We start from the raw sequence: 57671 nt of genomic DNA, 5'->3' as shown, positions 1-57671 counted from the left end.
GACTGAGCGACGGCATGCCCGAGTCGGTCTACAGCGTCAACGAAGAGCAGATCGCCTCCGGCGAACTCACCGAACTCAACGACGAAGTCGAGGTCATCGGCATCGGCGACACCATGGAGCTGCCCGACGGCTCCACACTCACCTTCGACGGCGTCGAGCAGTACGCCGTCCTCCAGGTCCGCCACGACCCCGGCGGCCCCATCGTGCTCGGCGGCGCGGTGGTCCTCATCGGGGCACTGCTGCCCGCCCTCGCCGTGAGGCGCCGGCGCTACTGGATCCGATGGAACCCCGACGGCACCGTCGAGGTCGCCGGCCTCAACCGCAACGACTACGACGGCCTGGAAGAGGAGTGCGAGGAGCTGCTGCGGCAGTTCGGCCCCGCCGACCTCGCCCCCCGAACCGGGCCGCGCACACCCATATCCGACTCCGACGAACCGATCGGGAGCAGACCATGACCGGTGCAGAAGCGGCGAACGCGCTGTTCGTCGCCGCCATCCTCGTCTACGCGGCGGCGATGTTCGCCTACGCGCTCGAATACGCCTTCGACAAGCGCGCGCCCAAGCGCGCCGAGGCCCTCGTGTCCGCCGACGGCGCCACGGTCGAGGGCGACAGCCCGGGCGAGGAAGCGGCACCGATCAACCCCGCCGCCGCGCGCGGCGCCGGGCGACTCGGCCTGATCCTCACCTACCTCGGCACCGCCGCGCTCGCCGCCTCGATCGTCACCCGCGTCGCCTACACCGGACGGTGGCCGTGGGGCAACATGTTCGAGTACACCGTCGGCGTCGCGCTGGCCGGCATGATCACCTGGCTCGTGCTCGTCCAGAGCGGCCAGGTGCCGCGCCGCCTCGGCCTGTTCGCGAGCTTCGCGGTCACGATGGTGCTGGGCACCTCCGTGCGCGTCTACACCGAGGCCGGACCGCTGGTGCCCGCACTCGACTCGTACTGGATCATCATCCACGTGACCGCGGCGATCGCCGCCTCCGGCATTCTGCTCCTGGGCTGCGTGTTCGCGATCCTGCACCTGCTCAAGCGCCGGTACGACCGCCAGGTGTCGGACGGCTCTCCGGTCCGGTTCCCGCTCAACATCGCCGAACGGCTTCCCGACGCGACCTTCCTCGAACGCCTCACCTTCAAGCTCCACGTGTTCGCGTTCCCGCTGCTGACCTTCGGCATCTTCGCGGGCGCGGTCTGGGCCCACTTCGCGTGGGGCCGCTACTGGGCCTGGGACCCCAAAGAGGTCTGGGCCTTCATCGCGTGGGTCGTCTACGCCGCCTACCTCCACGCGCGCGTCTCGGGCAAGTCCGCCAAGGCGAAGGCGCCGTGGATCGCCATCCTCGGCTACGCCGTGATGCTGTTCAACCTCACCGCGGTCAACCTGGTCTTCTCCGGTCTGCACTCGTACGCCGGCGTGTGAGCCCCTGGACATCCCGCCGTGCGAGCCCCTAGATATTCGAGCCCATGGATTCCCGCCGTGTGAGCCCTTAGATATAAGGCATGGCGAGGGGCCCGCGCCACCGGCGCGAGCCCCTCGGCCCAAGAGAGGTCAGTTCATCGGGGGCGGCGCACCGGCTGGTCGAGGTAGTCGCCTCCGCGCTCGCCGCCGAACTTCGGGTACGGCTGCGGCCGTTCGTGGTGCGACTGGCCGGGGACGGGGCCGTGGGCGCGCGGGCCCCATTCGCGCGGCCGTTCCACCGGCGGCGAGACCGGGATGGGCCCGGTCCGCGGCGCGGTCTCCGAGTCGATCCCCATCTGGTCGCGCTTGGTGACCGGCCTGGGCGTGGTGCCCATGAGCGCGAACAGCAGCACGATGATGCCCACCGTCGCCACGCCGAGGATCGGCAGGATCAGCATGATCGGGTCGATGCCCTCGACGTTGTCGCGGCCTTCGTTGAAGAGCGTCACCCGGATCCCGGCCATGCCCGTGTAGTGCATGCCCGAGACGGCCGAGGCCATGACCACCGCGGCCGCGGACTGCCAGCGCCAGCCGTCCAGGTACATGCCGCAGGCCAGCGCCGCCGTGGCGGCGACGACCGCGATCACCACCGACGCCCAGAAGTAGGTGCGGTCATGGCCGATCTCCCCGGAGATGTTGATAGCGGCCATGCCCGAGTAGTGCATGAAGACCACGCCCAGGCCGGTGATCGGCCCGGCCATGAGGATCTTCGCCACGGTATTGTCGCGGCCCATGCCGGCCACGGCGAGTCCGAAGAAGACCGAGGCGATCGAGACCGCCAGGCTCAGGAACGTGATCGAAGGGTCGTAGGCGATGTCGGATTCGGTGACCTTGAACCCGATCATCGCCGTGAAGTGCATCATCCAGATGGCCGTGCCGCCCAGTGCGAACGCCGCCAGCGCGATCCAGCGCAGCCGCTTGGCGGCGGACGCGACCGTGCCGACGTGTCGGCGGGCCTGGGACATGCACATCAACGACAGAACGGAACCGGCGAACGCGAAACCGAAGGCCATGATGGGATTGATCCACCCGTAAGTGAAGTGGTTTACATGCTCCATCCGCGGTTTTCCTCCCCAGGACGCCGCTCAATTGCAGTATGTTTCACTTTTGCGATCTGCTGCGATTCGAAACGCTATATGACTACGGTCTGGTTGCGTTTGCCAGACGCACGGTAGAGCCGCCCGTACTATCCGGCCGGCTCTCGAACTCGAGGTTCGGCGCGCTGAGCACGCAGACGATCAGACCGACGATCGCCAGCAGCGCCAGCAGCAGGATCGGCAGCATGAGCACCAGCGGGCTCAGCCCCTCGACCGGTCCCTCCAGCGGGCCGCGCACGGTCACCGCGGCCATGCCCGTGTAGTGCATGCCGACCACGGCCACGCTCATGACCGCCGCGGCGGCGACCATGGTGCCCCGCTTGTCGACCACCGCGGTGAACCGCAGGGCCACGATGGCGGCGACGACGGCGATGAGCACTGAGGCGGCCACCAGGAGGCGGTCGTAGACCACTTCGCCCGCGGTGGAGATCGCGGCCATCCCGGTGTAGTGCATGCCGACCACGCCCGCGCCGCACACCAGGCCGCCGAGGATCAGGCGCGGCCAGCCGGCGCGCTTGCTCCCGGCGATGAACACTCCGATCCCGACGGCGAAGACCGCCAGCGCGAACGACGCGAAGGTCAGCGGCACGTCGTAGGCGATGTCGTGGCCGACGACCGTGAACCCGATCATCGCGATGAAGTGCATCATCCAGATGCCCACCCCGCCGATGGCCAAGGAGGCCAGGAGGATCCAGCGGAATCTGGCCCCCGGGGCGGTGGCGGCGCGGGCGTATCGGGCGGCGGACAGTCCGAGGTACGAACCGGCCGCCGCGAAGGCCAGGCCCGTCACGGGATTGAGCCAGCCGTAGGTGAAATGACTGTGGTCGAGTGTGGCCGCCAGGTACTGCGTCTCCATTGGGTGGAACCTCCAGCAGGGTTTGGGTCAACAATGCCGTGTTGCGCCGGGACCGCCGTCGCACAGGCTGTGCGAGTCATTGACGGATCTTGGTCCGATATAAGCGATATGTTGTCATCTTCTGGATTGGCTGGTTATGCGGGCCGGTTCCGCTACGTATCGTTCCGTCCGCGATTCGGTGGGTGATCACTCGCAGTGGTCCGATGTCCCCGCGGTCCTGTGTCGACTGTCGACGGACCGTCGGACGGGCGCCCCGGAACAGGCCGTCCCTTGTGCGCGGTGCGCCTGCGCCCCGCCGGAGCCGCCGCCGGCGAACGAGGAGCTCAGCCCTGCCACAACCGATCGGCGATGTGGGGACCCCGGCGTCGTCTGTGCGGTCGGATTTGCGCTCTGAACGGCTGAATACGACATATGCATGTGCCCGGAATCAAGCGTTATATGATGAATGGCCCCGCAGCCCGGTGGGTTACGCAGTCGACTTGGGAACTCCAGTACGCCCCTGGATTTCGGAGCCCTCTTTCGTCATGATGGAATCTGCTGGGCTTCATATGCCGATCCCACCGCTCCGCGGCCGGACGGCAGCCGGCGCGCGCCGCCGGCCCGAGACAGCACCGGTCCCCATGCCCGGAGCCGGCCTGACAAAGAGGACCACCCCAGGAGGCTAGACAAGGTGAGCAAGCGCAGCTCGAACCGAGCGGGTTCAGCGGCTCGACGAGGTCCGTTGGGTCTGCCCCGCATCGCTGACATGCGAATCAGGTCCAAGCTGGGTCTGATTCTCCTGGTCCCGCTCCTCGTCCTCGTAGCCGTGGCCTTCCTGCGCCTCTACGACCTCACCGACCGGGCGTTCGAGTCCGACGACATGGTGAGCCTGGTGGAGTTCAACACCGTCACCGCCGAGCTCCGCTACGAGCTTCAGCGCGAGCGAAGCCTCCTCGTCACCCACCTGCGCAAGGACGACGACCACATCGCCGGCATCAACATCGACGACTACCAGATCGAGGACGTCCAGGCGCAGGCCGCGATCACCGACGAGGCGCTCGACGCGTTCCAGGACAGCGCCGAGCGGATGCCGAGCCTCTCCGACGACATCGACAACCGCATCGCCGCCGTCGAGACGCAGTACGAGAGCCTGCTTCAGATCCGAGCCGCCGCCGAGAGCAATCCCGAGACCACCTCGATCGACGCGACCTCCCGCGTCTACCAGCGGCTCGTCTCGGAGCTGGTGACCATCACCGACATCTCGGCGCGTGTCGTCAACGACCCCGAGATCGCCCGGCAGCTGCAGGCGATCGCCTCGGCCACCATCGTGCTGGAGCAGATGGAGGAGGAGCGCGCGATCGCCATCAACGTCGGCGACGGCAACGAGTTCCTCAACAACACCCGCTGGACCAACTTCGTCGCCTACTCCGAGCGGCGCGTGCAGGCCGAGACCGACTTCAAGACCATCGCCAACCGCGACGAGCAGCTGGCGTTCTTCTACCGGGCCGGCGGTCTGAGCACCGAGGAGGCCCAGGCGGCCCTCAACTTCGAGGCGCAGACGGTCAACGCCGGCACCTCCTCGAGCCTGAACGTCAACGCCGACGTCATCGCCTCCTACGACGCGATCCTGGAGAACGGTCTCGACTACATCGAAGCCGAGTCCGACGAAGTGCTCGCGGGGGCCCGCTCCGACCGGGACGCGCAGATCTTCCAGCTGCTGCTGGAGGCCATCCTCATCCTCGCGGCGCTCGTCATCGCGACCGTGATCGCCCTGATCATCGCCCGCAACATGGCCGGCGGCCTGCGGCGCCTGCGTGAAGGCGCCCTCGACGTGGCGCACGTCGGCCTGCCGCACGCGGTGGCCCAGATGCGCGACGCCGAGTCCATCGCCGGCCGCACGCCGGACGAGGTCGCCGCCGAGACCGGCGAGGCCATCGACATCGACCAGCGCGACGAGATCGGCAACGTGGCGCACGCGTTCAACATCGTCCACACCGAGGCGATCCGGATCGCGGCCGAGCAGGCCGCCCTGCGCGCCAACGTCTCGCAGATGTTCATCAACCTCGCCCGCCGCTCCCAGAACCTGGTCGACCGGCTCATCGGCCACCTCGACCACCTCGAGCGCGGCGAGGAGAACCCCGACCGCCTGGCCGAGCTGTTCCAGCTCGACCACCTGGCCACCCGAATGCGGCGCAACGACGAGAACCTGCTGGTCCTCGCCGGCGCCGACTCCACCCGCCAGGAACGGCACCCGGCGCCGATCAGCGACATCCTGCAGGCCGCGCAGTCCGAGGTCGAGCAGTACACCCGCATCGAGTTCGGCCACGTCGAGGCCGAGCGGGAGATCAAGCCCGCCGCGGTCAACGACCTGGTCCACCTCGTCGCCGAGCTCATGGACAACGCCACCGCGTTCTCCCCGCCGGAGTCGCCGGTGGTCGTCACCGCCGAGCAGATGCGCACCGCCGAGAGCCCCATGGGCGCGATCCGGGTCCGCATCATCGACTCCGGCATCGGCATGCCGGAGGCCCAGCTCGAGGAGATCAACCGGCAGCTGTCCGAGGACTCCGACGTCATCGACCTGGCCTCCTCGCGGATGATGGGCCTGGTCGTGGTCGCCCGCCTCGGCAAGCGCCACAGCGTCAAGGTCGAACTGCGGCCGGGGGACCAGCGCGGCACCGTCGCCGAGGTCATCCTCACCGAGCCGGTCCTGTCCGAGCCGCGGCTGCCCGAGCGCGGCCGCCTCGACGGCGGCGACCAGGGCACCCGCGGCGAGCTGCTCTCCAGCGACACCGGCGCACTGCCGCGGGTCCCCGAGAGCCCCGCGGGACTGTTCGACACCGTCGCGCCGCAGAACATGCAGTCCCCGCCGCAGCAGCAGCCCTACCGGCAGCAGGAGCCGACCGCGCCGCCCGTGCCGCCCCAGCCGACGCCGAGGGCCCACACCGAGCCGCTCACCGGCGAGCACTCGACCCAGCAGGCCTCGGAGCCGGGCTTCATGTTCCGCCCCGGCGGGCTGAGCGAGGAGCACCGCGGCAACGGCAAGGTCATGGAGGTCACCGGGGAGATCGTGTCCTCGGAGCACGTGGCGCTGCCGAAGATCCAGCTGGAGGCCGCCCCGCAGGCCGAGGAGGAGACGCCGCCCTCGTGGCCGGACACCGCCTCCGGCTCGGGCACCGAGGCGCCGCGTAAGACGATGCGCGCCGACCGGGTCTCGGCGGTCGACGCCACCGCGGAGCTGCCGATCTTCCGCGAGGTGGAGTCGGCCTGGTTCAAGGCGGTCACGCCGGCGCCCAAGGCGGTCGACGACGACGCGCCCAAGGTGACAGCGGAGACGGAATCGCGCTACGGTGATGCAACGCAGGCCGCTTCCCGCACCCCAGCTTGGGACGCGGCCCCGCCCTCCCCGTCGAAGCCCACGGAAGGCGCGAACATGCAGACTTCGCCCCCGCCAGCCGAAGAGCCCGAGCCCGTCGCCGAACCGACCGGTCCGGCCGACACCGGCATGGAGCGCCGCCGCATTCAGACTCAGACCGAGTCCGACTCGTCGTACGCCTGGCGGACCGCCGCCGACGACGGCTGGCAGCGAGTCGACAACGCCTTCGCCGAGTCGGTCGACGAGACCACCTCGGCGGGACTTCCCAAACGCCGACCCATGGAACGACTCGTTCCGGGCGGTGTGCAGGAGACGCAGGAGACCGTCAGCGCGCAGAAGCGCAACCCCGAAGGCATCCGGGGGCTGCTGTCGGCCTATCACCGCGGGGTGCAGCGAGGACGTGGCAATGACGGCAACTGAGTCGCTGAGCTACACGGTAGACGCTAAGGAGCGCAAACGATGAGCACTGGTGGAACTACAGTCCAGGACTTGGGCTGGCTGCTGGCTGGATTCGCTGAGCGCGTGCCCGGAGTGGCGCACGCCGTAGCGGTCAGCGCCGACGGTCTGCTGTTGGCGTCCTCGCGGGATCTGCCGCGGGACCGCGCCGATCAGCTGTCGGCCGTCACCTCGGGTCTGGTGAGCCTCACGCAGGGGGCGTCACGCTGCTTCGAGGGCGGCGCCGTCCTGCAGACGGTCGTCGAGATGGACCACGGCTTCCTGTTTCTGATGTCCATCAGCGACGGTTCGTCGTTCGCCGTTCTGGCGTCGAAGAACTGCGACGTGGGTCAGGTCGGCTACGAGATGGCCCTGCTCGTGGACCGGGTCGGCCAGGCGCTGACCCCGTCGGCGCGGAGCTGACCGGACCCCTGCCGGGCCGGCCGACGAGGTGTGCGAACGACGGTGCTGACCCACGGTTCCCAAGCCGGGACGTGGAGCGGTTTGTAGCAAGCGACGCCGGCACGGTAGGCTCCACTCGATGCGGTTAGCAGGCGCGAGTGGGACAAACTGAAGAGTTACCCCTCCGTCGTCGCCCCAGACGGCGGAACCACTGTCGCCCCAGGCGGTGGTCAACGGAAAACTGACATGACTGCTCGTCGCTCCGGGTTGTGGGACCCGGGCGGGAGCGGTTGGAGGTGGAAATGGTCCTCGGTGGTGATGAGCCGACCGGCTCACTCGTCAGGCCGTATGCGGTCACTCGCGGCCGCACGCGACCCCAATTGGAAATCGCCCTCGAAGCGTTGGTCGAGACCACCGCGCGCGGCCGGTCGGGGCAGTTCCTCGGCGGTCGCGAGCAGAAGGTGATCGTCGACCTCTGCGGCGGCAGACTGCAATCGTTGGCGGAGATCGCCGCCCGTATGGAAGTGCCCTTGGGCGTCGCCCGCGTGCTGGTCGCCGACATGGCGGCCGATGGCTTGTTGGCAGTGCACGAACCTACCGGATTCAGCGACGATGGCGCAGATGAAGGTGTTGGAACCGAACTCCTCGAGCGCGTTCTCAGTGGACTCAGGAGGCTTTAGACCCTAATGAACTCACCCGCAGACACCTCTCGCGTGACCTCCGCGAAGATCGTCATCGCCGGCGGCTTCGGCGTCGGCAAGACGACCTTGGTCGGATCGGTCTCCGAGATCACTCCGTTGACGACCGAGGCGATCATGACGTCGGCCTCGGAAGGCGTCGACGACAACAACCTCGTGCCCGACAAGGCCACGACCACAGTGGCGATGGACTTCGGCCGCATCACCATCGACCAGGACCTGATCCTGTACCTGTTCGGCACCCCCGGGCAGACCAGGTTCTGGTTCATGTGGGACGAACTGGTGCGCGGCGCGATCGGCGCCATCGTGCTGGTCGACACCCGGCGGTTGGCCGACTGCTTCTCGGTCATCGACTTCTTCGAGCACCGGAAGCTCCCCTACCTGGTGGCGGTGAACTGCTTCGACGGCAAGCAGCTCCACGACCTGCAGGACATCCGGGACGCCCTGCAGGTCTCGCAGGACGTGCCGCTGATGTACACCGACGCTCGCAACCGCGAGTCGACCAAGCAGGTGCTCATCAAGCTCGTCGAGTACGTCCTCTCGATGCGCCGGACCCGCACCGTCGGCGTCGGTTGAGCGCCCACGTCCGCGGCTCGCTCCGGGCGAGCCGCAGCTCGACCTTCCCGGGAGTACAGGGCTGACCCGAACTACCTGGACCACAGCGCGAGGGCCCGAGGCGGAACGCCTCGGGCCCTCGCGCTGTTCCGCGTCTCAGACAGGTTTTCTCGGGTACGTTCGGCTCAGACCAGTTCGGCAAAAGCAGCTGCTCAGACCACTTCGGCTCAGACCAGTTGGTCTCAGACCACCTTGGGGATGGACCCGGTGTTGGTCAGCGCCTCGTTCAGCAGCGGTCCGACCTGCATGGTGAACTGGCCCAGCTCGTAGCCGAGCTGCTCGCGGTCGCACTGCGACACCGCCAGCAGCGTCAGGCAGATCTGCGGACCGACGGGGGCGGCCAGGAGCACGCCCTCGGCCATCTCCACGATCACCTGCTGGGTCGGTCCGTGGTTCATCGCCCGGCCGGCGCCCTCGCCGATCGACAGCAGGCCGGAGCCGATGCTGGCGAGCTGGTCGGCGCGCTCCTTGGGGAGCCCGGAGGAGACGGCCAGCGGCATGCCGTCCACGCTCACCAGCACCGCGTGCGACAGCCCGGGGGTGCGGGCCACCAGCGAACCGAGCAGCATGCTCAACGAGCGTTCGTAGACGCCGAGATTGGCGCTCATCGCGCCGCCATCCTCTCATTCCGGCGGGCCGCGGCGGCGTTGTGGCCGCCTCGCGCCCTGCCCCAGCCTTTGAAGTACCCGGCCGTGTTGTACGCCAGCCGCTCCGGGTCGCGGTCGATCGGCTCCTCGAAGGACGGGCCCTCGTCCGGGATGACCGAGCCGGGCACCAGGTTCGCCTGGGGCTTGCGCCTGGGCAGTCCGGCGGCGGTGGTGGACTCCTCGGCCTCGGGCGACTCGGTGACCGTCCGGGCGGTGCGCCAGCCTTCGTCGCCGGGGACGTTCCAGCCCTCGGTGTCAGGCTCGTCGCTCTCGGGCCGCTTGAACCAGGCGGACCTCGCCTGCCCGAAGATCAGGAGGCCGTCGTCGTCGCCTCCGGCGAGACCGGCGAGGTCGTCGAAGGTGTCGTCTTTGGGCTGCCAGGGGTGTCGGCGCCCCTCGGGGACCGGGTCTTGGCGCGGCAGTTCGGACGGCTCGGCCCGCCGGCGCCGGATGCCGCGCGTGCGCGTGTCGGTGTCGTCGGCCGGATCGGGCAGCACCTGGGTGGCTTCGAGATCGCTCTGGACGATCGAGTGGAGCTGTGAGGCCGGGTCGAGCGAGCGGAGGCTCTTGCGGTCGGGCAGGTCGCCGGGGAGCCGGACGGTCCGGTGTGTCTCGGTGCTCTCGGCCCGCCGCCTCCGGCGGCCCTCTGAGGGCTCGAACGCGGCCGGTGGTGCGCTTGCCTCGGGTCGGGGCCGTTTGGCCTGCAGGAGGCCGATGAGGCCCTCCAGCGAGCGGTCCCAGGCTGACACGGCCTCGGCAGTGGCCGACACCGACGGGGCCACCGACGGGTCGTCGCCGCCGCCGATCTCACGGATCGCCTCGGTCAGCGCCCCGGCCATCGCCGCGACCTGGCCGGGATCGGCCACCGTCGCCAGGTCCGCGGCCAGCTCCTCGGTGGAGATCGACTGCAGCGCGCCGGGCTGCGGCAGTCGGGTCAGTATCGCCACGGCGTTGGCCTCGCTGGGGTCGTCCCAGGCGGCCAGCGCGGCGGGGAAGACGGCGCGCAGCAGGCAGGTGAGGGCCTCGGCGGCGTCGTGGCGGGCCCGGGAGGCCGCCGCGACGGTGTCGAGGACGGGTCGGAGGGCGGCGATCTCGGGCCGGGAGCCGACCGGCTGGTCGCATCGGACTTCGCCGGTCGCCAGGCCACGGGCGAGGGCGATGGCGTCGTCGAGGGCGTCCTTGGAGCGGGCCGACGGGCTTTCGGCCTGGACGACGAGGTGTCCGGCGGCGACGGCGAACTCGGCGAGCGCGCCCACCTCGCCGTCGATGGCGATGGTGATGGGCGATCCGTTGGTCTGGCGGGCGAGCAGACCGGCGAATCGGACCCAGCCGCGCGGATCGTCGCCGAAGCTGTCGGTGGCGAGCAGTCCGCCACCGGCGACGACGAGGGCGACCGCGCAGGCGGTGTCGCCTTGACTCGACGGGGATCCGTCGTGCTTATGTTCCGTGGTGATGCCGCAGAAGACTTGCACCCGCAGAGCTCCTCTCGTAGGGCGCGCCCGTCCGGTGGCCGACCTTGTCGGCGTGGACTTTCGCCCGGCCCGTTTATGAATTCGTTACGCCAGAATACTCCGATCCGCAAGCCGGAGGCGAGCGTGGGTCGGCTTCCGGATTTGCGGTTATAGCGCGCAAATCCCTCACCCCGGCCGGATTATGGAATTGTCTCAATCCTTTAAGGAATAACCGGTTTCGAATGACTCGATCACCGTGCGGAGACGATTTCGAGCGCCGTTTATTCGGTCTCGCCACGCCATTCCACGGCGTCGTTGATCTTGCCGATGACCGCGCGCCATGCGATGGCCGCCTGCTCGGCGCCCGTCTTGCGAAGTCGGCGTTTGGCGAACATGCCGCGCAATCCACCGTCCATGATGGCGCGAAGTGCCTCGTCGATGTCGTCGAGCGGCGAGCCGGGGGCGAGGGCGTCGATCACCGACTGGTTGCGGAGCGCGTACCCGAGGTCGCGGCCGATCTCCGCGGCCTTCACGAGCAGTTCCGGATCCCACGAGTCATGGCCGCCGCGCAGATTGGCCGTCACGAGATCCAACTCGTAAATGTCGGCTTCATCACATACCACTGAGTCGGCGGTGATGCGTTTCTGCAGATCGGCGTACTCGTCGATCGCGGCAAGGTCATTGTCGTCCGATTCGCGCACGTAGCGTGCCAGCGATTCGGTGTCGCGGAACAGCAGCAGACGCCCCTTGCGGGTCAAGAAGACCGGGACCTCCTCGGGGGCGGCGTCCAGGACGTCGACCTCCTCGTCGAGGAACTCGGACTCGTCCGGAGCGGGATGGTCCTCGTTCTCGGCGTCCTCGGCGATGCCGGCCCGGTCCGAGGGCTCGGCCGCCTCCTCCCCGGACTCCTGGCCGGCGGGCGCGGCACCCGGCAGGGTGTCGGACATCCGGTAGGCGCGCAGCGTGTAGCCGGAGTCCTTGGCCAGGTGGATCTCCACCGGGTCGACCCCGGTCTCGTTCCACAGCTTCTCGGTCTCCGCGCTCCGAGCCGTGCCGGCGGATTCGGCTGCCATGTCGCGTTCCTCCCGTAGTCGTCAGCTGCAACTCAGCCTACGACCACCGACGTACCGACCCGGCAGCCGGTTCCCTAGTAGCCGCCTCCGGCCGCCGAGGCCATGCCGGCGGGGTGCCACACGGTCTTGTACTCGATCCACTGCCGCAGCAGGTCGAGCGCGCTGCCGCCCTTGCCGGGACGGCGCACCACCTTGAGCGTCTCGGCCGCCGCGGCCTCGAGCTCCGACGCCAGGTCGGCGTCCTGGACGCCGCCGAGGTCGACGCCGTTGAGGTCGGCGTGACTCGCCAGCCACGGCGCCAGCTCGGCGACCTTGCCGCTCAACAGGTTCACCACCCCGCCCGGCAGATCCGAGGTGGCCAGCACTTCCCCGAAGCTCAACGCCGGCAACGGCTTCGCCTCGTCGGCGACCACCACGACCGTGTTGCCGGTGGCGATCGCCGGAGCGACCGCCTCGATCAGTCCCAGCAGCGGATCCCCTTGCGGGGCGACCACGCCGACCACGCCGAGGGGCTCGGGCTTGGTGTGGTTGAAGTACGGTCCCGCCACCGGGTTCGCCGCGCCGGTGACCGCTGCGACCTTGTCGGTCCAGCCCGCGTAGTGCACCAGCAGGTCGATCGCCGCCTCGACGGTGCCGAGCGCGTCGTGCGCCTCCGAGCCGGTGGCGTCTGCCAGCTCCTCGGCGAACTGCCCCGCGCGGCCCTCCAGCATCTCGGCGGCGCGATAGAGGATCTGGCCCCGCAGATAGGCCGTCTGCGCGGCCCACGGCCCCTGGGCCTTGCGCGCGGCGACCACCGCGTCGCGGACGTCCTTGCGGGAGGCCAGCGCGGCGTTCGCCAGCTCGGTACCGTCCGGTCCGGTCACCGGGTAGCTCCTTCCGGACTCCGAACGCGGGAACTTCCCGCCCACGTACAGCTTGTAGGTCTTCTTGACGCGCAGTCGCTCAGACATCGAGGTAGGCCTCCAGCCCCTGGCGGCCGCCCTCGCGGCCGTAACCGGACTCCTTGACGCCGCCGAACGGACTGGCCGCGTCGAACTGGTTGAACGTGTTGGCCCAGACCACGCCGGCGCGCAACCGCTCGGCCGTCCACAGGATCTTCGAGCCCTTCTCGGTCCACACCCCGGCCGACAGCCCGTACGGGGTGTTGTTGGCCTTGGCGATCGCCTCGTCGGGGGTGCGGAAGGTCAGCACCGACAGCACCGGTCCGAAGATCTCCTCGCGGGCGACCCGCATCGACTGCTGCACCCCAGTGAACACGGTGGGGCGGAACCAGTAGCCGGTCTCGGGCAGGTCGCAGGCCGGCTGCCACGGCTCGGCGCCCTCGGCGCCGCCGGTCTCGGTCAGCTCGGTGATCCGCTCGAGCTGCTCGGCGGAGTTGATCGCGCCGATGTCGGTGTTCTTGTCGAGCGGATCGCCCACGCGCAGGGTCGACACCCGCTCCTTGAGCCTCTCGAGGACCTCCTCGGCCACCGACTCCTGCACCAGCAGGCGCGAGCCGGCGCAGCACACGTGGCCCTGGTTGAAGAAGATCCCGTTGACGATGCCCTCCACGGCCTGGTCGACGGGCGCGTCGTCGTAGACGATGTTGGCGGCCTTGCCGCCCAGCTCCAAGGTGACCTTCTTGTCCGAACCGGCCACGGCCGCGGCGATCCGGCGGCCGACCGCCGTCGAACCGGTGAAGGCGACCTTGTCGACCGCGGCGCCGACGACGGCCGCGCCGGTCGCCCCGGCGCCCGGCAGGATGTTCACCACGCCCGGAGGCAGCTCGGCCTCCTGGCACAGTTCGGCGAACATCAGCGCGGTCAGCGGCGTGGTCTCGGCGGGCTTGAGCACCGCCGTGTTGCCGCAGGCCAGGGCCGGCGCGATCTTCCAGGCCAGCATGAGCAGCGGGAAGTTCCACGGGATCACCTGGCCGACCACGCCCAGCGGCCGCGGGTCGGCGACCCCGGGCACGGCGTAGCCGAGCTTGTCGGCCCACCCGGCGTGGTAGAAGAAGTGCTGCGCGGCGGTGGGGACGTCGAAGTCGCGCGTCTCCTTGATCGGCTTGCCGTTGTCGATCGACTCGGCGACGGCGAACTCGCGGGCGCGCTCCTGCAGCAGCCGGGCGATGCGGAACAGGTACTTGCCGCGTTCGGAACCCCGCATCGGGCCCCACACCGTGTCGTAGGCCCGCCGCGCGGCGGCCACGGCCGCCTCGACGTCGGCCTCGCCGGCTTCGGCGACGGTGAACAGCGCCTCCTCGTTGGAGGGGTTGATCGATTTGAAGGTCGCCCCGCTCCGGGCGTCGACGAACTCGCCGTCGATGAACAGCCCGTAGTGCTCCTTGATCGCGGGACGGTGCGACTCGGGGGCCGGCGCGTATTCGAACATGATTCAGTCCACCGTGACGTAATCGGGACCGGAGTAGTGGCCGGTCGCTAGCTTCTGGCGCTGCATGATCAGGTCGTTGAGGAGGCTCGAGGCCCCGAAGCGGAACCAGTGCGGCGAGAGCCAGTCGTCGCCGAGGACCTCGTTGACGCTCACCAGGTACTTGATCGCGTCCTTGGTGGTGCGGATGCCGCCGGCGGGCTTGACGCCGACCTGGACGCCGGTCTCGGCGCGGAAGTCGCGCACTGCCTGCATCATCAGGAGCGTGACCGGCAGCGTGGCACCCGCGCCGACCTTGCCGGTGGAGGTCTTGATGAAGTCGGCCCCGGCGTGCATGGCCAGGAACGAGGCGCGGCGGACGTCGTCGTAGGTGACCAGCTCGCCGGTCTCCAGGATGACCTTGAGTCGTGTCTCTCCGCAGGCGGCCTTGACGGCCTTGATCTCGTGGAAGACCCGCTCGAGGTCGCCGGAGAGGAACGCGCCGCGGTTGATGACCATGTCGACCTCGTCGGCGCCGGCGCTCACCGCGGCCTCGGTGTCGGCCAGGCGGACCTCGAGCGGGACCTGCCCCGCCGGGAACCCGGTGGCCACCGAGGCGACCTTGACGCCGGTGCCCCGCAACGCCTCGACGGCCGTGACCGCCATCGTCGGGTACACGCACACCGCGGCCACCGGCGGCGCGTCGCCGTCGGGGCGGACCGCCTTGGCGCACAGTGTGCGAACCTTGCCGGGAGTGTCGGCACCCTCGAGCGTGGTGAGGTCGATCATGCCGATGGCCAGATCGATCGCTTGCGCCTTCGACTCCTTCTTGACCGAGCGGGTGCCCAGCCCGGCCGCGCGCGCCTCGAGGCCCACCGCGTCGACGCCCGGCAGCGAGCGCACGAGCGAGGCGGCCTCGGCGCCGCTCAGAATAGATCCCATGACCCGATGATATCCGTCCTCGAAATCAGCGTCGCGTGCATGTGCCGACCAGCTCACATTAGCTCGGCGAGCTGGACGTTAAGGTTGGGAACCGTGGATGTACAGATCGTCGAACACCCGCTCGCCGCCGAGAGGCTCACCGCCATGCGCGACGAGCGGTCCGACTCCCCGCGGTTCAGAGCCGCTCTGCACGAGCTCACCAGCATGCTCGTCTACGAGGCCACGCGCGATATCGCCGTCACCGAGTACGAGATCCGCACTCCGGTGGCGCCGGCGAAGGGCTACCGGCTCGCCAACCCGCCGGTTCTGGTGCCCGTGCTGCGCGCCGGACTCGGGATGGCCGACGCCGCGCTCGCGATGATCCCCGACGCCTCGATGGGCTTCGTCGGCCTGGCCCGCGACGAGGAGACGCATGAGCCCTACGCCTACATGGAGTCCCTCCCCGACGATCTGTCCGACCATCACGTGATCGTGCTCGACCCGATGGTCGCCACCGGCGGTTCGCTGCTGCGCTGCTGCGAGATGATCGCCTCGCGCGGATGTACCGGCATCTCGCTGATCTGCGCGCTGGCCGCCCCCGACGGCATCGAGAAGCTCCGCGCCAGCGGCCTCGACATGACGATGACCACCGCCGCGGTGGACCCGCAGTTGAACGAGCACGCCTACATCGTCCCGGGCCTCGGCGACGCCGGCGACCGCCAATTCGGCGCCTACCGCCGCTTCTGACCGGCCGGACCGGCCCTTGACGGCGCCATTTACGGCTCGCAGTCTTCGCTGGAAAGCGCCAGCCCCGCCTCGGGAGGCGACTGTCGGAAATACGACTCCTCGCACTTTCGCCACTCCGAGCCATAACTTCACGCCAGTCAGTCGGGTTACTCCCGTGTCCACCGCTCACAACGGATACACAGGAGGGCCATCTGATCCAATGGGCGTCAGACCATTTCACGAGGCAGTGCTCGACGTCGCCAGACGGGATACGGACTTCGTCTTCGAACTCCTGCGGCTCGGCGGGCTTGATCGCGAGTTCGGCCGACTGTGTTCAGCGCATGCGGAGTCGGAGAACGCGAACCGGCCGTACCCGCGGGAGCGGATTGCTCTGAGGAGGCCCTGTCGTTCAGGGCGGGGAGGGCTCGGTGGCGATTGTCTGCTCGCGGTCCTGCGGAGCAGGACTGGGAGCCCGGAAGCGGACGTCAAGTGCGATACGGGTATAATTTTCGCGTGCATCTCAAGTACTCCTACCGTGTCTATCCGACGCGTCCGCAGCGGCAGGCGCTGGCGCGGACGTTCGGGTGTGTGCGTGTGGTGTACAACGACGCGGTCGCGGCGCGGAAGGCCGCGCACCGGCAGGGCCTGCCGTACCCGTCGACGGCGGCGCTGGACAAGGCGCTGATAACGGCGGCGAAGCGCACCGCTGAGCGGTCCTGGCTGGGTGAGGTGTCCACCGTGCCGTTGCAGCAGTCCCTGCGGGACTGCCATGCCGCCTACAAGAACTTCTTCGACTCGCTCAAGGGCAAGCGGGCCGGGGCCCGGGTGGGGCCGCCGCGTTTCAAGCGTCGCGCGGGCACGCAGGCCGCCCGGTATACCCGGCGCGGGTTCAGTCTGGGAGGCAACGGCCGCCTGTACCTCGCCAGAGTCGGCGACCTCAAAGTCGCCTGGTCGCGGGAACTGCCCGCCGAGCCGTCGAGCGTGACGGTGACCAAGACGGCGACCGGCAGGTACTACGCCTCGTTCGTGGTCGGGGTGGACGACGCCGATGAGCTCCTGGAGCCGATTGCCGACCCCGAGGCGCAGACCGGTATCGATCTCGGTCTCAAGTCGTTCGCGGTGCTGCGCGGCGGCAAGGTCATCGATTCGCCGAGGTTTTTCCGCAAGCTCGAACGCAAGCTGAAGAAAGCCCAGCGGTCCCTGTCGCGCAAGCAGCAGGGCAGCGCGAACCGGGCCAAGGCCCGCCTCCGCGTCGCGAAGATTCACGAGAAGATCAAGGACACCCGCGCCGACTGGGTGAACAAGCAGGTCAATACGCTGGTGAGCGAGAACCAAGCTCTCTATGTGGAAGACCTGAATGTTCGCGGGCTCAGCCGGGGTCGGGCCGCCAAGTCGGTGCAGGACGCCTCGTTCGGGATGTTTTTGACCCGGCTCGAATCCAAAGCCGCACGGGCCGGACGCGCCTTCGTGAAAGTAGACCGGTTCTTCCCGTCCACGCGTCTGTGCTCGGCCTGTGGTGCCCTGACCGGACCCGGCGGGCTGGACGGATTGAAGGTCCGGGCGTGGGCGTGCGGCTGCGGCGCGGTGCATGACCGGGATGCGAACGCCGAGATCAACATCAGGCGCGAAGGTCGGCGTCTGGTGGCCGCCGGGCAGGCGGACACCTGAAACGCTTGTGGAGCGCGGGTCAGACTCGGATAGCGCGAGCACCGCGTGTTGAAGCAAGAACCCTCCCGTAGCGCCGTCGTTCTCAGCGGCGGCCAAGCCGGGAATCCCCGCCCTGAAAGACGGGGAGGATGTCAATGTTCTCGACGATGGATCCGCCAAAGTATTGGAGGCGATCATGGCAACCACCAAGTTCGAATACCACTCGGAGTGGACCGACCGTCTTCGCGCAGAGGGTGTGCTCGAGGAAGCGCGCAGATCATTGCTCGCCGTCCTCGAACAGCGGTCCTTGACCGTCTCTTCTGAAACCCGCGCGTTCGTCGAGTCGTGCGACGACGTGGAGCGTCTCCACGCTTGGCTGCTCGCCGCCGTGACCGCCGAGAGCCTGGACGAGGTATTCGGCGTCGATCACGACATCCGGCGGACGTATTACGGAGATGCCGCCACGGAATGAGAGGCCTATAAAGGGGCCGGGCGCTGTGTGAGCTCATGAAACATGAGCTCACACAGCGCCCGGCCCCTTTCAAGTCTTCCGGGTCAGTTCTCCACTCCGAGGATCGCGGCGACCTCGGCCCTGAGCGCCGCGATGCTCGCTCGGGCCCGCTCCCTCGCCGCCGCGAGATCGCCGCCGGCGTCCTCGCGCACCTCCAGATACGCCTTCAACTTCGGCTCGGTGCCGCTCGGGCGGGCCACCACCCTGGCGTTCGCCGTCTCGACCGTCACCACGTCGGCGTCCGGCAGCCGGTCGTCGTACCCCGTGACCGGCTCGTCCAGCAGACTCGTCGGCCGGTGCGCCCGCAGCCGCTTCATGCACGCCGCGATCTCGCTCAAGTCCTCCACCCGGACCGAGAGCTGCCCGGTCTCGAAGACCCCGAACTCCTCGGCCAGCTCGTCGAGGCGGTCGGCCAGCGTCGCCAGCTTCGCGGCCTGGCCTGCCGCGATCTCCGAGACCACCAGTGCCGCCGAGATCCCGTCCTTGTCCCGCAGGAACTGCGGCGCCACGCAGTAGCCCAGCGCCTCCTCGAACGCGAACGCCAAGTCCGCACCGGCACGGGCCAGCCACTTGAAGCCGGTCAGCGTCTCCTCGTAGCCGAAGCCGCGCGCGGCGCACATCGTCTTCAGCTGCGTGGTCGAGACGATCGTCGTCGCGTAAGTCCCGGTGCGGCCCTTTCGCATCCAGTGGTCCGCCAGCAGCACGCCGACCTCGTTGCCCGTCAGCTGCCGCCAAGTGCCGTCACCGTTCGGCACCGCCACCGAGCAGCGGTCCGCGTCCGGGTCCAATGCGAGCGCCACGTCGGCGCCCTCCTCGGCCGCGAGGGCCTTGAGCAGGTCGATCGCGCCCGGCTCCTCGGGGTTCGGGAACGCCACGGTCGGGAAGTCCGGGTCCGGATCGGCCTGAGCCGGCACCAGCTTCGGCGCGCCGAAACCGGCGCGCTTCATCGCCCGCACCAGCGTCTCGCCGCCGACACCGTGCAGCGGCGTCGCCACGGCCGCCAGCCGCTTCGGGTCGTCCGGGTCCACCACCGAGACGACCGCGGCCAAGTACCGGTCCACGATGTCGTGGCCGAGCACCTCTCCTTCGTCTCCCAGCGGGATCTCCGACAGCGGCCCCAGGGCCGCGATGGTCCGCTCGATCTCGGTGTCGGCCGGCGGCACGATCTGCGCACCCGCGCCGAGCTCGCCGCCCAGCTCCCGTCCGAGGTACACCTTGTAGCCGTTGTCCCGGGGCGGATTGTGGCTGGCGGTCACCTGCACGGCCGCGGCGGCGTCCAGCTCGGTCACCGCGAACGCCGTGATCGGCGTCGGCAGCGGCCCCGGCATGACCAGGGCCCGCCTGCCGGTCCCGGTGACCACGCGGGCGGTCTCGGCGGCGAAGTCGCGGCTGCCGTGCCTCGCGTCGTAGCCGATGACCACCGGTCCGTCGGCGCCCTTGGCGTCCAGCCAGTTCGCCAGTCCCGCCGCGGCACCGCGCACCACGGCGCGGTTCATGCCGTTGGGGCCGGCCCGGAGCGGGCCGCGCAGCCCGGCGGTGCCGAACTCGAGGCGGCCCGAGAACCGGTCGGCCAGTTCCTCGGCCGAGTCGGGGAGCGCGTCGAGCAGGCGGTAGAGCTCATCGCGGCTGGCCTTGTCGGGGTCGTCGGTGATCCAAGTGAGCGCCTCGGCGCGGAGCGCGTCGAGGACTTCGGTCACTTCTCCTTTGTGCGCGGACTCCATGCCGAAATCCTCGCATACCCGAACCCGCAGGGGCGCATGTTGCGCAGCGTGTGGCATCAACCGGTTCGGAACGACCGGAGCGCCTCGTCGTAGATCTCCTGTGATAGATCCCAGCCGTCGGCCGGCCCGGAGATGAAGACCGAGTACGAAGTCCCGTCCCCGGCGTCCACGATGGCCCAGATCGAGTGGCGCTCTCCGGTGCCGTCGTTGTTGACGCCGGTGTACTCGAGCACGGTGCCGCTCATGCCGCCGAACTCGACCGGCTCCAGCCGCACCTGCTCCAGGTCGCTCATCTCGGAGGGGAGCCCGTCGTAATAGGAGCTGAGGTACTGCTCGGGGTCCGGCAGGCCGCGGTCCGACCCGGAGTAGAACCGCACCCAGTGGCTCTCGTCGTCGAGGTTGTAGTAGCCGACGAAGTCGTCGCCCGCGAAGCCCTCGCCCCATGTGGACGGATAGTTGACGCTGAAGCCGCCGCCCTCGTGCGTGGCGGTCTCGAAGCTCGGCGCGGTCTCCTCCGGCTCGCCGCCCCCCTCTTCGGGGGAAGCGGGGGCCTCCGGCGAGGTCTCGGCGGTCGGCTGCTCCTCGGCGCCGCCTCCGCCGTCGCCGGCGAACTGCCACAGGTACAGCATGTAGCCCAGACCGAGCACGACCAGCAGGACCACCGCCGCGATCGCGACGTTGCGGCCGGTGTTCGACTTCGGTTCCTCGCGCGGCTCCGGCGCCGGGCGTCGTCTCGGCGGCGCCTGCGGCGGCGGTGACAGCTCCTGGTAGCCGCTGGAGGTCGACCTCGGCTCGCTCATCGGCGGCGAGCCCGACGGCATCCCGCCCGCGCCGGCCAGGGGCCCCGACAAAAGAGCGGCCAGCTCCTGACGGACCTGGCCGAGTGGATAGCGCTGATGCGGTTCTTTGGCGAGCATGCCGCCCAGCAGCGATGTCAGGGGGCCGGCGCTGCGAGGGCTCTCGGGCGGGTCCTGGACGACCGCGCGCATCGTCGAGACCGCGTCGCCGCGGTCGAACGGCGGGCGCCCCTCGACGGCCGCGTACAGCGTGACCCCGAGACTGAACACGTCGCTGGCGGGCTCGGCCGGCTGCCCGATCGCGCGTTCGGGCGCGATGTAGTGAGCGCTCCCGAGGACCTTGCCCGGCGTGGTGCCGCCCGACATCTGGTTCATCTGCGCCGCGCCGAAGTCCGAGAGGACGCACCTGCCGTCGACCGAGATCAGCACGTTTCCGGGCTTGACGTCGCGGTGGATGATCCCCGCCTCGTGCGCGGCCTGGAGGGCCCCGACCAGCGCGAGCCCGATCTTGGCGGCCACGCGGGGCGGCAGGGGGCCGTCGGCGGTGAGGATGTCGGCCAGGCTCCGGGCCTGGAGCAGTTCCATGACGATCCACGGCAGCCCGGAGTGCTCGACGACGTCGAAGACGCGGATGACCGACGGATGCGAGAGTCCGGCCGCGATCTGGGCCTCGCGCCGAGAGCGGTCGATGAGCTGGACCCGCTCGCCCGGCGGCAGGTCGGGTGGCAGGAAGACCTCTTTGAGCGCCACTTCGCGGCGCAGCACGGTGTCGGTGGCCCGCCACACCGAGCCGTTTCCGCCCTTGCCGACCAGGTCGATCAGTTCGTACCGGTCGCCGACCATGTCGCCGGGGCTGGCGTGGTGGCCGGTCGCGGCGGGGGAGTTGTAGCCGAAGGACGCCTGCCGCTGCCCGTGGTCGTCGCCGACCGCGAAGCTCTCGCCGTAGTTGCCGTAATTCCCGTAGGACCCGCTGGCGCCGCCGTACCGGTCGTTGCCGTAGGCGCTCGCACCGCCGTGGCCCGTGCGCCCGTACGAGCTGGACGGATGGGGATCGCGTGCCGGGGGCTCGGAGGGTCCGTATGATGAGGTGCCGTACGCCCCAGAGGGATCGCGGACATAGCGCTGGGAGGGCACAGGACCGGAGCGGGGGTCCTCATAGGCACCGGGACCGCCGCGTCCGTAGTCACCTGAATACGTCATCCGGCTTCTCCTCGCGAGGGATCCTCACTAGTTTGCCGTGTCGTCGCCACCGTCCGCACACTAGCCCAAGTCATGGCTCCGCAAGCGTCGCCAAGAGGCCGAGCCGTGGCTCCGCGGGCACCGCAGTGCCGGGCGGTGCCACGGCGTTCCAGCGGGCGCCGCCGAGTCCGGCCGCGATGGCTCGCGAGCTTCGCCAAGTCTGCCCTCCCTCTGACGCCGTTCAGCCATTAGGATCGCAGCCATGCAGCCGCCACCGCAAGGCCGAGCCGGGATCGAGATCCGGCCCGTGTACGGCCCACAGGACCGCCCGGACGACCTCCCGGAGCGACTCGGCGACCCCGGATCGTTCCCCTACACGCGCGGCGTCCACCCGACCATGTACCTCTCCCGGCCCTGGACGATGCGCCAGTACGCCGGCTTCGCGACCGCCGCCGAGTCGAACCGCCGCTACCGCGACCTGCTCGCGAACGGCACCACCGGCCTCTCGGTGGCCTTCGACCTGCCGACCCAGATGGGCTACGACTCCGACGCCCCCGAGGCCGCCGGCGAGGTCGGCAAGGTCGGCGTCGCCATCGACTCGATCGACGACATGCGCACCCTGTTCGACGGGATACCCCTCGACGAGGTCTCCACCTCGATGACGATCAACGCCCCCGCCGCGGTCCTGCTCCTGCTCTACCAGCTCGTCGCCGAGGAGCAGGGCGCCGACCCCGCACTTCTGCGCGGCACGATCCAGAACGACATCCTCAAGGAGTACATCGCCCGCGGCACTTACATCTTCCCGCCGGCGCCGAGTCTGCGCCTGGTCAGCGACACCTTCGCCTACTGCGCCGAGGTCCTGCCGCGGTGGAACACGATCTCGATCTCCGGCTACCACATGGCCGAGGCCGGCGCGACCGCCGCGCAGGAGCTGGCCTTCACTCTCGCCGACGGCATCGAGTACGTCGACTGCGCCCTCGACGCCGGCCTCGACGTCGACGCGTTCGCCCCGCGCCTGTCGTTCTTCTTCGTCGCCCGCTCGTCGATCCTCACCGAGGTCGCCAAGTTCCGCGCCGCCAGGCGCCTGTGGGCCCACATCATGCGCGACCGCTTCGGCGCCGAGGACCCCAAGTCGATGAAGCTGCGTTTCCACACCCAGACCGCCGGCGTCGAGCTCACCGCCCAGCAGCCCGAGGTCAACATGGCGCGCGTGACCGTCCAGGCCCTCGCCGCGGTCATGGGCGGGACCCAGTCGCTGCACACCAACTCCTACGACGAGGCGATCGCGCTGCCGACCGACAAGTCCGCCCGGCTCGCGCTGCGCACCCAGCAGGTCATCGCCGCCGAGACCGACCTGTGCGACACCGTCGATCCGTTCGCCGGCTCCTACGCCGTCGAAGCCTTGACCGACGCCATCGAGCGGGAGAGCCGTGAGTTGATCGACGCCGTCTTCGCCCACGGCTCGGTCGTCGGCGCGATCGAGGCCGGCTTCCAGAAGGGCGAGATCGAGCGCAGCGCGTACGAGACCGCCAAGCGGATCGACTCCGGCGAGCAGATCGTCGTCGGCGTCAACGCCTACACCGGCAACGGCGACGAGGCCCCCTACAAGCCGCTGAAGGTCGACCCGGCGGTCGAGGCCGCTCAGATCGAGCGTCTGACCCGGCGGCGCGAGGCCCGCGGCTCCGGCGACGTCGAAGCCGCACTGGACCGACTGCGCTCGGCCGCCGCCGGAGAGAGCAATGTCCTTTATCCGATGAAAGAGGCGCTTTCCCTCGGTGCGACGGTCGGCGAGGTCTGCGGGACGCTCGCCGAGCAATGGGGCCGATACGTGCCGGCCGACAGTTTGTAGTCCCATTGTCACCGAATGGTCGAGCCGCACATTCTGTCTGTTTCCGCGATTGAAATCGCGGGTAACACTGGGCGATGGATCGCGGATTGCGGACGCCTCCGATTCCCCGATCCAAAAGTCGAGTCGAAGCCGTAACTTTTCGGTCCGGCAAACGTTATGAAGCATGACGGCGTCGCCGGTCACCCGGCCGGCCGCCGGGCGCGACCATGCGTAACGGTCGATCACCCTGCGTGGCCGGTCGCATTCATGGCTCGCAGACGTCGCCAAGAGTGGCGTTTCGGTTGCACGACAGGGATAGCGTTCGGCCGACCCGGGTTCAGCGGCGCGATGTCGCTCAACCCGGCGCACGCCGCGACGGAGAGCGATCGGGTTTAAGCTTACTCAATCGGTCTCCTTTGGCGCTGATTCACAGGCGCGAATAGAGAGGCGCGAAGGAATGTACACGCTCACTGCGGAGAATGTCGTCGAAATGGGAACAGCCACGAAGTCCAATGAGGTCCCTTTGTCCGGTGCGTCCGCGCCCGAGCCGGGCCTCCTGGTATCCGCTGCGCTGCCTTCGCTCGGCGCCTCATCTGATCCCACCGCATCGGAGCCTTCCGCCATGTCCACATCGCTGCCCGAGTTCCTCGACGCCTGGCTCGACGAGCACTTCGACGAGATCGTCGACGTGCGCCGCCACCTCCACGCCAACCCGCGGCTCTCGCGTCAGGAGCACGACACGGCCGACTTCGTCGCCGCCAGGCTCGTCGAGGCCGGACTCAAGCCGCAGCTGATCCCCGACGGCACCGGGCTCACCTGTGACATCGGCGACGGCGACCACGTCATCGCCATCCGCGCGGACATGGACGCGCTGCCGATCCACGACCCGAAGGACGTGCCGTACCGCTCCACGGTCGACGGGGTCTGCCACGCCTGCGGCCACGACGCCCACACCGCGATCCTCCTCGGCGTCGGCCGCGTTCTGGCCGCCCTCGCCGCCCGCGGCGAACTGCCCGGGCGTTTCCGGCTGGTCTTCCAGCCCTCCGAGGAGCAGTTCCCCTCCGGCGCTCCGACGATGATCAAGTACGGCGCGCTCACCGACGTCGCCGCGATCTTCGCCTTCCACTGCGATCCGCAGTTCCTCGCCGGCCAGGTCGGCGTCCGCAACGGGCCGCTGACCGCCGCCTGCGACGTGATGGAGGTCCGCATGCACGGCAGCGGCGGCCACACCTCCCGCCCGCATCTGACCTCGGACATCATCAACGCCATGGGCCGGGTCATCGTCGACATGCCGGACCTGGTGGGTCGCCGCATCGACCCCCGCCAGGCCGTGGCGATAGTCTTCGGGGCCGTCCAGGCCGGCGAGGCGGCGAACGCCATCCCCGAGGACGCCGTCGCCCGCGCCACGATCCGCATGCAGGGCCGCGAGGCCTGGCAGATGATCCCCGACCTCGTCCAAGAGGTCACGCGCTCGGTCGCCCGCTCGGCGGGCGTCGACTGCGAGATCGACTACCGGCGCGGCGTCCCGCCGGTCGTCAACGACCGGCTCGCCTCGGCCATGTTCGCCGGCGCCACGTCCGCGGCTCTCGGCGAGCAGGCGGTCGCCGAGGCCCCGATGTCGATGGGCGGCGAGGACTTCGCGTACTACCTCGAGCAGGTGCCCGGCGCGATGGCCCGCCTCGGCGTCGGCCGCCCGGGCGTCGAATGCGACATCCACCAGGGCAACTTCGACATCGACGAGGCCGCCCTCGGCCACGGCATCCGGGTGATGACCCACACCGTCCTGGCCGCGGCCGCGAGCCCGGGCTTCTAGTCCGCCAGTGCGCGGTCGGGCCGCCCGAGCAGGCGGAGCGGTCTGTGACGGGGGAATCGCGGGCGAGCCGCTCGGCGCCTCGCCCGCTAGCCGTCAGCGGTGGGGCGTTTGCGCAGCGCTTCGATGTAGTCCTCGGGTGCGCCGGCGGCCTCGGCTGCGCGCAGGATCTCGTCGAGGTACCACTGGCTCGGCATGCCGCCTTCGAACCCGTCGTACACGTACAGCCACACAGGACGATTGGCCTCGAGGGTCGCCGCTATGGAATGCATCTTCCGGTAGAGCCGGGAGTTGAACCCCTCCAGTTCGTCGAGGACCGCCAGATCGGCCGGGTCGAGGTCGTAGAGGGCCACGAAGACGCGTTCGCCCGGCGCCTCGACCACTGTGGCGACGGCCGACTCCCAGCCGAGGTCGGCCCCCGCGAAGGTGAGGCGCCAGCCTTCGAGCCAGCCCGTTCCGACCAGCGGCGAACGGGGACAGGTGGCCCGCATGCGAGCGGGGTCTAGATTCGAGCCGTACGCGGCATAGAGATGCACGACTCGAAGATACCCTTGAACCTGCCCGCACTGAAGCATCCCGCACACTGAAAGGCGCAACCGTGGCACGAGTAGCGATCATCGGCGGAGGACCGGCAGGCTACGAGGCGGCGCTCGTGGCCTCGCAGCTGGGCGCGGACGTCACCCTCATCGAGGCCACGGGAGCCGGCGGCGCGTGCGTCCTGTCCGACTGCGTGCCTTCGAAGACCTTCATCGCCGCCTCCAACGTCCTCACCGAGATCCACGAGTCCACCGCGATGGGCGTGGGAGCGGTCGACACCACCATCGACGCCAAAGCCGTCAACAGCCGGGTCCGGAGACTGGCCACCCAGCAGTCCGCCGACATCGCCCAGAAGCTCGCCGCCGCCGGCGTCGACGTCGTCTACGGACGCGCCGCCCTGCTGGACAACAAGATCAACTACGTCCACCGTGTCCACGTCGTTCCCCTCGAAGGCGAGCCCTACGACCTCGACTGCGAAGCCGTCCTCATCGCCACCGGAGCCACCCCGCGCACCCTGACGTCCGCGCCGACCGACGGCGAGCGGATCCTCTCCTGGCGAGAGCTCTACGACCTCGACGAGCTGCCCGAACGCCTCATCGTCGTCGGCTCCGGCGTCACCGGCGCCGAGTTCGCCTCCGCCTACCTCGCCATGGGCTCGCAGGTCACGCTGATCTCCTCCCGCGACCGCGTCATGCCCCACGAGGACGCCGACGCCGCCGACACGGTCGGCAAGGTCTTCGTCCAGCGCGGCATGGACATCCGGAACCACTCCCGGGCCGCCGCGGCCCGCCGCACCGATGCCGGCGTCGAAGTCGAACTCGACGACGGCACCGTCATCGAAGGCAGCCACGCCCTCATCTGCGTCGGCTCCACCCCCAACTCCGACGACCTCGGGCTGCACGCCTACGGCGTCGACATCAGCGAGCGCGGCTACATCGCGGTCGACAAGGTCTCGCGCACCAACGTGCCCGGGGTCTACGCCGCCGGAGACGTCACCGGCGTCCACGCGCTCGCTTCGGTCGCGGCCATGCAGGGCCGCATCGCGATCTGGCACGCCCTCGGCGAGGCCGTCCGCCCCCTCAAGCTCCGCAACGTCGCCGCGAACGTCTTCACCGACCCCGAGCTCGCCTCGGTCGGCGTGTCGCAGTCCGACGTCGACGACGGCCGCGTCGACTGCCGGACCGTGATGCTTCCGCTGACGTCGAACCCGCGCGCGAAGATGGTCGACCGCACCGAAGGGTTCGTGAAGCTGTTCGCGTGGAACTCCTCGGGCATCGTCGCCGGCGGCGTGGTCGTGGCCTCTCGGGCCTCCGAGCTCGTCCACCCGATCGCCCTGGCCGTCGAGCAGCGCCTCACGGTCGAGCAGCTGGCCCGCACCTTGACGATCTACCCGTCGCTGTCGGGCTCGATCGCCGAGGCCGCCCGGCAGCTCATGGAGTACTGAGGCCCGGTATCGGCCGCGCGGGGCGCGCCCGAGGCGAACGGAGCGTCCCTACCAGCTGTGCGGGACCGGCGTCCCCTCGGTGAACCCGGCGGCCGACTGGACGCCGATGGCTGCGCGCTCGTGGAATTCGGCGAGGTTCGTCGCGCCCGCGTACGTCGCGGCCGACCGGACGCCGGCCACGATCGTGTCGAGCAGGTCCTCCACGCCGGGACGCGACCGTTCCAGGTACATCCGGCCCGTGGAGATGCCCTCCTCGAACAGGGCCTTCCGGGCCTGCTCGAACGCCGAGTCGGAGGCGCTGCGGGCCTTGACCGCGCGCGCCGAGGCCATGCCGAAGCTCTCCTTGTACGGCTTGCCGTCCGCGTCGTAGTGCATGTCGCCGGGCGACTCGTGGGTCCCGGCGAACCAGGAGCCGATCATGACGTTCGAGGCCCCGGCCGCCAAGGCGAGGGCCACGTCCCGCGGATGCCGGACGCCGCCGTCGGCCCACACGTGCTTGCCGAAGCGGCGCGCGGTGGCGGCGCATTCGAGGACGGACGAGAACTGGGGGCGGCCGACGCCGGTCATCATCCGGGTCGTGCACATCGCGCCCGGGCCGACGCCGACCTTGACGATGTCGGCGCCCGCGCCGATCAGGTCGGTCGCGCCCTCGGCGGTGACGACGTTCCCGGCGGCGATCGGGGTGTGCGGCGCCGCGTCGCGCGCCAGCTTGAGCGCGGCGAGCATCCGCTCCTGGTGGCCGTGGGCGGTGTCGACCACGATCAGGTCGGCTCCGGCCTCGACCAGCGAGGCGGCCTTCCCCGCGACGTCGCCGTTGATGCCGATCGCGGCCGCGACGCGCAGTCGGCGCTCGGCGTCCACGTTCGGCGTGTAGAGGGTGTTGCGCAGCGCCCCGGCCTTGGTCAGCACGCCGCGCAGCCGCCCGTCCCCGTCGAGCACGGGGGCGAGTTTGATGTTGGCGTCCTCGAGGATCTCGAACGCCTCGGCGTCGCTGACGCCCTCCCGCAGTGTGATCAGCCGCTCCGAGGCGATCTGCTCGAGCTGGGTGAACCGGTCGACGCCGCGGCAGTCGGCCTCGGTGACCACGCCGAGGGGCCGGTGCTCGGCGTCGACGACGATGACCGCGCCGTGCGCGCGCTTGGGGAACAGCGCGATCGCCTCGGCCACGGTCGCGCTCGGCGGCAGCGTGAGCGCGGTGTCGCAGTCCAGCGGGCGAGACTTGACCTTGGCGATGACGTCGGCGACCACGTCGACCGGGATGTCCTGGGGGATGACCGCCAGGCCGCCGCGGCGCGCGAGCGTCTCGGCCATGCGCCGACCCGAGACCGCGGTCATGTTCGCGGCGATGATCGGGACGGTGTTGCCCGACCCGTCCGAGGTCGTCAGGTCCACGTCCAGGCGCGAAGCCACCGACGACCGGTTGGGGACCATGAAGACGTCCGAGTAGGTCAGGTCGTGGCGCGGCTGGTCGTCGATGAAACGCATGGTCGGGCCCCCATTGCTCGTCCACGGCCGGCGGTCCCCGCCGTGGCTGTCGGCCCGGTGGCGCGCGGCGGATCGCCCGCGGGCACGCCGACCGGCTGCAGGTCAGGCGCCGCGGTCGCGGTGCGACGACACGCGGCGACCTCCATTGTCCCTCGCCGAGAGGCCGAACGTAAGTCCGAGATCCGACAAATCGGGGCCCCGGCCGAGACCACGTCGCCGATGCCCACTTCCAGGCCCGACACGGTCCCCGACTTGTGCGCCTCGATGGGCTGCTCCATCTTCATCGCCTCCAGGACCACGATCGTGTCGCCCTTGACGACGCTCTGGCCGTCCTCGACGGCGACCTTGACGATCGTGCCCTGCATCGGCGAAGGCAGCGAGTCGCCGCCGACGGCCGAGCCGGAGTCGGACTTCTTCTTGGGGCCGCGCTTGCGGGGCTTGGCCGACGAGGCCGGGCTCAGCAGCCCGGCCGGGATGCTGACCTCCAGGCGCTTGCCGCCGACCTCGACGACCAGGCTGGTGCGCTCCTCGGCGGTCTCGCCGACCTCGGCGGCGGCGCCGAACGGCTCGAGCGTGTTGTCCCACTCGGTCTCGATCCACCGGGTGTGGACCTTGAACTGTTCGGCGAAGGCCGGGTCGTCGAGTACGGCCCGGTGGAACGGCAGGACCGTGGGCAGGCCCTCGACCTCCATCTCGGCCAGCGCCCGCCGCGAGCGCCGGAGCGCCTCGTCGCGGCTCGCGCCGGTGACGATGACCTTCGCCAGCAGCGAGTCGAAGTTGCCGTCGATGACGGTGCCGGCCTCGACGCCGGTGTCCACCCGGACGCCGGGACCGGACGGCAGCCCCAGTTTGGTAACGGTTCCGGGGGCCGGCAGGAAGCCGCGCGCGGGGTCCTCGCCGTTGATGCGGAACTCGATGGAGTGACCGCGGGGCTCGGGATCCTCGGTCCGGTCGAGCGCTTCGCCGTCGGCGATGCGGAACTGCTCGCGCACCAGGTCGATGCCGCTGGTCTCCTCCGAGACCGGGTGCTCGACCTGGAGCCGGGTGTTGACCTCGAGAAAGGAGATGGTGCCGTCGGTGCCGACGAGGAACTCGACCGTGCCGGCGCCGTGATAGTCGGCCTCTTTGCAGATCGCCTTGGCGGCGCTGTGGATGGTGGCGCGCTGCTCGTCGCTGAGGAACGGCGCGGGGGCCTCCTCGACCAGTTTCTGGTGGCGGCGCTGCAGCGAGCAGTCGCGGGTGCCGACGACGATGACGTTGCCGTGGGTGTCGGCCAGGACCTGCGCCTCGACGTGGCGGGGCCGGTCGAGGTAGCGCTCGACGAAGCATTCGCCGCGCCCGAAGGCCGCCTCGGCCTCGCGGACGGCCGAGTCGAACAGGTCGGGGATCTCGTCGCGCTCGCGTGCGACCTTGAGGCCGCGACCGCCGCCGCCGAAGGCGGCCTTGATGGCGACCGGCAGGCCGTGGTCGTCGGCGAAGGCGAGGATCTCCTCGGCGTCCTTGACCGGTTCCTTGGTGCCCGGCACGAGCGGCACGTCGGCCCGCATGGCCAGGTGGCGGGCGGTGACCTTGTCGCCGAGGTCGCGGATGGCCTGCGGGGTGGGGCCGATCCAGGTCAGTCCGGCGTCGATGACGGCCTGCGCGAAGTCGGCGTTCTCGGAGAGGAAGCCGTAGCCGGGGTGGACGGCGTCGGCCTCGCTGCGCTCGGCCACGCGCAGCAGCTTGTCGATCCGCAGATAGGTGTCGGCGGCGCTCAGACCGTCGAGGGCGAACGCCTCGTCGGCCAGAAGTGTATGTGGCGCATCGCGATCGCCGTCAGCGTAGACGGCGACGGACTCGTAGCCGGCATCCCGGCAGGCCCGGATGACTCTCACCGCTATCTCGCCGCGGTTGGCGATCAAAACCTTACGCACGCCCGAAGTGTAATGGCCCGGCACCGGAGCCCGAGCCCACGGCCCGTACTCCGAGCCCGCTAAACAGTGACAAACCGGACGGCTTTTATGGAGAGTCGACAGTTCTCTTTGTCGATTTTTTGAGGTGATCTGTCGAACGATCGTTAAGGCGCGGCCGAACCGGGTGGTCCGGCGCACACACCCGGACATCGGTGGGACGACCGCGCCGCGCCGCTCAGCGGAAGGTGCTCTGCCATTGCTCGACCGCGGCGTTGAAGCCCTCGGAACCGATGGCCTCCCGCCACCGCGCCGCCTGCTCGGGGCCCGGCTCGGCGCCGACGTCCATCTCGCCGGTCTCGATCCGCTCGGCGGTCTGCTCGCACCACTCCGCGTCGACCAGCCACAGGTCGATCTGGCGTTTGAGCATGGCCCGCACGTGCGGCGGCATGTACTGCTCCTCGCGGCCCTCCTCGCAGACGCCCGTGGTCCCGGCCAGCAGCGCGGTGAGCGCGTCGATCCTGGTGTAGAGCGTGTCGGCGCGCCGCCGGAGCATGGCGGTGTTCTCGGCTCTGCTGAGGACGTTCGCGAACGACCAGGCGGTGTGGAAGGGGTCGTCGGCGGCCTCGACCTCCCAGAGCTTCTCGCGCAGGAGCCGCTGGAAATCGGCCTCGCCGGAGACGGTGATCCGGTAGGTCGTGCGCGCGGGGCGGTCGTCCACCGACTCGGTCGCCACGACCTCGATCAGGCCGTCGGCGGTGAGCTTCTTGAGAGCGTGGTAGATCGAGCCGGCACCGATCTCGGTGACCCCCGGCATGCGCCACGAGTCGATCTCCCTGCGCACCAGGTATCCGTGGACCGGGCCGAGCCACCTGACCAGGCCGAGAACGATAAGGCGCGTGCTCCACATGCCCCAGATATTATACCTTTGACTATTCCGATCTCGGCTCGGATACCAGGTTGCCGCCAATTGAAAGCCCCGTTTATAGTCAAGCTTGAACAAGGAGCGCGACCGTTCCCCGTCGCGGCGCACCCACCAGAAACCCACCCGTGAGGTACCCATGCTCATCGAGACCAAGGGGCTGAAGAAGACCTTCAAGTCCCGCGGCAAGGAAGTCGAGGCCGTCCGCGGCGTCGACCTCTCCGTCAAAGAGGGGGAGATCTTCGGCCTCCTCGGCCCCAACGGAGCCGGCAAGACCACCACGATGCGGATGCTCTCCACCCTCATCGAACCCACCGAGGGCCGGGCCGCCGTCTGCGGCCACGACCTCGCCTCCGACCCCGCCGCCGTCCGACGCGAGATCGGCTACGTCGGCCAGGAAGGCGGCACCTGGCGCGAGGTCACCGCCCGCTCAGAGCTGATCATGCAGGGCCGGCTCTACGGCATGTCCAAGAAGGACGCCTCCGCCCGCGCAGCCGAACTGCTCGAGGTCTTCCAGCTCTCCGACTACGGGGACCGCAACGTCAAGACCTACTCCGGCGGCCAGCGCCGCAGGCTCGACATCGCCCTCGGCGTCATGCACCGCCCCAAGCTCCTCTTCCTCGACGAGCCGACCACCGGCCTGGATCCGCAGTCCCGCGCCCACATGTGGGACGAGGTCCGCCGACTGCGCGGCACCGGCACCGCAGTGCTGCTGACCACCCACTACCTCGAAGAGGCCGACGCGCTCTGCGACCGCCTCGCCATCATCGACCACGGCGAGATCGTCGCCGAAGGCACGCCCGGGGAGCTCAAGAAGGACGTCGCCGGCGACGTGGTCCTCATCGGCGTCACCGAGGCCGAATCGGCCGAGCGGCTCCTGAGCGGCAAGGACTTCGTCCGCGAGATCGAGACGGGCGAAGCCGACCCCGCCACCGGCGTGGCCGAACTGCGGCTCTACGTCGACAACGGCGCCACCGCCATGCCCGAGCTGCTGCGCGCCCTCGACGGCGCCGGCATCGCCGCCGCGTCGATCGAACTGCACCGGCCGAGCCTCGACGACGTGTTCCTGAAGCAGACCGGCCGATCCCTGCGAGAAGAAAAGAACTGATATGAAGGTCCTGCGAGACACCTGGCTGGTCTTCCAGCGCGCGATGCTGCTGAACCTCAAGCAGCCGGTCTGGCTGATCGTCATGCTGGTCCAGCCGCTGTACTTCCTCATCCTGTTCGCGCCCCTGCTCGACAGCTTCGACGGCATGAACATGCCCGGATTCGAACGCGGCGCCATGGAGACCTTCGTCCCCGGCCTGGTCATCATGATGGCGCTGTTCGGCTCCACCTTCGTCGGCTTCGGCATGCTCGCCGAGCTCAAGGACGGCGTCATCGAACGGATGCGCGTCACCCCGGTCAGCCGCCTGGCGCTGCTGCTCGGACGCCTGTTCTCGACTGTCACCACCACCGTGGTCCAGGCGGTCATCCTCGTGGTGCTCAGCACTCTCTTCGTCGGCCTCGAGGTCCAGTGGCAGGGCCTGGGCCTGATGCTGCTCATCATCATCCTGGTCGGCTTCATGCTCGCGGCCCTGTCCTACGGGCTGGCGATCGTCCTCAAGAGCGAGGACGCGATGGCACCGGTCCTCAACACCGTGGTCCAGCCGGTCATGCTGCTGTCGGGGATCATGCTGCCGATGGCGCTGGCCCCCGGCTGGCTCCAGACCGTGGCCGACTTCAACCCGTTCTCTTACGCGGTCAACGCCGCCAGGGCCCTGTTCGCCGGCGACCTGTCCGACCCGTCGATCTGGCAGGCCGGCGTCTTCCTCGGCGCCCTGGCCGTCCTCGTGATGGCCTGGTCCACCAGGAAGTTCTCCAAGGCCGTCGCCTGACCGGCCGAGCCACCGACTCAGAGACGCCGAAAGAGCCGCGGCCCGGTGGCCGCGGCTCGTTCGGCGTTCGAATCGCTAGAGCGCCTCGACGCCTTCGGCGCCGCGCATCGCGCCGCGGGTGTCCAGCACCATGACTCCCTCCGGGAGCGCCTCGCGGCGGTACTCGCTGTGGTTGGTCAGCACGATCACCAGATCGGCCTTGGCCTCGCCGAGTTCGGTGACGCGTTCGATCTCCCGGCCCGCCACACTCCAAGAGGACACGTGCGGGTCGTGGTAGGCCAGTTCGGCCCCGGCGTCGAGGAGTTTCTTGGCGACCGGTTCGGCCGGCGACTCGCGCTGGTCGGCGATGTCGGGCTTGTAGGTGACGCCCAGCAGCAGCACGCGGGAGCGCGAGAGCGCCTGCCCGTTGCCGTTGAGCCGTGCCATCGCGCGGGTCACCACGTACTCGGGCATGCGGTTGTTGATCTCCTGGGCCAGCTCCACGAACCGGAACGGGTAGCCGAGGGTCCTGACCTTGTACGACAGGTAGTTCGGGTCGATCGGGATGCAGTGCCCGCCGACTCCGGGCCCGGGATAGAACGCCTGGTAGCCGAACGGCTTGGTCTTGGCCAGGCCGATCGCGTCCCACAGGTCGACCCCGAGCTCGCGGCAGAAGACGGCCATCTCGTTGACCAGCGCGATGTTGACGTGCCGGTAGGTGTTCTCGAGCAGTTTGGCCATCTCGGCCTCGCGGGTGCCCTTGGCTTCGACGACGGTGTCGATGAACCGTCCGTAGAGTTCGGCGGCCGCCGCGGTGCACGCCGGGGTGAGGCCGCCGACGACCTTGGGGGTGTTGACGATCCCGTAGACGGGGTTGCCGGGGTCGACGCGTTCGGGGGAGAAGGCCAGGTGGAAGTCGGCTCCGGCGGTGAGTCCGCTCTCCTCGAGGATCGGCGCGACGACCTCTTCGGTGGTGCCGGGGTAAGTGGTGGACTCCAGGACCACGAGGCAGCCGCTCCGGAGGTGCGCGGCGGTCGAGCGGGCGGCGGAGACGACGGCGGCCAAGTCGGGCCCGCCGGACTCCGACAGGGGCGTGGGCACGCAGATGACGACGGCCTTCGCCCGGGCCTGCACCGAGGCATCGGTCGAGGCGGTGTAGCCCTGGTCGAGCATGGTGGCGAGCTCGGCGTCGGAGACGTCGTCGATGTGGCTGCGGCCGGCGTTCAGGGCGTCGACCACCTCTTGGGAGCGGTCGAGGCCGACGACGGCGAGGCCTTCGGCCGCGGCGGCCTGGGCCAGCGGCAGGCCCACGTAGCCCTGCCCTACTACGACCAGGTCGATCGGAGTCCCGGTCGGGTTCTCATTCGATGCCACAGCGGAGTCCTTTGCGCTTCAGTGCGGGGTGTCGTCGAACATGCGGAATTCGAGATTAACAACGGTGCGCGCGTCAAAGCGGTGCAGGGCGGTTCGGGAGCGGTGTTTCGCAACTGTTCACCTTGCGACCATTTCTCGGCAACGTAATGGTCAGTTGGTTGATCGGTTAACCTTTCGATCGGCCATTGTTCACCTGAATTTGGAATTGCTCGGCGTGTCGCGGACCGGTGTCGAAACGGCGGTGCGAATGGCCCGCTCACATGGCGGAATGCGATTTCCCAGGCCGACTCGCGGACGTATTCGATGTCCACTGCCGGTGTTCCGTTCAGGTTACTATCACTTCATGCCGTCTTTGAGCATCGTCATTCCCGTCTTCCGAGCCGAGGATTACCTCGCGGGATGCCTTGACAGCATCGTCGAAGGCGGCGGGGACGAGCTCGAGGTCATCATCGCCGACGACTGCTCGCCGGACGGATCGCGCACGATCGCCGAGGCCTACGCCCAGAACGACGCCCGCATCCGCGTGGTCTCCACGCCGGGGAACGCCGGCTCGGGGCCGGCCCGCAACTTCGGCCTGACCCACGCCAAAGGCGACTACGTGTGGTTCGTCGACGCCGACGACGAACTCAAGCCCGGGGCGGTGGACCGCGTCATCGCGGCCGCGCGCGGCGCCGACAACGGCCCGGACGTCATCCTCGTCCAGCACGAGAAGGTCCGCGACACCGGCGCGGTGGAGGTCGGCGAACTCGCGGAGCTCGCCGGGCGCTGCCCGGTCGACCCGGCCGACTTCACTCTCGCGCAGTGGCCCGGCATCGTCGACTACACCCACACTCCGTGGACCAAGGTCTCCCGGCGCGACTTCCTGACCGCCATCGACCTCGACTTCCCGTCCGGCTGGTACACCGACATCCCCTGGACCTACGGCCTGTTCCGCCGCGCCGAGCGCATGGCGGTGGTCACCGAGTGCTGCTACCAGTGGCGTCAGCGCGCCGGCTCCTCCATCACCCGCACTCGCGACGACCGCCACTTCGACGTCTTCACCCAGTGGCAGCGGGTCTGGGACGACTTCGAGAAGGTCGACGACACCGGCGTCCGCGTGGCGCTGTTCAACCACATGGTCTGGCACCTGCTGCTGGTCATCGGCAACACCGAGCGCGTCGAACCGAAGCGGCGCCGCGAGTTCTTCCACCGCACCTCGGAGCTGTACCGCCGCCATCACCCCGGCCCGGAGGCGTGGCGTCCCTCCTCCGGTGTCACCGGCCTCAAGCAGCGTCTGCTCGCGGCACGCGCCTATGTCGGCTACGAACTGCTGCGCCAAGGCTGGCGGCTCGGTCAGTGGACCGCCAGGGCATGGCGCCGCGGCGGCCACAGCGAACGCCCGGCCACCGGCTCGGCCTCAGCCGCGCCCGGCGAGGCGACGGAGGACGCCGCGCATCCGGCCGCGCATACCGTCGCCGGCCCGTCGTCGCGGTCGCGCGGTTCCTGACCGCTTCGCGGACCCGCCGCTGAGCGCCTCCGCCAGGGGCCCTTCGGCGACCTTCTCGGCCCCCCACACCTCGGTGATGTCGACGCCCAAGTGGTCGGCCCGCGCTTTGGCGGCGGTCCGCTCGAGTCGCGCCACGCCGTCGTCGACGGCCACTTCCAGCAGCCCGAGCCGTCGCTCGTTGGCATGCGCGATGAGCAGCCGCAGCGCTTCGGCGACCGGACGGGCGCCGACGGGCAGCCAGATCCGGTACGGGACGCTCTGGTCGATCTCGGCCCGCGAGGCGAGCCGCACGCGCGGTTCACCCCGGTATGCCTCGGCCAGCAGCCGCAGGTCCAAGTCGGGGTCGTCGAGCGGAGCATGGCGGTGCGGCAGCGCTCCAGGCCATTCGCCGATCAGCGTCACCCGCACGTCCGGCACCGCCCCGGCCAGCACCCGGTCCGCGCAGGCCTCGGCGCCCGGACCGGCTTCAATGAAGACCTCGGCCCGCGGCGTCGCCCAGGACCGCTCCGCCCGGGGCCGTTTCGCGTCCAGCTCGGGCACCCGGTTGGCGATGTGCGGCTTGCGGTAGCGCTTGGCCAGATCGCCGCGGGCGGTGATCTGCCGCGGCCCCAGATGCCAGGACGAGGAGGCCGCGTCCGGCACGAACGCCGCGCCGGCCTGGTGGAGCCGGTATCCGAAGATCGTGTCCGATCCGAGAATGACGTCCGCGTCCATGCCCCCCGACGCCTTGTACAGCGCCCTAGGGACCGAGAAAGAGGCCCCTACCAGGACGCGGAAGGCCCGGTGGTCGGCGTCCTTGAGGTCGTCGGTGCGATCGATGATCGTCTCGATCCACTGCGGCTCGGACGATTCGCGGTCGAACAGCTCCTGCGCGCGTCCGTCCTTGACCGCCTCGTACACCGTCTCGGGATCGAGGTCGCCGGGACGGTAGTCCACGAAGCGCTTGTGGCCGAGCACCGCGAGGTAGTCGGCCGCGTGGTGCCAGCGCATCTGCGACTCGACGTGGTCGCCGAACGCGAGCATGTCCGAGTCGAGGCGCAGGATCACATCGCCGTCGGCGCGTTGGACCCCGGAGTTGGTGGCGTGGGCCGAGGCCCAACCGCCCGGCAGCGGTGGCACGATCCGGGCGGTCTTGGGGCGCAGATCCGGCAACCGGAGCGGTGGCGCCGAACCGTCGTCGACGACGACCACCTCCAGCAGTTCCTCGGGGTAGGACTGCGCCGCGAGCGCGGCGAGGACCACATCGAGTCGCTCCTGATGCCCGTGGGCCGGAATGACGACGCTGACGCTCAGCCGCGGCGACCACTCGCCCGAGGGCGGGGACAGCGTCCCGTAGTCGTTGCCGCGGATGTTCGGACCGGCCATGGCCGACTCCTATCGCTTCACGATGCTGCGCAGGCGCGCACGCTGGCGGGCGTTGAAGAACCGGCGGACGAGGCGGCGGGCCAGGTCCGTCGGCGGAGGAGTGAAGGCGGTGTTGCCGGGTTCGGGTGCCGCCAGGCCGCGGTGCGCGACGGCGCCCCAGATGCCGGCGACGACCTGGTCGAGGTCGCCGTCGCCGCCGGTGATGTGGCGGGCGCGGGCGAAGGCGGCGGTGCGTTCGAAGCGGGCCGGTCCGGCTCCGGGAAGCTCGGCGAGGACCAGGCCCGCGTCCTCGCGGGTCGCGGTGGCCAGCAGTTTGGTCATCGAGTCGGGCCGCAGCGGCACCGGACGCGGCAGCAGCAGCCGGTAGGGCACGGCCGGGTCGGTCTCGGGCGCGTCGGTGGCGATGCGGACGCGGGACTCGGCGTCGTACATCTCCTCGATCAGGCGCAGTTGCGCGCCGGTTCCCGAAAGAATCGCCTCACGGTCGTGCCGGGGCGGGTCCTGGTCGGTGACCAGGGTGATGCGGAGGTCGGCGTCGGCGCCGGCCAGGAGTGGGGCCACGGCGGCGTCGACGTCGGCGACGGTGGCGTCGCCGACGTCGATCAGGACGTCGACCAGCGGGACGCGCCAGGCGCGAGGCGGTGCGGTGCGGCGCATGCCGTGCAGTGGGACGCGCTGGGCGATGTAGGGCAGGCGCTGCAGGCGGCCCTCGGCCTCCTTCTCCTGCATCTGGGGGAAGCCCAGGTGCCAGGCCGATGAGTCGGTCTCGGGCACGAACACCGCTCCGGCCTGGGCGAGGCGGTAGGCGAACTCGGTGTCGCTGCCCAGGCGCAGGCCCGTGTCGAGGCCGCCGACGGTCTTGAAGAAGTCGCGGTGGAGCGACCCGGTGGCGCCGATGAAGACGCGGTAGTTGCCGGGGTGGTGGGCGGTCAGGCCGTCGGTGTCGGCGATGACGTTCTCGATCCAGTGCGGCCGGGACGATTCGATCTCGTACAGCGAGTGCCCTTCACCGCAGACGATCTTCTCGTAGACCTGCTCGGGGGTCCGCTCTCCGGGGGCCCAGTCGACGAAGCGCTTGTGTCCGAGGACGGCCAGGTAGTCGGCGGCGTGGTGCCAGCGCATCTGGGCTTCGACGTGGTCTCTCCAGGGGACCATGTCGGCGTCCAGGCGGAGGACCACCGCGCCGTCGGCGGCGGCCACGCCGGTGTTGACGGCGTGGGCCGAACCCCAGGACTGGGGATTGGCGACGACCAGGCGGGTGCGTTCCGGTCGCAGGTCGGGCAGACGCAGCGGCGGTTCGGAGTTGTCGTCGACGACGATGACTTCGGTCAATTCGGCCGGATAAGTCTGGGCCGCCAGCGCCGCCAGGGTAAGGTCGAGTTTCTCCTGCCCGCCGTATGCGGGTATGACTACGCTCACTTCGAGGCTCGGCCGCCAGTCCGTGGCGGTCGGCGGATGCAGAGCCCTATAGTCGTTCCGGACGATGCGAGGGCGTTTTGGTGAGTCGTTCATTTCGGGCTCACAATAGCTCGCCGGCATTCGGCGACATATGGCGGGCGTCCGGTTTGATCGCCGTTTACGAAACTGAAGACAATTGTTTGAATTCAATTCATGATAGTCGCGGTCGGCGCCGCGGCGGCCATGCCGAATTCGACCTGGAGACGCGGACTTCATGAACTTCGACGACGAGACCGAGCGCTACCCGGCCCGCCTTACCGACGACCATTTGTCGCGTGCCCGGAATCGTCGCCCGGGCACTCTGGTAGCGACGGCCCTGCGCACTCGCTCTCGGAGCGCACGGCACCTGCTCGCCCGCGCCGCCTCCCGCGAATTCAGTCTCGACCGGCTGCTGGAAATCGCCCGATCGGGCGAACCGCGCGGCTCCATCGACCCCGGCGGACTCTGCGACCTCGCGCGCGTCACCGCCCTCCAATTCGGCACCGAAGACGATCGCCGCGAAGCGCTCGCACTCTACGATCTGGCGGTCCGCATCGCCGGACACCGGCGCATCCCCGGCAGCCACCAGGCCCTCCACGCCCAGCTCGCCCTCATCCTCGGCCGACTCGACCGCGTCAGGTCGCTCATGCGCCGCTACAAGCGCATGCCGCGGCTCGAGCGCGCCGCCCTCGAAGCCGACCTCGCCCACCCCGACCGCGGCGGCGACCGGCGCGCCTGGATCCGGCACCTCGCCCACCTGTGCGACCAACCGGCCCTGCGCCTGGACCCCGAGCCCGGTCCGAGCTGGTTCGACCGGCTGCGCTCCGGCTCGGCTCCCGCGATCGACTCGGGCCCCAAGGTCTCGGTGGTCATGACCGCATACCGGCCCGACCACGCCCTGCGCACCGCCGTCCGGTCCCTGCTCGACGGCACCTGGAGGAACCTAGAGATCCTCGTCGTCGACGACGCGTCCGGGCCCGAGTACGACCCGATCCTCGACGAGGTCGCCGCTCTCGACGACCGCGTCCGCGTGCTCCGCCAGTCGGTCAACGGCGGCACTTTCCGCGCCCGCAACACCGCCTTCGACGCCGCCACGGGCGACTTCATCACCGGTCTGGACTCCGACGACTGGGCGGCCCCGGGCCGCCTCGCGAACTCGATCGCTCCACTGCTGGACGATCCGGCGCTCCAGCTGACCCACTCCGAAGCGTTCCTGTTCGGCGAGGATCTCACCGCCACCCGACCAGGGCGGGTCCTGACCACCGTCTCCACCGCCTCGATGATGTTCCGCCGGAACGTCCTCGACCGCGTCGGCTACTACGACGAGGTCCGCAAGGGCGCCGACACCGAGTTCCTCCACCGTGTCGCCGCCGCCTTCGGCAAAGAGGCCGTACTGCGCCTCCACGGCCGGTGCGACACGCTCATGCGCCAGGCCCCCGGTTCGCTGTCCCGCGACGAGTTCGGCCCCGGCTGGAAGCACCCCTCCCGCCGCGCCTACCAGTCGGCCTACCCGCTCTGGCACCAGGAGATCGCCGCCGGAACGGCCGATCCCTACCTGCCGCGCAACCCGAGCCACCGGCCCTTCTGGGCTCCTTACCACACCGCCGTGGCCGGACGCGACCAGCGCCGCCGCCGGTTCGACATCGTCTTCACGCTCGACTGGCGGCCCTTCGGCGGCCCCCAGAAGTCCACCATCGAGGAGATCAAGGCGCTCAGCGGCCAAGGCCTGCGCCTGGCGGTCATGCACCTGGAGTCGTGGCGGCACATGACCACCGAGGACCGGCCCATGTGCGCACCCGTCCAGCGGCTGATCAACGAAGGCGTCGTCGACCAGGTACTGCCCACCGACGACGTCGAATGCGACCTCATGGTCCTGCGCTACCCGCCGATCCTCCAGTACCGCTCCGGCGAGCGCTCACAGGTCCGGCCCGAGCGGCTGATCGTCCTCGCCAACCAGGCGCCGGCCGAACGCGACGGCTCCGACACCCGCTACATCCCCGACGCCTGCCACGCGAACGCCCGCGAGATGTTCGGCGTCGAACCGCTCTGGGTGCCCCAGGGACCACAGGTGCGCGAAGCGCTGTCCGGCCTCACCGCCGGCAGGCTCGCCGGCTTCGACATGCCCGGCATCATCGACGACGCCCAGATCGCGCCGCCGCGCACCGGTTTCCGCTCGATCATGCCGGTGGTCGGCCGGCACTCGCGCGACGACCGGACCAAGTGGCCGGCGGCCGAGGACCTCTTCACCGTCTACCCCGGTGACGGCCGCTGGGACGTGCGCGTCATGGGCGGGGTCAAGACCGTCCGCCTCCTCACCGGCAAGGACGCCCCGCCCGAATGGACCTGTTACGGGTACAACGAGACCGACGTCGAGTCCTTCCTCTACCAACTCGACTTCTGGGTCTACTTCCCCCACCCCAGGCAGTACGAGGCCTTCGGCCGCGCCGCACTCGAAGCGCTCGCCTCCGGCTGCGTCGTGGTCCTGCCGCCGCGATTCGAGGCCACCTTCGGCGACGCCGCGCTGTACTGTGAGCCCGCGGAGGTGGTGGGCCTGGTCGACGCCCATTACGCCGATCCCGAGCGCTTCCTGGCGCGCAGCGCGCTCGCCCAGCAGCGGGTGCGCGAGCGGTTCAGCCACGACTCCTATCGCAAACTCGTGTCCGACGTCCTGTCGGACACGGCCGACGTGTGAAGGTTCCGCCAGTGAGAACACTGATCAAAGCCGTTTACAACCGCCTGGGACGCCCGCCGCTGCGGCGCCTCGCCGCCGTCTGCGGCCTGGTCGCCGCCGGCACCCTCGTGGCCGTGGCGCTCTTCGGCGACCAGCGCCTGGTGTCGTCGCTGTCCCTGCTGATGAGCCTGCTCACGCTCGCCGGAGTGGCGCTGGCCTGGTACGAGGCCCGACGAGCCCGCCGAGACACGCTCGCCTCGAACGAGCGCGCCGAGGTGACCTTCCGTCGGATCCTGGCCGCCATCGAGGTCGAACGCCTGGCCGCCGAACGCCGCAAAGCGTCCGGCATAGTGCCCGTTCAGGAGCACAACCGGTTAGAACCGGCCATCCTCCCGACCCGACTCGGCCGCCACCGTCCGGTCGGGGGCGAGCGGTAGTATTGGCGCGCCGCATCAACCACCTGTTCTGGGAGGCAGCCCCCATGGAGGAACCGATCATCCAGGCTCGGAACCTCGGAATCCGCTTCGCCAAAGGCAAGCAGAAGAAGGGCCGGGTCAAGGACCTTTTCGTCCGGCGCTCGGCCAACAAGCAGGGCGCCGCCGCCGAGGACTTCTGGCCACTGCGCCACGTCGACTTCGACATCTTCGCGGGCGACTCGGTCGGCATCATCGGTCGCAACGGCACCGGCAAGTCGACGCTGCTGCGCCTGATCACCGGCGTGCTCATCCCCGACGAAGGCTACGTGCGCCGCGAAGGCCGCGTCGCCCCGCTCATCGCGCTCTCCGCCGGCTTCTCCGGCGACCTCACCGGCCGCGAGAACGTCAACCTGGTCGGAGCGCTCCACGGCATGACCAACAAGGAGATCAAGGCCAAGTTCGACGAGATCGTCGACTTCTCCGAACTCGAGGACTTCATCGACACTCCCGTCAAGCACTACTCCTCCGGCATGAAGGTCCGGCTCGGCTTCGGCGTCATCACCCAACTGCCGCACCCGATCCTGCTGGTCGACGAGGCCCTCGCCGTCGGCGACGCGGCCTTCAAGAAGAAGTGCCACGGGGTCATCCGCGGACTGCTCGACGAGGGCCGCACCCTCGTGTTCGTCTCCCACTCCGAAGGCGACCTCAAGAAGTACTGCGAGCGCGGCATCTTCCTCGACACCGGTCGCGTGGTCACCGACGGCACCGTCCAAGAAGCCCTCGACTCCTACAAGAAGGCCGAGGAGGCCGAGGCCAAGCGCAAGGCCGAGAAGAAGAAGCAGCGGGCCGCGCAGCAGGCGCAGCCGGCCAAGGCGGCTTCGTGAGCCGAGCCGTCATCCTGCCGGCCGGCGGCGGCTCCATCGAAATCTCCAGCGATCTCACCGTCCTCGACCGGCTCATCGCGCAGATCCGCGAAGCCGGATGCGAGGACGTCACCGTCCTGCACCGGCCCGGCACCGACCCCACCGCCAAGGCCGCGCAGATCGAATCCGCCGACACCGCCGCCGACCTCGCGCACCTCGCCGAGATCGCCTTCGAGGGCCCCGGCCACCTCTACCTGGTCCACGCCGACCTCGTGGCCTCCCAGACCACCGTCGCCGCCGTCCTCTCCGACTCCTCTCGGCGTTCGGGCGTCCTGGTCGGCACCGACGACCCCGCCGCCGCGCCGGTGAGCGTCGAACGCGGCCTCGTCACCGGCCCCGGGCCCGGACCGGCCCGGCTCGGCGGCCTCGCCAAAGTCTCCGAAGCCCACCTCAGACGCCTGCGCCGCCATTGGCCGGACCGGAACATGCCCGGTCCCGCCGCCGGTGACGCCTTCGAAGCCGTGCTCGCGGCCCTCCACGCCCGGGCGATACCCGTCACCGCCTACAAGACGCCGGGCCTGCCTCACCGCCAGGTCCGCGACGCCGAAGAGGCCGAGCGGACCATCGCCGAGTTCGAAGCGGTCGACATCGACGCCTGGCGGCTGCGGAACGCCGTCAAACACGACGACGACCTCTTCGCGACCTACGCCGTCTCCTCCTGGTCGCCGAGGCTCGTCACCTTCGCCGCCCGCCTCGGCCTGCAGCCGACCACCATCACCTGGGTCTCCATCGCCCTCGCCCTCGGCGCGGCCGGCGTCTTCGCCACCGGCTTCAGCCCGTGGTACCTCCTGGCCGCGGCCCTGATGTACTTCAGCTTCGTCCTCGACTGCGTCGACGGCCAGCTCGCCCGCTACTCCCAGAACTTCTCCTCCTTCGGCGGCTGGCTCGACATGATGGCCGACCGCGGCAAGGAATACGCCATATACGCCGGGCTCGCCGCCGGAGCCGCCCTCGACGGGAGCACCGCCGCGGCCTGGGGTCTCGCCATCGCCGCCATGACGACCCAGACCGTCCGGCACACCGCCGACACCTGGTACGCCGTCCTGCTCGACACCGCCGTCGTCCGGCGGGCCCGCAAACGCGAGACCGCCCCGCCCGTCGGACGCGCCGCCCACCTCGGCCAACGCCTCGGCTCCGCCTCGGAGCAGGTCATGGGCGCCCACCGCTCGCCCCTGTACTGGGCCAAACGCACCATCGTCGCCGGCGTCGGCGAACGCTGGCTCCTGCTGGCCGTGACCGCGTGCGCCTTCGGCCCCCGGACGGCCATCGCCGCGCTTTTGACCTGGCAGCTGTTCGCCCTCGCCTACACCAGCGCCGGCCGGTCCATCCGCACCCTCGCCGCCCGAACCGCCGCCTTGCGCCGCCCCGACAGGGCCGCCCACCGCGACGACGGACTCCTCGCCCGGATCATGCCGCCCAACCGCAACCGGTACTCGAACGTCCCGGCCGTCTCGACCGCCTTCGCGGTCGCCGCCGCGGCGGTCGCCGTATGGCGCGCCGCCGACGGCTCCGCGCCGTGGATTCCCCTCATCGTCGCCGCCGTCGCCGTGGCCGCCGGCCTCGCCTCGGCCCGCTCCGACCACGACGGCATCTTCGACTGGCTCGTCCCCGCGGGACTGCGCGCCGTCGAACTCGGCGTCATCACCGCAGCCGGCCTCGTCGCCGACGTCCCCTGGCCGATCCTGTTCGCGCTATTGGGCGTCGTCGCCCTCTACTTCTACGACCTCGCCGCCGGACTCGACAAGGCCGCGTCCCCGGTCAGCCGCCGCGACCTCGGACTCGGTTGGCCCGCCCGCTGTGTCATCGCGATCGGCGCCGCCGCGGTCTCCACGGCGACCGGACCCGTTGCGGCGGCGGCGGTCTTCGCGACGCTGGCCGTCTACATAGCGGGAACGTTCATCGGATCGGTCGTCGTCGGCACCCGACGCGCCGCCCGCGCCTGACATCAGCGGCGCCGAAGCCCCAAGCCCGTCAAGCGAACTCGTCCGAGTTATACCGGGCAACAGGCGGGCGTCCGTGGTGCATTGCAACTAAGGTGTACCTGTGCGCAAGAACCGGCTACTGCGTCTGGTACTCGCCGCAGCCATACTAGGCGCGGTGAGCGCTCTGTCATTCCCTCCGCACACCGATGAGCCTCCGCGGGTCGACTGGACCAACGCGGATGAGACCAACCCGATCTACCCGCCCGAATCCCCCAGCCCCGACTACGACGGCGACGGCACGCCCGACGCCGAGGAATCGGACGGCCCCGGCACGTCCGACGGCGGCGACGGCCCGAGCGGGCCCGCTCCGGAGGGAGACGGCGACGCGGGCGAGCCGGAGGTCGACGAGCCCGGCCGGACCGATGCCGACGGCGGCGACGACGGCGGGCTCCTCGGCCTGCCGCTGGCGGCGCAGGCCGGCATGTCGCTCGGCGTGATCGCGCTGGCGTTCCTGGCGCTGCTGCCCGGGCGGCGAATGCCCGAGCATCTGCGATGACCGCACCGCCGCTGTGCGGGACGGCCGGGTGCGCGGGGTGAGCGGCCTCGCTCATCGGCCCGCCCGTTGGCGGATCGGCTCGGGCGGGCATACGGTTCAACCGTGAGATTGATCGTCGGCATCACCGGGGCCACCGGGGCGGTCTTCGGCGTCCGGATCCTCCAAGCGCTCCGCGAGCTCGAACAGGTCGAGACCCACGTGGTGATCAGCAAGTGGGCGCGCACCACGCTGAAGCTCGAGACCGACTTCTCGGCCGCCGAGGTCGCCGCGATGGCCGATCACAGCTACGGGCCCACCGAGCAGGCCGCGCCCATCGCCTCGGGCTCGTTCCGCACCGACGGGATGATCATCGCGCCGTGCAGCATGAAGACCGTCGCCGGGATCAGGACCGGGTACACCGAGGGCCTCATCGGCCGGGCCGCGGACGTGGTCCTCAAGGAGCGGCGGAAGCTGGTGCTGGTGGCGAGGGAGAGTCCGCTGTCGGACATCCACCTGGAGAACATGCTGGCGCTCTCGCGCCTCGGCGCGGTCGTCATGCCGCCGGTGCCGGCGTTCTACAACCGCCCGCAGAGCGTCGACGACATCGTCGACCACATCGTGGTCCGCACGCTCGACCAGTTCGATCTGCCGAGCCCGAAGGCGCGGCGCTGGAACGGTCTCGGCTCAGACGGGCCCAGCCCATGACGTCGCCGCGCCGGGTACCGGTCTCCGGAGAAGGACGGTCGCGCTGGAAGCCGGTCGCGGAAGGAGGACGGTCGCGGTGGACACGCTGATGTGGGAGGCCAAGGCCCGCTCGGGCCGAGCGCCGGAGCTGCTGCGGTGGGTGCTGGAGGAGGGAACGGCCTCACTGGCCGAGTCGGTGCGCACCGAGGTGTTCACCGCCGCCGACCGGGTCGTGGTGGTCGCCGTCGGCGCCGACGCGCCCAGGACGCTCCCCGACCCCCCGGAGGAACTCGTCGAGCGGCCGCCCCATGCCTGGCCGTTCACCAGGGTCGACGCTGCAGCACGCGCCGACGAGTGATCGTTCCCCGGGACCTCTCCCTCAGGTTCAGCGGCCGATGCCGCGGTAGGTCCAGCCGTGGGCCCGCCACTGCTCGGGGTCGTAGGCGTTCATGCCGTCGAGCAGTCGGCGCTGCGCCACCTGGCGGCCCAGCGCCTCGGGGTCGAGAGTGCGGAACTCCTCCCACGGCACCATCGCGCAGACCACGTCCGCCTCCGACACCGCCTCGCCGAGGGTCTTGACGTACGTCAGCTCCGGGGCCGCCGCCCGAGCGTTGTCCATGCCCTCCGGGTCGTAGACCACGACGTCGGCGCGGGCCTGACGGAGCTTGCGGGCGATGGCCAGGGCGGGGGAGTCGCGGATGTCGTCGGTGTCGGGTTTGAAGGTCGCGCCGAGGTAGGCCACCTTGATCCCGTGGAGATTCGGCCCGGCCGGCCCGACCGGGCGGTCCGCCAGCTCGCTGATGGCCCGGACGGTGTGGACCCGCCTGCGGGAGTTGACCTGGTCGATCTCGCCGAGGAACCGGAAGGACTCCCCGACACCGAGCTCGCCTGCCCGAGTGACCAGCGCCCGCAGGTCCTTCGGCAGGCAGCCGCCGCCGAAGCCGATGCCCGCACGCAGGAACTTGTTGCCGATCCGCTGGTCGTAGCCGATGGCTCGGGCCAGGTCGGTGATGTCGCCGCCGGTGGTCTCGCACAGGTCGGCCATGGCGTTGATGAAACTGATCTTGGTCGACAGGAACGCGTTGGCGGCCACCTTCACCAGCTCGGCGGTCGCCAGGTCGGTCTCCACGACCGGGACCTCCCGGTCCTCGACCGCCGCCAGTTCCAGAATGCCCTTGTGGACGTCGCGCAGCAGCTTGGAAGCCCACTCGCTCGGTGCGGCGTACACGATGCGGTTGGGTCGCAGGACGTCGTGCATCGCGTTGGACTCCTGGAGGAACTCCGGCGACCATCCGACCTCGATGCCGAGCTCCGCGGGCGCGTGGCGGTCGACGATCTCCTGCACCCAGCTCGCCGTGCCGACCGGGACGGTGGACTTGCCCACGATGAGGCACTTGCGGGTCAGATGCCGCGACAGCTCGGTGACGGCCGCTTCGATGTAGGAGAGGTCGGCGCCGTGGTCGCCGGGGCGCTGCGGCGTGCCCACGCAGATGAAGTGCACGTCGGCGAAGTCGGCGACCGCCTGGATGTCGGTGGTGAAGCGCAGGCGCCCCGACTCCAGGTTCTTCTTGAGCAGGTCCGGCAGGCCCGCCTCGTGGAACGGCACGGTCCCCGACGAGAACGAATCGATCTTCGCCTCGTCGACGTCGTAGCCCACCACTTCGTACCCGAGTTCGGCGAAGCAGATGGCGTAGGTGGCGCCGAGGTAGCCGCAGCCGAGGAAGGCGATACGGGGCCGGGTGGTGGTGTTCTGCGGTGTCTCCGTGGTCTGCGTCGCGTTGCCCATCTAATGCGTGCCCTGTCCTTGCTCGTCGTCGGTGGCCGGTGCGGCGGAGTTCGGTGGCCGGCTGTGTCCGCGGGTTCTCACGAATCCTGGGAGCCGCCTGGGGACGCCCACGGTACGCGCCATCGTATATTGAGCTTCACGCGTGAACCCTCGATGACGTTGCAGCGACACTACGGCGAATTCCGGGTGTTCCGTCTCACCGGCACGGCGTCCGATGCGTTAGACTCGCGCTGGATTACTCACGAGTAACACACCTGACCGTCGAGCCGGGAGCCGCCGATGTCCACCGGGTTCAGCCCCTACCAGCTGCCAGCAGAATACTCCGAAATCCGGAGCGCCACCCGCGACGTCTGCGAAACGGGCGTCGCCCCGCACGCCGCCGAGGCCGACGCCACCGCCTCGTTCCCGACCGCGTCGTACGAATCGCTGCGCGCAGCCGACCTCCACGCCCCCCACGTCCCGGCCGCCTACGGCGGCGCCGGCATCGACGCTCTCGGCACCGCGATCGTGATCGAAGAGGTCGCCCGCGCCTGCGCCTCCTCGTCCCTGATCCCGGCGGTCAACAAGCTCGGCACGATGCCGCTGCTGCTCGACGCCTCGGAGGAGCTCAAACAGCGCTACCTGCCGCACGTGGCCTCCGGCGAGGCCATGTTCTCCTACTGCCTCTCCGAGCCCGAGGCCGGATCCGACGCCGCCTCGATGAAGACCCGCGCCGTCCGCGACGGCGACCACTGGGTCCTCGACGGCGTCAAGCGCTGGATCACCGGCGCGGGAGTCAGCCGCTACTACACCGTCTTCGCCGTCACCGAACCCGGAGCCGGACCGCGCGGCATCTCGGCGTTCGTCGTCGAGAAGGACGACCAGGGCGTATCCTTCGGCGCCCCTGAGAAAAAGCTCGGCATCAAGGGCTCGCCGACCGCCGAAGTCTACTTCGACTCGGTCCGCATCCCCGCCGACCGGCTCATCGGCACCGAAGGCCAGGGCTTCTCCCTGGCGATGCGCACCCTCGACCACACCCGCGTCACCATCGCCGCCCAAGCCCTCGGCATCGCACAAGGCGCACTCGACGCGGCCCGCTCCTACGCCGCCGAGCGCGAACAGTTCGGCAAGCCCATCGCGAGCTTCCAGGCGGTCCAGTTCATGCTCGCCGACGCGGCCATGAAGGTCAGCGCCGCCCGCGAACTGACCTACGCCGCCGCCGCCAGGTCCGAGCGATCGGACGCGGACCTGACCTACTTCGGCGCCGCCGCCAAGTGCTACGCCTCGGACGCGGCCATGGAGGTCACCACCGACATGGTGCAGGTCCTCGGCGGCTACGGCTACACACAGGACTTCCCGGTCGAACGCATGATGCGCGACGCCAAGATCACCCAGATCTACGAGGGAACGAACCAGGTCCAGCGGATCGTGATGGCCCGGGAGCTCCTGAACGGCAAGGCCTTCTGAGCCGGACGAGAGCGACGAGGCGGTACAGGACACCCTGAGTGACTACGGCTTCCGAGTCTGAAGTGGGGCGCGCCCTGGACGGGGCGCGCCTTGCCGTGGCGCGGGTCCGCCGTATGCTCCGCGAATGAGCCGTTTGCGACGCCCCCGCCGCGGACCGGCCGTGGCCGCGAGCGACCTCGCCGCGATCCATCGGCTCTGGATCGAAGACCTGGGGTACCAGGATCTCGACGGCGGCATCTACTGGGGCCGCAGCGACTTCGCGATCAGCCGCGCCCGGGACGGCGACGTCCGATTCAGCGCCGCGCTCCAACCGGAGCGGACGACGATCACCATCGCCGTCGACTCCGGCTGCTTCGAGGACAGCGGCGACGACACCTGGTTAGAGCCGGTCTCCCCGACCGCGTAACGCGGGCCCGTGCCCTCTAACCGAGGGTCGACAGGCTCACGGCGAACCGGTGTTCGGCGTCGGTCCACCAGTGCCGCAGCTCGAAGCCGGCCCGCTCCAGCTCGGTCCTCACCGTGCCGTGCCTGAACTTCGCCGAGACCTCGGTGAGCACCTCCTCGCCCTGATCGAAGTGGACCTCCAGGCCCATGTCGGCGATCTTCACCGAGAAGTCCCTGGTCGCGCGCAGGCGCATCTCGATCCGCTCGCGGTCCCGGTCCCACACGGCCACATGCGTGAAGTACTCGGGATTGAAGTCGGCACGCAGCTGCCGGTTGAGCACGCGCAGGACGTTCTTGTTGAACGCGGCGGTGACGCCGGCGGCGTCGTCGTAGGCGTCGATCAAGGTCCGCTCCGCCTTGACCAGGTCCGTGCCGAGCAGCAGCGCGTCGCCCGGTTCCAGCAGGCCGCGCAGGCTCGCCAGGAAGTCCTCGCGCTGCTCCGGAAGCAGATTGCCGACGGTGCCGCCCAGGAACGCCAGCAGCCGCGGCGCCGGAGACCGCGGAAGTCGCAACTCGGCGAGGAAGTCGCCGACGACCGCCTTGATCTCCATTCCGGGATAGGCCTCGCTGAGCGCCGCGCCGGCCTCCTGCAGAGCGGTCCGGCTGACGTCCACGGGAATGTAGACCTCCGGCTCCAGCGCATCGATGAGGAGCCTGGTCTTCTCCGACGATCCTGAACCGAGTTCGATCAGGCTCCTCGCCCCGGTGGACTCGGCTACCTCGGCCGCGTGCGCGTCGAGGATCTCGCTTTCGGCCCGCGTCGGGTAGTACTCCGGCAGCGTCGTGATGCGCTCGAACAGTCGGCTCCCGGCCGCGTCGTAGAACCACTTGGGCGGCAGCGACTTCGGTCGTCCCGTCAATCCGGCGAGCACGTCCGAGCGCAGTTGCTCGTCGAGGTACCCGTCCGGTACCAGCGCCTCGATGCCGAACCGACCGCTCATGACGACCTCCTATGTCTCCAACTGCGCCGCCACCGACAGGGGACGCACGGTCGCGGCCGTGGCGGTCGCACTGAGCAGATGGTGCTGCGGCACCTCGCTCCAGCCGTCCACATCGTCGCACGGCTCCGAGGCCACCCTGATGCTTCCGTCGCTCTGCCGGTACACCAGGCCGTCGCCCCAGCAGGCGGCCGTGATCGCGCCCCGGTCCATCACCAGCACGTTCAGCCGCGCCTCGGGACGGGCCCTGGCCACCTCGGCGACGACCGCCTCGATCGCGGCCTCGGTACTCTGGCCGACCGACAGCCGCGCGGCGATCATGGCCCACAGCAGCGCCGAGTCGCACATCGCCTCCATCGCCAAGAGCTCGCCGACGCCGAGTCCGGTGTCGATCTGCTCGGGCAGGCGACGCCAGTCGCGCACGACGCCGTTGTGGCTGAACAGCCGTTCGCCGGCGCGGAACGGGGCCGCGGCCCGCTCGTCGAGGGCCGAACCGGTCGTCGCGTCGCGCACCGCCCCCAGCATCGCGCCGCTGCGGATCTGCCCGGCCAGGTCGTCCAGGTTCTCGTCGGCCCAGATCGGCACCGCGCGCCGGTACCGCGACGGGGTCGCCCCGCCGGTCCACCATCCGAGGCCGAATCCGTCGGCGTTGACTCGGCCGTGGACCTGCCGCCGCGGCGCGAACGACTGCTCGTAGAGGCCGTGCGGCGGTTCGATGAGGATCTCGGCGAGCGTTCGAGGCGGCCCCAGATAGGCCAGATGGCGGCACATCAGTCCGCGTCGCGGGCCGTGCGGAACCCGGCGAAGATCTGACGGCGGATCGGGAAGTCCCAGTTGCGGAACGTCGCACGGCACGCGTCCGGGTGCGTCGCGAACGAGCCGCCCCGGAGCACCTTGTACCGGTCGCCGAAGAACACCGTCGAGTACTCCTCGTACGGGAACGGGCGGAATCCCGGATACGCGGCGAAGTCGCTCGCGGTCCACTCCCACACGTCCCCGAGCATCTGGAGAGCCCCGCACGGGGCCCGGCCGGCCGGGAAGGAACCGGCCGGCGCCGGTTCCAGGTGGCGTCCGAGGTTGGCGTGCTCAGCGCCGGGCTCGGCCTCTCCCCACGGGTTGCGGCGCGTCAGGCCGCCCTCGGGGTCCCAGCGCGCGGCCTTCTCCCACTCGGCCTCGGTCGGCAGTCGCCGACCGGCCCAGCGGGCGTAGGCGTCGGCCTCGTACCAGCCGACGTGCATGACCGGCTCCTGCGGTGGAACCGGCTCGGTGCGCCCGAACCGGCGGCGCGTCCACAGCTCGCCCTCCCGCCGCCAGAACAGCGGCGCCGACATGCCGGTCTCCAGCCGGTGCTCCCAGCCCTCGGCGGTCCACCAGCGCGGCTCGTCGTACCCGCCGTCATCGACGAACCGCTGGTATGCCTCGTTGGTGACCGGCGCGGTGTCGATCCAGTACGGGGACGTCTCGACCCAGTGCGCGGGCCGCTCGTTGTCGAGGGCCCAGTCGTCGGTGGAGGTGCCCATCTGGAACTCGCCGGCCTCCACCCGGACTTCACCGCCCGGAACTTCGGCGTCGGCCGATTCGGGCCGGGGCGCGGTCAGGACGGCGGGCCCGTCGCGGAGCTGGTGGGTGGCGAGCATGGTCTCGGCGTGCTGGTGCTCGTGCTGGACGACGAACAGCAGCAGTTGGCGCCGGTCCGGTGCGTCGGCCAGGTCGAGCGAGTCGATGACCTCGATCGTCTGGGCCCGGACTTCGCCGAGGTAACTGCGGGCCTCGGTCGGCGACAGCAGCGGCAGCTGCGGTCGCTCGGATCTGGGGTGCTCGAAGGCGTCGTAGACGTCGTCGAGGTCGGGTCGGATCGCCGGCCTGTCGCCGAGATCCCGGAGCAGATGGATCTCTTCGACGTTGCCCACGTGCGCCAGGTCCCACACCAGCGGCGACATGAGCGGCGAGTGCTGGGCGCGGAGCTGTTCGTCGTCGAGGCAGTCGGTGAGCGCGATGGTGCGCCGGCGCGCGGCGTCGAGGGCCGCCAGCACGCGCACTTTGAAGGCGGTCTGGTCGGCCGCCGCGACGGCGGTTGCGGATTCGGTCATGGCGTGTCCTCCTGGTGGGCGGGGAGTGCGGCCGGGACGGTGGCTGCAGGTTGCGTCATGGCGTGTCCTCCTGGCGGCTGGGGAGTGCGACCGCGACGGCGGTTCCCGGATGCGTCATGGCGTGACCTCCTGGTCGGTCGGGAGCGGTCGCCGCGGGGGCGGTGCGGTGTCGAGTTGGCCGTCGGCGGGGCAGCGGCCTCGGGCGGGGTATCGGAGCGCGTAGTCGGCGACGGCGTCCCGCACTCGCGCCGGCGCATCCGAGCGGTGCAGGGCCTCGGCGGCGGCTTCGAAGCAGGCTTGCGCGGCTTCGCGGACGACCGGGTCGTCGAGCCCGATGCGGGCGGCCAGACGCCAGGAGCGCCAATGCGGCGCCCGGCCGTCGGCGAGCGGTTCGGTGGCCTCCCATGCCGCGATCGTCGCCTTCGGGTCGTCGAAGAGCATGGAGCACAGGGCGACGGGGACGACCCAGTCGCCGGTGTCCTGGGCGTCGATCATGCGCAGTTCGAGCCAGCCCTTCGGCCGGACCGGCGGGAAGAGCGTCCCCAGGTGGTATTGGAGGTCCTCGACGGTGGGTTCGCGCTCGGCGCAGTCGCCGCGCAGCCAGGAGCGGAACGTGAGCCCTGCGGGGGCGTCCCATTCCTGTGGCGGGTCGCGTCGCAGACACAGCACCGGTGCGTCCAGCGCGTACGCGGTCCAGGCGCGGTGCGGTTCGTCGCCGTCGGGCACGGGCCGGGTGCGGCCGGGGTCCAGGCGTCCCCACAGCGCCTGCCTGGTCGACTTCCACCCGGTGGGTCGTCCCCGCATCAGCGCGGAGTTGGCGAACGCGGCGGTCAGAACGGGACCGAGCCGGTGGGCCAGTTCCCAGCGCCGCCGGTAGCCGAAGACACCGTGCTCTTCGCCCGCGTCGAGGTTCACCTGCACCGAGGCGGTCGAGCACATCATCGCCGTTCCGGCCCGGTTCCCGTTGAAATAAGCCTCCATCGCCCGGTAGCGGCGGTCGTCGAGGAGGCGCCGGGGACTGCGGCACGAGTCCAGTCCGCCTCCTTCGAGGACGAGGCCGCGGGACGCCAGGGCCGCCCGGATCGGGACCATGTCGGCTTCGGCGTCGGCGACGCATTCGGCCAGGCTCGCCGCCGGGCTGGTGCTGAGTTCGACCTGGCCCCCGGGCTCGCGGGTCACACGCCCGCCTCCTGGCAGGGATCCGGCCGCCTCCAGCGGGGCGACGGCCGCCCGCGACGCTTCGGGGCTGATCGGCGCGGACCGGTCGTGGGCGTGGCGGACGAGCCACTCCAGTTCCACGCCGATGCGGCCGGGCCTGGCGGCGGTGAAGCAGTGGCCGCCGATGTAGTCCTCGGCCTCCTCCTCGGTCAAGTCGCCGCTCATCGATCGCCGCCGCGTTCAGTCGATGCCGAGTCGCGAGGCAGCCATGAAGAGGCCCTCGCTGAAGGTCGGGAACTGCCCGACCTGCTCCCGCAGGACGTCGATGTGGACGCCGGCTCTGATGGCGAAGGCCGCCAGGTGAATCCATTCGGACGCGAGCGGAGCCACGGCCCAGGCGCCGATGAGGACGCGCCGGTCGGCGTCGGCCAGGAGGCCGAGCGTCCCGGTCGGTTCGCGCTCCATCGTCCAGGGCCTGGCGAGGGCTTCGGTGAGGTCCAGCTCGACCGAGGCCGTCCGCAGGCCCTTCTCCCTGGCCTGGTGTTTGGTCAGCCCGACCGCGGCCACTTCCGGGTCGGTGAACACCACGCGGGGAATGCCGTCGTACCGGGCCGTGTGGGGACGGCCGAGGATCGCGTCGGCGACGATGCGGCCCTGGTATTTGGCGACATGCGTGAACGGCATGACGCCGGTGACGTCGCCGACGGCCCAGACGCCTTCGGTGACGCGGCAGAACCCGTCGACCCCGATCGGCTGCCCATCGGGCACGTGGCGGCCGACCGAGTCGAGTCCCAGTCCGGCGGTGCGGGGCTTGCGGCCGGTCGCGGCGACGATGACGTCGCAGGTGACGGTGATGCCGTCGTCGAGACTGAGGACTCGGGTGCCGCCGCCGTTCTCGAGGCATTTGCCCTGGGTCTTGGTGTGGATCTCGATGCCCTCGTCGCGGAACCGGCCTTCGAGGATCTGGCCGACACGCGGGTCCTCTCCCGACATGAGCCCTTCGGCGAGCTCGATGACGGTCACTTCGCTGCCGAGGCGGCGCAGGTACTGGGCGATCTCGCAGCCGACGGGGCCGCCGCCCATGATCGCGGTCCGCTCCGGGATCCGCTCGGCCGTGGTCGCCTCCCGGTTGGTCCACACGTCCTCACGGCCGAGATCGCGGACGGGAGGGATGACCGGCTCGGAGCCGGTGGCGATGACGATGTGCTCGGCGGTGATGGTCCGGTCGTCGACGGTGACCTCGCCGGGCGCGGTGATGCGGCCTTCGCCGCGGAAGACGGCGGCGCCGCGGTCCTCGTAGCTCTCGCGCTGCTTGCCGTCGTCGAGGCCGCGGACCATGCCGTCGCGCCAGTCCGCCGCCTCCTGCCAGTCGAGGCCGCCGGGCCGCACGCCGGGGGTGCGCCGGGACCATTCGGCGACTTCGGCGGTGCGCAGCAGCGTCTTGGAGGGGATGCAGGCCCAGTAGGCGCATTCGCCGCCGATGAGCTCGCGTTCGACCACGGCGACGCGTCTGCCCGCATCCAGCAGTCGCCCGGCGACGACCTCGCCGCCCGGTCCCGCGCCGATCACGATCGCGTCGAAGTGCTCGCTCATGAACCTCACCCGCTCCGGAAGTCGTCGGTATCCGGGCAGGTACCCGCGGTCGCGGGGGCGTAATCGCCGTCCAGGTCAGGCTTCGGCGGTGGACGGCTTGGAGGGCCTGCCGCCGACCAGGACCACGACCCATACGCCGGCGAGCGCCAGGTACAGCGCCGTGACCAGCGGCCAGGCGAGGCCGAACTCGGTGACGAGGTTCTTCAGGTTCAGGGCGATGACGACCATGCCGATGGTGGTCCCGAGCTTGACGGTGGGGATCTTGCGGGTCAGCCAGGCCGCGGCGGGGGCGGCGATCATGCCGCCGACCGCCATGCCGGCGACCAGCGGCCACAGCACCGTCAGCCCTTGCGGCAGGACGATCCAGAAGCCGATCACGGCCGCGACGGCGGCCGGGAACTCGGCGGCCGAGACCGAGCCGACGACCTGATGCGGGGCCAGCCGTGACGTGGTGAGCATGACCGGCATCGTGACCGGGCCCCAGCCGCCGCCGCCGACGGCGTTCAGGAAGCCGGCGACCAGGCCGGTCGGGGGCGCCAGGGCCGTGCGGGGCCGTTTCGCGGGTTCGGCGTGGTCGACGGTGCGGCCCTTGGCGAACCGCCAGACGATGACGATGCCGAGCGCTACGAGGATGGTGCTGGTCACCGGTGTGGCCGCGTCGAGGGTCATCGACGCCAGCGCCCAGGCGCCGGCGAAGCCGCCGACCGCGCCGGGGATGCCGAGTTTCAGGGCCGTGGGCCAGTGGACGTTGCCGAGCCGCCAGTGCGAGTAGCCGCTGACCAGGTCGCTGGCGGCGGTCGCGACGTTGACCGACGCCGAGGCGACGGCCGGGGCGAAGCCCAGGCCGAGCAGGAAGGTCATGGTGATGGTCCCGTAGCCCATGCCGAGGCTGCCGTTGACCAGCTGGGCCACGAACCCGGCCAGGCCCGACAAGATCATGGTGGTCAGCACTGCGGGAGTCTCCTGTCTTCCTGCGAAGCACCTATACTCCACTTATCTAGTAGGACTTGTCAACTACAGTCCAATTGGCGAGACGTTCGCGCAGACTTCCCGCTAGAACCACGTCAAGAGGGGAGGCGGGGGCCACGAGTCCACGGGGCCGAGTGACCACTTCATGACGGGAGTCATAGCGTGATGGGTGTATTCCTAAAATGCAGAGGAGCATTCGATGGGTAAGAAAGTCACGGTCGTAGGCGCCGGGTTCTACGGCTCCACCACCGCTCAGCGTCTCGCCGAGTACGACATCTTCGACCAGGTCGTCCTCACCGACATCGTCGAGGGCAAGCCCGAGGGCCTGGCGCTCGACATGAACCAGTCCCGCTCCATCGAGGGCTTCGAGACCAAGGTCGTCGGAACCACCACCGACAACGACGGCGGCGGCTACGAGCCCACCGCGGACTCCGACATCATCATCATCACCGCCGGGCTGCCCCGCAAGCCGGGCATGAGCCGCATGGACCTGCTCGAGGTCAACGCGAAGATCGTCCGCGGCGTCACCGAGAACCTCGTCGCCAAGTCCCCGAACGCCGTCATCATCGTCGTCTCGAACCCGCTCGACGAGATGACCGCGCTCGCCCAGCTCGCCTCCGGCCTCCCCAGGCACCGCGTCCTGGGCCAGGCCGGCATGCTCGACACCGCCCGCTTCACCAATTTCGTCGCCGAAGAGCTCGACGTCGCGGTCGGCTCGGTCACCACTCTCACCCTC

47 protein-coding genes and 3 pseudogenes (2 of these 50 cut by a window edge) are annotated in these 57671 nt (G+C 70.0%); 25 read left to right on the top strand and 25 right to left on the bottom strand.

The window, feature by feature from the left end; translation table 11 throughout:
- Positions 1–455, top strand: the final stretch of a protein-coding gene (resB, locus tag ACYVL2_RS12130) for a cytochrome c biogenesis protein ResB (RefSeq protein WP_460543579.1). 1135 nt of this gene lie to the left of the window's left edge; only the last 455 of its 1590 coding nucleotides appear in the window; its start codon lies beyond the left edge, outside the window; its stop codon occupies positions 453–455.
- Complete coding sequence (ccsB, locus tag ACYVL2_RS12125; protein WP_460543576.1) at positions 452–1414, top strand: cytochrome C assembly family protein; 963 nt, start codon at positions 452–454, stop codon at positions 1412–1414. Before resB ends, ccsB begins: the two co-directional genes overlap by 4 nt.
- Positions 1415–1548: 134 nt before the next feature.
- Here the strand turns inward: ccsB and ACYVL2_RS12120 are convergent, their stop codons facing one another.
- Positions 1549–2511 (bottom strand): MHYT domain-containing protein, encoded by a 963-nt coding sequence (locus tag ACYVL2_RS12120; protein WP_460543573.1) that lies wholly within the window; start codon positions 2509–2511, stop codon positions 1549–1551.
- Positions 2512–2593: 82 nt separating this feature from the next.
- Positions 2594–3406, bottom strand: a complete 813-nt coding sequence (locus ACYVL2_RS12115; protein ID WP_460543571.1) for an MHYT domain-containing protein — start codon at positions 3404–3406, stop codon at positions 2594–2596.
- Between the two features lie 745 nt (positions 3407–4151).
- Between ACYVL2_RS12115 and ACYVL2_RS12110 the strand changes: the two genes are divergently transcribed.
- From ACYVL2_RS12110 to ACYVL2_RS12095, 4 genes are all read left to right on the top strand, one after another.
- Positions 4152–7178: a sensor histidine kinase gene (locus ACYVL2_RS12110; protein WP_460543569.1), complete on the top strand. Its 3027-nt coding sequence runs from the start codon at positions 4152–4154 to the stop codon at positions 7176–7178.
- Positions 7179–7217: 39 nt separating this feature from the next.
- Positions 7218–7616: a roadblock/LC7 domain-containing protein gene (locus tag ACYVL2_RS12105; RefSeq protein ID WP_199043577.1), complete on the top strand. Its 399-nt coding sequence runs from the start codon at positions 7218–7220 to the stop codon at positions 7614–7616.
- 281 nt (positions 7617–7897) lie between these two features.
- On the top strand, positions 7898–8275 hold the full coding sequence (locus ACYVL2_RS12100) for a DUF742 domain-containing protein (protein WP_460543609.1): 378 nt from the start codon (positions 7898–7900) through the stop codon (positions 8273–8275).
- A gap of 6 nt (positions 8276–8281) precedes the next feature.
- Positions 8282–8869, top strand: a complete 588-nt coding sequence (locus tag ACYVL2_RS12095; RefSeq protein WP_035698325.1) for an ATP/GTP-binding protein — start codon at positions 8282–8284, stop codon at positions 8867–8869.
- A gap of 221 nt (positions 8870–9090) precedes the next feature.
- Here the strand turns inward: ACYVL2_RS12095 and ACYVL2_RS12090 are convergent, their stop codons facing one another.
- From ACYVL2_RS12090 to deoC, 6 genes are all read right to left on the bottom strand, one after another.
- Entirely contained in the window at positions 9091–9516 is a 426-nt protein-coding gene (locus ACYVL2_RS12090; RefSeq protein WP_460543566.1) for a roadblock/LC7 domain-containing protein, read from the bottom strand.
- Positions 9513–11027: a transposase gene (locus ACYVL2_RS12085; RefSeq protein WP_460543564.1), complete on the bottom strand. Its 1515-nt coding sequence runs from the start codon at positions 11025–11027 to the stop codon at positions 9513–9515. Before ACYVL2_RS12085 ends, ACYVL2_RS12090 begins: the two co-directional genes overlap by 4 nt.
- Before the next feature lie 260 nt (positions 11028–11287).
- The gene (locus ACYVL2_RS12080; RefSeq protein WP_460543562.1) at positions 11288–12079 is read right to left on the bottom strand and encodes a DNA primase; all 792 of its coding nucleotides are present in this window, start codon (positions 12077–12079) and stop codon (positions 11288–11290) included.
- A gap of 74 nt (positions 12080–12153) precedes the next feature.
- Entirely contained in the window at positions 12154–13029 is an 876-nt protein-coding gene (locus ACYVL2_RS12075; protein WP_460543560.1) for an aldehyde dehydrogenase family protein, read from the bottom strand.
- A complete protein-coding gene (locus ACYVL2_RS12070) occupies positions 13022–14449 on the bottom strand; it encodes an aldehyde dehydrogenase family protein (protein WP_460543558.1) in 1428 nt (475 codons plus the stop codon). The genes ACYVL2_RS12075 and ACYVL2_RS12070 overlap by 8 nt, the downstream gene beginning before the upstream one ends.
- Before the next feature lie 3 nt (positions 14450–14452).
- A complete protein-coding gene (gene deoC, locus ACYVL2_RS12065; RefSeq protein ID WP_460543556.1) occupies positions 14453–15367 on the bottom strand; it encodes a 2-deoxyribose-5-phosphate aldolase in 915 nt (304 codons plus the stop codon).
- A 93-nt stretch (positions 15368–15460) separates the two neighbouring features.
- On the opposite strand from deoC, the gene upp reads away from it, so the two are divergent.
- The 3 genes from upp (at position 15461) to ACYVL2_RS12050 (ending at position 18191) form a co-directional block, all read left to right on the top strand.
- Positions 15461–16093 carry a uracil phosphoribosyltransferase gene (gene upp, locus ACYVL2_RS12060; protein WP_460543554.1) on the top strand — a complete coding sequence of 211 codons (633 nt, stop codon included), beginning with the start codon at positions 15461–15463 and terminating at the stop codon, positions 16091–16093.
- 492 nt (positions 16094–16585) lie between these two features.
- Complete coding sequence (locus tag ACYVL2_RS12055; protein ID WP_460543552.1) at positions 16586–17740, top strand: RNA-guided endonuclease InsQ/TnpB family protein; 1155 nt, start codon at positions 16586–16588, stop codon at positions 17738–17740.
- Between the two features lie 175 nt (positions 17741–17915).
- Entirely contained in the window at positions 17916–18191 is a 276-nt protein-coding gene (locus ACYVL2_RS12050; RefSeq protein WP_460543549.1) for a hypothetical protein, read from the top strand.
- Between the two features lie 83 nt (positions 18192–18274).
- Here ACYVL2_RS12050 and ACYVL2_RS12045 read toward each other — a convergent pair whose 3' ends face one another.
- Together ACYVL2_RS12045 and ACYVL2_RS12040 are read right to left on the bottom strand one after the other, a co-directional pair.
- Positions 18275–19951, bottom strand: a complete 1677-nt coding sequence (locus tag ACYVL2_RS12045) for a phospho-sugar mutase (protein ID WP_460543547.1) — start codon at positions 19949–19951, stop codon at positions 18275–18277.
- Between the two features lie 56 nt (positions 19952–20007).
- On the bottom strand, positions 20008–21948 hold the full coding sequence (locus tag ACYVL2_RS12040; protein ID WP_460543545.1) for a serine/threonine-protein kinase: 1941 nt from the start codon (positions 21946–21948) through the stop codon (positions 20008–20010).
- Positions 21949–22189: 241 nt separating this feature from the next.
- On the opposite strand from ACYVL2_RS12040, the gene ACYVL2_RS12035 reads away from it, so the two are divergent.
- Positions 22190–23776, top strand: a complete 1587-nt coding sequence (locus tag ACYVL2_RS12035; RefSeq protein WP_460543543.1) for an acyl-CoA mutase large subunit family protein — start codon at positions 22190–22192, stop codon at positions 23774–23776.
- 601 nt (positions 23777–24377) lie between these two features.
- A complete protein-coding gene (locus ACYVL2_RS12030) occupies positions 24378–25568 on the top strand; it encodes a zinc-binding metallopeptidase family protein (protein WP_460543541.1) in 1191 nt (396 codons plus the stop codon).
- Positions 25569–25654: 86 nt separating this feature from the next.
- Here the strand turns inward: ACYVL2_RS12030 and ACYVL2_RS12025 are convergent, their stop codons facing one another.
- Positions 25655–26101, bottom strand: a complete 447-nt coding sequence (locus tag ACYVL2_RS12025; RefSeq protein ID WP_460543539.1) for a gamma-glutamylcyclotransferase family protein — start codon at positions 26099–26101, stop codon at positions 25655–25657.
- 32 nt (positions 26102–26133) lie between these two features.
- Between ACYVL2_RS12025 and ACYVL2_RS12020 the strand changes: the two are divergent.
- A pseudogene (locus ACYVL2_RS12020) lies at positions 26134–27546 on the top strand (NAD(P)H-quinone dehydrogenase); the annotation flags it as partial.
- Positions 27547–27594: 48 nt separating this feature from the next.
- Here the strand turns inward: ACYVL2_RS12020 and ACYVL2_RS12015 are convergent.
- From ACYVL2_RS12015 to ACYVL2_RS12000, 4 genes and pseudogenes are all read right to left on the bottom strand, one after another.
- Positions 27595–29031: a GuaB1 family IMP dehydrogenase-related protein gene (locus ACYVL2_RS12015; RefSeq protein ID WP_460543537.1), complete on the bottom strand. Its 1437-nt coding sequence runs from the start codon at positions 29029–29031 to the stop codon at positions 27595–27597.
- Positions 29032–29207: 176 nt separating this feature from the next.
- Positions 29208–29432 (bottom strand): annotated as a pseudogene (locus tag ACYVL2_RS12010) (acyl-CoA carboxylase biotin carboxyl carrier protein subunit); the annotation flags it as partial.
- A gap of 59 nt (positions 29433–29491) precedes the next feature.
- Positions 29492–30944, bottom strand: a pseudogene (locus tag ACYVL2_RS12005) (acetyl-CoA carboxylase biotin carboxylase subunit); the annotation flags it as partial.
- A 214-nt stretch (positions 30945–31158) separates the two neighbouring features.
- Complete coding sequence (locus ACYVL2_RS12000) at positions 31159–31830, bottom strand: PadR family transcriptional regulator (RefSeq protein ID WP_460543535.1); 672 nt, start codon at positions 31828–31830, stop codon at positions 31159–31161.
- A gap of 151 nt (positions 31831–31981) precedes the next feature.
- On the opposite strand from ACYVL2_RS12000, the gene ACYVL2_RS11995 reads away from it, so the two are divergent.
- Together ACYVL2_RS11995 and ACYVL2_RS11990 are read left to right on the top strand one after the other, a co-directional pair.
- A complete protein-coding gene (locus tag ACYVL2_RS11995) occupies positions 31982–32950 on the top strand; it encodes a DrrA family ABC transporter ATP-binding protein (RefSeq protein ID WP_460543607.1) in 969 nt (322 codons plus the stop codon).
- A 1-nt stretch (position 32951) separates the two neighbouring features.
- Entirely contained in the window at positions 32952–33719 is a 768-nt protein-coding gene (locus ACYVL2_RS11990) for an ABC transporter permease (protein WP_460543533.1), read from the top strand.
- 75 nt (positions 33720–33794) lie between these two features.
- On the opposite strand, the gene ACYVL2_RS11985 is transcribed toward ACYVL2_RS11990, so the two are convergent.
- Positions 33795–35072 (bottom strand): nucleotide sugar dehydrogenase, encoded by a 1278-nt coding sequence (locus ACYVL2_RS11985; protein ID WP_460543531.1) that lies wholly within the window; start codon positions 35070–35072, stop codon positions 33795–33797.
- A 343-nt stretch (positions 35073–35415) separates the two neighbouring features.
- On the opposite strand from ACYVL2_RS11985, the gene ACYVL2_RS11980 reads away from it, so the two are divergent.
- On the top strand, positions 35416–36558 hold the full coding sequence (locus ACYVL2_RS11980; protein WP_460543529.1) for a glycosyltransferase family 2 protein: 1143 nt from the start codon (positions 35416–35418) through the stop codon (positions 36556–36558).
- Here ACYVL2_RS11980 and ACYVL2_RS11975 read toward each other — a convergent pair.
- Both ACYVL2_RS11975 and ACYVL2_RS11970 read right to left on the bottom strand, forming a co-directional pair.
- Entirely contained in the window at positions 36469–37923 is a 1455-nt protein-coding gene (locus ACYVL2_RS11975; RefSeq protein WP_460543527.1) for a glycosyltransferase family 2 protein, read from the bottom strand. The genes ACYVL2_RS11980 and ACYVL2_RS11975 overlap by 90 nt on opposite strands.
- A 9-nt stretch (positions 37924–37932) precedes the next feature.
- Entirely contained in the window at positions 37933–39342 is a 1410-nt protein-coding gene (locus ACYVL2_RS11970) for a glycosyltransferase (protein WP_460543524.1), read from the bottom strand.
- A gap of 253 nt (positions 39343–39595) precedes the next feature.
- Between ACYVL2_RS11970 and ACYVL2_RS11965 the strand changes: the two genes are divergently transcribed.
- The 7 genes from ACYVL2_RS11965 to ACYVL2_RS11935 all read left to right on the top strand — a co-directional run bounded on the left by ACYVL2_RS11965 (position 39596) and on the right by ACYVL2_RS11935 (position 46869).
- Complete coding sequence (locus ACYVL2_RS11965) at positions 39596–42052, top strand: glycosyltransferase (protein ID WP_460543522.1); 2457 nt, start codon at positions 39596–39598, stop codon at positions 42050–42052.
- 11 nt (positions 42053–42063) lie between these two features.
- On the top strand, positions 42064–42468 hold the full coding sequence (locus tag ACYVL2_RS11960) for a hypothetical protein (RefSeq protein WP_460543520.1): 405 nt from the start codon (positions 42064–42066) through the stop codon (positions 42466–42468).
- Positions 42469–42512: 44 nt separating this feature from the next.
- Entirely contained in the window at positions 42513–43331 is an 819-nt protein-coding gene (locus tag ACYVL2_RS11955) for an ABC transporter ATP-binding protein (RefSeq protein WP_460543519.1), read from the top strand.
- Complete coding sequence (locus tag ACYVL2_RS11950) at positions 43328–45313, top strand: CDP-alcohol phosphatidyltransferase family protein (protein WP_460543517.1); 1986 nt, start codon at positions 43328–43330, stop codon at positions 45311–45313. Before ACYVL2_RS11955 ends, ACYVL2_RS11950 begins: the two co-directional genes overlap by 4 nt.
- A 154-nt stretch (positions 45314–45467) precedes the next feature.
- Complete coding sequence (locus ACYVL2_RS11945; RefSeq protein WP_460543515.1) at positions 45468–45848, top strand: hypothetical protein; 381 nt, start codon at positions 45468–45470, stop codon at positions 45846–45848.
- A 102-nt stretch (positions 45849–45950) separates the two neighbouring features.
- Positions 45951–46532, top strand: a complete 582-nt coding sequence (locus ACYVL2_RS11940; RefSeq protein ID WP_460543513.1) for a non-oxidative hydroxyarylic acid decarboxylases subunit B — start codon at positions 45951–45953, stop codon at positions 46530–46532.
- Positions 46533–46608: 76 nt separating this feature from the next.
- Positions 46609–46869, top strand: coding sequence for a hypothetical protein (locus ACYVL2_RS11935; protein WP_460543511.1), 261 nt, complete (start codon positions 46609–46611; stop codon positions 46867–46869).
- A gap of 27 nt (positions 46870–46896) precedes the next feature.
- On the opposite strand, the gene ACYVL2_RS11930 is transcribed toward ACYVL2_RS11935, so the two are convergent.
- Positions 46897–48297 (bottom strand): UDP-glucose dehydrogenase family protein, encoded by a 1401-nt coding sequence (locus ACYVL2_RS11930; protein WP_460543509.1) that lies wholly within the window; start codon positions 48295–48297, stop codon positions 46897–46899.
- Between the two features lie 279 nt (positions 48298–48576).
- Between ACYVL2_RS11930 and ACYVL2_RS11925 the strand changes: the two genes are divergently transcribed.
- Positions 48577–49743 (top strand): acyl-CoA dehydrogenase family protein, encoded by a 1167-nt coding sequence (locus ACYVL2_RS11925; RefSeq protein WP_460543507.1) that lies wholly within the window; start codon positions 48577–48579, stop codon positions 49741–49743.
- Between the two features lie 124 nt (positions 49744–49867).
- The gene (locus ACYVL2_RS11920) at positions 49868–50149 is read left to right on the top strand and encodes a hypothetical protein (protein WP_460543505.1); all 282 of its coding nucleotides are present in this window, start codon (positions 49868–49870) and stop codon (positions 50147–50149) included.
- 16 nt (positions 50150–50165) lie between these two features.
- On the opposite strand, the gene egtD is transcribed toward ACYVL2_RS11920, so the two are convergent.
- The 6 genes from egtD to ACYVL2_RS11890 all read right to left on the bottom strand — a co-directional run bounded on the left by egtD (position 50166) and on the right by ACYVL2_RS11890 (position 56917).
- Positions 50166–51128 carry an L-histidine N(alpha)-methyltransferase gene (egtD, locus tag ACYVL2_RS11915; RefSeq protein ID WP_460543502.1) on the bottom strand — a complete coding sequence of 321 codons (963 nt, stop codon included), beginning with the start codon at positions 51126–51128 and terminating at the stop codon, positions 50166–50168.
- Positions 51129–51137: 9 nt separating this feature from the next.
- Entirely contained in the window at positions 51138–51896 is a 759-nt protein-coding gene (gene egtC, locus ACYVL2_RS11910) for a class II glutamine amidotransferase domain-containing protein (protein ID WP_460543499.1), read from the bottom strand.
- Entirely contained in the window at positions 51896–53215 is a 1320-nt protein-coding gene (egtB, locus tag ACYVL2_RS11905; protein WP_460543497.1) for an ergothioneine biosynthesis protein EgtB, read from the bottom strand. Before egtB ends, egtC begins: the two co-directional genes overlap by 1 nt.
- A gap of 114 nt (positions 53216–53329) precedes the next feature.
- The gene (gene egtA / locus ACYVL2_RS11900; RefSeq protein WP_460543495.1) at positions 53330–54598 is read right to left on the bottom strand and encodes a glutamate--cysteine ligase family protein; all 1269 of its coding nucleotides are present in this window, start codon (positions 54596–54598) and stop codon (positions 53330–53332) included.
- Positions 54599–54613: 15 nt separating this feature from the next.
- On the bottom strand, positions 54614–55966 hold the full coding sequence (locus tag ACYVL2_RS11895) for a dihydrolipoyl dehydrogenase family protein (protein WP_460543492.1): 1353 nt from the start codon (positions 55964–55966) through the stop codon (positions 54614–54616).
- A 75-nt stretch (positions 55967–56041) separates the two neighbouring features.
- The gene (locus tag ACYVL2_RS11890) at positions 56042–56917 is read right to left on the bottom strand and encodes a sulfite exporter TauE/SafE family protein (RefSeq protein ID WP_460543490.1); all 876 of its coding nucleotides are present in this window, start codon (positions 56915–56917) and stop codon (positions 56042–56044) included.
- 217 nt (positions 56918–57134) lie between these two features.
- Here ACYVL2_RS11890 and mdh point away from each other — a divergent pair, with 217 nt between their 5' ends.
- Positions 57135–57671, top strand: the 5' portion of a protein-coding gene (gene mdh / locus ACYVL2_RS11885; protein ID WP_460543488.1) for a malate dehydrogenase. Its footprint extends 414 nt past the window's final position; only the first 537 of its 951 coding nucleotides appear in the window; it begins with the start codon at positions 57135–57137; the stop codon falls past the right edge of the window.

This window comes from Glycomyces halotolerans (assembly GCF_054779575.1).
The sequence above is the reverse complement of the archived record's forward strand: the minus strand, read 5'-3'. Positions and strand labels throughout refer to the sequence as shown.

Bases quoted from the DNA above. Each gene is read 5' to 3' on its own strand.
- ccsB (WP_460543576.1), top strand. From the start codon at position 452: ATGACCGGTGCAGAAGCGGCGAACGCGCTGTTCGTCGCCGCCATCCTC.
- ACYVL2_RS12120 (WP_460543573.1), bottom strand. From the start codon at position 2,511: ATGGAGCATGTAAACCACTTCACTTACGGGTGGATCAATCCCATCATG.
- ACYVL2_RS12115 (WP_460543571.1), bottom strand. From the start codon at position 3,406: ATGGAGACGCAGTACCTGGCGGCCACACTCGACCACAGTCATTTCACC.
- ACYVL2_RS12110 (WP_460543569.1), top strand. From the start codon at position 4,152: ATGCGAATCAGGTCCAAGCTGGGTCTGATTCTCCTGGTCCCGCTCCTC.
- ACYVL2_RS12105 (WP_199043577.1), top strand. From the start codon at position 7,218: ATGAGCACTGGTGGAACTACAGTCCAGGACTTGGGCTGGCTGCTGGCT.
- ACYVL2_RS12100 (WP_460543609.1), top strand. From the start codon at position 7,898: ATGGTCCTCGGTGGTGATGAGCCGACCGGCTCACTCGTCAGGCCGTAT.
- ACYVL2_RS12095 (WP_035698325.1), top strand. From the start codon at position 8,282: ATGAACTCACCCGCAGACACCTCTCGCGTGACCTCCGCGAAGATCGTC.
- ACYVL2_RS12090 (WP_460543566.1), bottom strand. From the start codon at position 9,516: ATGAGCGCCAATCTCGGCGTCTACGAACGCTCGTTGAGCATGCTGCTC.
- ACYVL2_RS12080 (WP_460543562.1), bottom strand. From the start codon at position 12,079: ATGGCAGCCGAATCCGCCGGCACGGCTCGGAGCGCGGAGACCGAGAAG.
- ACYVL2_RS12075 (WP_460543560.1), bottom strand. From the start codon at position 13,029: ATGTCTGAGCGACTGCGCGTCAAGAAGACCTACAAGCTGTACGTGGGC.
- ACYVL2_RS12070 (WP_460543558.1), bottom strand. From the start codon at position 14,449: ATGTTCGAATACGCGCCGGCCCCCGAGTCGCACCGTCCCGCGATCAAG.
- deoC (WP_460543556.1), bottom strand. From the start codon at position 15,367: ATGGGATCTATTCTGAGCGGCGCCGAGGCCGCCTCGCTCGTGCGCTCG.
- ACYVL2_RS12050 (WP_460543549.1), top strand. From the start codon at position 17,916: ATGGCAACCACCAAGTTCGAATACCACTCGGAGTGGACCGACCGTCTT.
- ACYVL2_RS12045 (WP_460543547.1), bottom strand. From the start codon at position 19,951: ATGGAGTCCGCGCACAAAGGAGAAGTGACCGAAGTCCTCGACGCGCTC.
- ACYVL2_RS12040 (WP_460543545.1), bottom strand. From the start codon at position 21,948: ATGACGTATTCAGGTGACTACGGACGCGGCGGTCCCGGTGCCTATGAG.
- ACYVL2_RS12035 (WP_460543543.1), top strand. From the start codon at position 22,190: ATGCAGCCGCCACCGCAAGGCCGAGCCGGGATCGAGATCCGGCCCGTG.
- ACYVL2_RS12030 (WP_460543541.1), top strand. From the start codon at position 24,378: ATGTCCACATCGCTGCCCGAGTTCCTCGACGCCTGGCTCGACGAGCAC.
- ACYVL2_RS12015 (WP_460543537.1), bottom strand. From the start codon at position 29,031: ATGCGTTTCATCGACGACCAGCCGCGCCACGACCTGACCTACTCGGAC.
- ACYVL2_RS12000 (WP_460543535.1), bottom strand. From the start codon at position 31,830: ATGTGGAGCACGCGCCTTATCGTTCTCGGCCTGGTCAGGTGGCTCGGC.
- ACYVL2_RS11995 (WP_460543607.1), top strand. From the start codon at position 31,982: ATGCTCATCGAGACCAAGGGGCTGAAGAAGACCTTCAAGTCCCGCGGC.
- ACYVL2_RS11990 (WP_460543533.1), top strand. From the start codon at position 32,952: ATGAAGGTCCTGCGAGACACCTGGCTGGTCTTCCAGCGCGCGATGCTG.
- ACYVL2_RS11980 (WP_460543529.1), top strand. From the start codon at position 35,416: ATGCCGTCTTTGAGCATCGTCATTCCCGTCTTCCGAGCCGAGGATTAC.
- ACYVL2_RS11975 (WP_460543527.1), bottom strand. From the start codon at position 37,923: ATGGCCGGTCCGAACATCCGCGGCAACGACTACGGGACGCTGTCCCCG.
- ACYVL2_RS11965 (WP_460543522.1), top strand. From the start codon at position 39,596: ATGAACTTCGACGACGAGACCGAGCGCTACCCGGCCCGCCTTACCGAC.
- ACYVL2_RS11955 (WP_460543519.1), top strand. From the start codon at position 42,513: ATGGAGGAACCGATCATCCAGGCTCGGAACCTCGGAATCCGCTTCGCC.
- ACYVL2_RS11930 (WP_460543509.1), bottom strand. From the start codon at position 48,297: ATGGGCAACGCGACGCAGACCACGGAGACACCGCAGAACACCACCACC.
- ACYVL2_RS11925 (WP_460543507.1), top strand. From the start codon at position 48,577: ATGTCCACCGGGTTCAGCCCCTACCAGCTGCCAGCAGAATACTCCGAA.
- ACYVL2_RS11920 (WP_460543505.1), top strand. From the start codon at position 49,868: ATGAGCCGTTTGCGACGCCCCCGCCGCGGACCGGCCGTGGCCGCGAGC.
- egtD (WP_460543502.1), bottom strand. From the start codon at position 51,128: ATGAGCGGTCGGTTCGGCATCGAGGCGCTGGTACCGGACGGGTACCTC.
- egtC (WP_460543499.1), bottom strand. From the start codon at position 51,896: ATGTGCCGCCATCTGGCCTATCTGGGGCCGCCTCGAACGCTCGCCGAG.
- egtB (WP_460543497.1), bottom strand. From the start codon at position 53,215: ATGACCGAATCCGCAACCGCCGTCGCGGCGGCCGACCAGACCGCCTTC.
- egtA (WP_460543495.1), bottom strand. From the start codon at position 54,598: ATGAGCGGCGACTTGACCGAGGAGGAGGCCGAGGACTACATCGGCGGC.
- ACYVL2_RS11895 (WP_460543492.1), bottom strand. From the start codon at position 55,966: ATGAGCGAGCACTTCGACGCGATCGTGATCGGCGCGGGACCGGGCGGC.